Genomic DNA, 57,671 nt, shown 5'->3' on the forward strand with positions numbered 1-57,671 from the left:
TTGCCTTTGAGGACTTACCAGAGTCCGACCGCTTCATGCGGACGAAGCTTGACCAACTTGTCGGCAAAGTGAAGGCGGCTTATGATGCCTACGACTTCATGGCAGTATATCAACTGTTGCATAACTTCTGTGTCTTGGACTTGTCTTCGTTCTATCTGGATTACACGAAGGACATCCTCTACATCGAAAAAGAAGATGCACCGGCGCGTCGTGCCGTTCAGACAGTCATGTATGACACGGTCGTGACGTTGTTACAATTAATGGCACCGGTCTTGCCGCATACGGCAGACGAAGCATGGGAATTCGTTCCGGGTGTCGAAACGGCAAGCATCTTCTTGACGGATCTTCCGGAAACACCGGAAGTGACGGAAGAAGGTCTGGCGTTGATTGCGAAATGGAACAGCTTCCTCGTTTTCCGCGATGACGTCCTAAAAGCACTCGAAGAAGCACGTGCGGAGAAACTTGTCGGGAAAACACTTGAAGCCAAGCTCCAGCTTGCGCCAAATGACGAGACAAAAGCATTGCTTGGGACGATTGATCACCTCGAACAGTTGTTGCAAGTCTCACAGATTGTTTTCGTTGATTCGGCTGAGAAGACATACGAAACGACAGGAGTCACGGTTCTCAAAGCAGACGGTGAAAAATGTGAACGATGCTGGACCTATTCGACCGAACTTGGTCAAGATCCGGCTCATCCGACACTTTGCCCACGTTGTACTGAGGTCGTCAATTCTTTATAATGGTCAGGGAGGGGCAGCTGCGGCGACTTCGTAGCGGTCCCTCATTATTTTTGGATGTGGAGGAAAAAAGAATGTGGCTTTACTTAGCGATTGCTGCTGTACTCGTCGGCGTGGATCAATTGACGAAATGGATCGTCGTCCAACAAATGACGATCGGTCAGGCGATTGAGATCATTCCGAATTTCTTTTATTTGAATTCCTACCGAAATCGTGGTGCGGCATGGGGCATGTTAGAAGGGAAATTTGGCTTTTTCTTCGTGATTACCGTTGTCGTCGTCATCGGATTGATTTATTTTCTGTATAAAGAAGGCACAAAAAACAAAGTATTTGCTTGGAGCATTGCCTTATTACTGGGCGGGGCGATCGGGAATTTCATCGACCGGATGGCACGCGGAGAAGTCGTTGACTTTTTCCATTTTTATCCGTTTGGTTACAACTTCCCGATATTCAATATCGCAGACGTCTGTTTGACGTTTGGGGTGATTTTGATGCTGATCAGCGTCATGTTTGAAGAGCGTTTGACTAAGAAGGGAACGATTGATTAATGAATGAACAGAATGAATGGGCTGTAAAAGCCAATGGTGCAACCGGTCGAATCGATAAATGGTTGGCGGAACAACAAGACTGGTCGCGTTCACAAGTCCAGGATTGGCTAAAAGCCGGTCATGTCGAAGTCGACGGACGCATCGTGAAACCGAACTATAAGATGTCCGGAACAGAAAACATTCTTGTCCGGATTCCGGAAGCGGTCGAACTTGAAGTATTACCCGAGAATATTCCGCTGGATGTCGTGTATGAAGACAGTGATGTCATCGTCATCAACAAACCCAAAGGGATGGTCGTCCACCCGGCCGCCGGTCATGTATCGGGTACATTGGTCAACGCCTTGTTGTACCACTGCCAGGATCTTTCCGGCATCAATGGTGTGAAACGTCCCGGGATTGTCCACCGGATCGACAAAGATACATCAGGTCTCCTGATGGTCGCTAAAAATGATTTGGCTCATGAATCCTTGGCGCAACAATTAAAAGACAAAACGACTGAACGGTTGTATATTGCCCTGGTCCATGGTGAAATTCCGCATGAACTCGGAACAATCGAAGCGCCGGTCGGACGCGACAAAAATGACCGCCAACGAATGACCGTGACCGACAAGAATTCAAAAGCAGCGGTGACACATTTCCGTGTACTTGAGCGTTACGAAGGATTTACCGTCGTCGAGTGTAAGCTCGAGACAGGACGGACGCACCAAATCCGTGTCCACATGCGTTACATCGGCTTCCCGCTTGCCGGAGATCCAAAATACGGACCGCGGAAAACGATGAAAATGAACGGTCAAGCACTCCATGCCGCAGTTCTCGGATTCACGCACCCACGCACTGGCGAGACGTTGCGTTTTGAAGCCGATTTGCCGGAAGAGATGACATTTGAAATCAGTCAGTTGAAAAAACTCGAATTAGAGTCTTGACGTTTTTCTGATAAAACGGTAGAGTATCACCTAGAGAGCGATGCGAGACATCTGCCTCACAATCGGTCGTCCGCGTTGACGATCCTACCTATAGCACACCTTTAAACGAGTCCGGAGAGGCTTCGAAAGGGAGACACTTAATTTGTGTATACACGTGTAGCTATCTGCTACCGACACGTTTTGTCTTCAACAACCTCCTGCGACTTTACGCAGGAGGTTTTTTTGTAGAAAGGAGCCAATCATGAAACCATCCGTCATTTTAGATGAAGCAGCAATCGGTCGCGCATTGACACGTATTGCGCATGAAATCATCGAACGTAACAAAGGAATCGATCAACTGATGATCGTCGGGATCAAGACACGGGGCGAAACGTTAGCCCGTCGTTTAGCCCGCCGGATTGAACAGATTGAAGGGAAGCCGGTTTTACTCGGTGTCGTTGATATCTCGATGTACCGGGACGATTTATCGAAGAAAAGCCTGGAACCGGAAATCAAGGGCACGGACATGCCGGAGACCGTAACTGGAAAAATCATCGTCCTCGTCGATGATGTGCTCTACACCGGGCGGACTGTCCGTGCCGCGATGGACGCACTCGTCGACCATGGACGTCCGAGCATGATCCAGCTCGCCGTCCTGGTGGACCGGGGACACCGCGAACTGCCGATCCGACCGGACTTCATCGGCAAGAACGTGCCGACGTCACGGGAAGAACAAGTCGTCGTCGCGTTGTCAGAAGTCGATGACGCCGATCAAGTATTCATCAAACGTTAAACAAAATACCTTTAACGTGGTCCAGAGAGACCAGAAAGGGAGTTATCCTCATGAAAAAACACACAGCGGTTCTTGATGTACAAGAACGTCCGAACCATCCTCTCCAGTGGCTGATGCTCAGCCTGCAACATGTCTTCGCGATGTTTGGCGCGACTGTCCTCGTTCCGTTATTAACGGGATTGAATACGTCAGTCGCTCTCGTCGCAAGTGGAGTCGGCACCTTGATTTTCCTCGCCGTCACACGCTTCAAAGTCCCAACATACTTAGGCTCGAGTTTTGCCTATATTGTGCCGATCATCGCCGTCAGTGAACGCTGGGGCGTCGAAGACGCCTTAGTCGGCGGCATGGTCGCCGGTCTGGTCTACGGACTGGTGTCGCTCATCATCACCTATACGGGTGTCGGTTGGCTGATGAAACTCTTGCCGCCTGTCGTCATCGGACCGGTCATCATGGTCATCGGTCTATCGCTTGCTCCGACCGCTGTCAACATGGCGATGAACGATGCGGATGGCAAATACAGCGGCATGTTGTTCTTCGTTGCCTTGACGACACTTGCCGTGACCTTGCTTGCGATGACGTACTTCAAAGGCATGTGGAGCACGGTTCCGATCTTGTTTGGGATCGGCACGGGATACCTTGTCGCAGCAGCTGTCGGAATCGTGGATTTCACCTCGCTTCGTCAAGCAAGTTTCTTCCAGATTCCAAACTTCACGGTACCGTTTCTCGACTACTCACCCACGTTGAACTGGGCGGCACTCGCCCTCATCGTCCCGGTCACGCTCGTCACGTTGACGGAACATATCGGGGAACAAAAAGTGACATCACGGATCATCGGGCGCGAGACGCTTCTTGATCCAGGGATGCACCGGACGGTCCTCGGAGACGGGTTGGCCAAGACGGTCGCTTCGATGCTCGGTGGACCACCGGTTACGACATATGGTGAAAACAACGGTGTCATGGCGATTACGCGGGTTTACAGTGTGTTTGTCCTGGGTGGTGCCGCCGTTCTTGCCATCAGCTTTGGTTTCCTCGGTTATGTCGAAGGGTTCATCAAAACGATTCCAACACCGGTCATGGGTGGGATCAGCATCTTACTATTCGGTGTCATCGCGTCCAACGGTCTCCGGACATTGGTTGAAAGTAAAGTGGACCTGGCAGACAAACGAAACTTAACGATCACGGCCGTCATTCTTGTCATCGGTATCGGTGGGGCCGCCCTGAAAGTTGGCGACTTCTCTTTAGAAGGCATGGCACTGGCAACGGTTCTTGGCATCCTCCTGAATCTGATCTTGCCGAAAACGCCGGTAGAAGCAGAACAAAGCGAACAAGACACCTTACAATCGAAACGAGCAGCTAACGACTTTTAAGACGTTCCAGAGAGAACGATAAAGTGGAGGCCCTTCAGAAGTGCAGGCGAACAGCCCTGTCTTCTTCAGCGCACCTTCACATCAGAAGGTGCGCTTTTTTGTGGGGCAAAAGGAGAGAATAAGATGCAGACACAGCAACGCATTTCACATTTCGTCAGTTTGGATGATTTATCAACGGTTGAAATTGAACGGTTGATTGCCCGCGGATTAGAGTTAAAGCAAGGGGCTTCGCCGCACAGGACGGTAACCAAAACAGTCGCCAACCTATTTTTCGAACACTCGACACGAACAAAATGTTCATTTGAAATGGCGGAACATCACCTCGGACTGCACGTCCTGCCGTTTGAAACAGCGACGTCCTCCGTCCAAAAAGGCGAAACGTTGCTCGACACCTGTAAGACGCTGGAAGCGATCGGGGTCGACGCACTTATCGTTCGTCACGGCGAGACCGGCTACTACGAACGCTTACAAGAACAGCTCCGGATTCCGATCATCAACGCCGGCGACGGGAGCGGCCAACACCCGTCACAGTCGTTGCTCGACTTGATGACGATGTATGAAGCGTTTGGGGATGTCACCGGGAAAACGATTGTCATCTGCGGAGACCTTAGACACAGCCGTGTCGCGCGATCCAATGCACATGTCTTGCGACGATTGGGGGCAACGGTCATCGGATCAGGTCCCCGTGAATGGTTCGACGACACGTTAGGCATTGCGTATCAAGAAATCGATGAAGCGTTGACGAGCAGTGACATCATCATGCTGTTGCGTGTGCAACATGAACGTCACTTGGACGACCAGTCGTTTGAGGCGACGGTCTACCATCAACGGTATGGTTTGACGCATGAACGGATGGCACGGATTCGTCCGGAAGCCATCGTCCTTCACCCGGCACCGGTCAATCGGGGTGTCGAGATTGCCGAAGAACTTGTGGAACATGCTCAATCGCGGATTTTTGACCAGATGACGAACGGTGTTTTTGCACGGATGGCGATTTTAGAACGGGCTTTTGATGAGCCGACAACAAAGGAGACGATATAAGATGGCAATTCGAATTGATCATGCAACGTGGTATAAAAACGGTGAACGGCAACAATCGAGCATCCGAATCGAAAACGGACTGTTTACGGAACTGGATGCGACACCGAAGGAAACGGACCATGTGATTGATGCGAACGACTATCTCGTAGCGCCGGGCTTCGTCGACATTCACGTCCACTTACGTGAACCGGGCGGCGAGCACAAGGAAACGATTGCGACGGGCACAGCGGCTGCGGCTGCAGGCGGCTTTACGACAATCTGTCCGATGCCCAACACGCGTCCGGTGCCGGACGACCGGGAAACGCTGGACGCACTGTTTAAAAAAATTGAGGAAACGGCCTCTGTCCGTGTTTTCCCTTATGCGGCGATTTCAAAAAATCAGCTAGGGCAGGAACTCGTCGCGTTTGAACAGTTGACCGATGCCTTTGCTTTTACGGATGACGGAGTCGGTGTCCAAAGCGCCGCCGTCATGCGCGAAGCGATGACCCGGGCTGCGGCCCTGAATAAAAGCATCGTCGCCCATTGTGAAGATGATTCGCTCAAGGCGGGGTGTGTCCACGAAGGCACTTACAGCAAACGGGAAGGACTACAAGGCATCCCGTCACTTGCGGAAAGCATTCACATCGCACGGGATGTCTTGATTGCCGAAGCGACCGGCTGCCATTATCATGTCTGCCACGTCTCGACAAAAGAATCGGTCCGGGTGATCCGGGATGCGAAACGAGCAGGCATCCGGGTGACGGCGGAAGTCACGCCCCACCATTTAGTATTGACGGAAGACGACATCATCGGACGGGATCCAAATTTCAAGATGAACCCGCCACTTCGCAGCGAAGCGGATCGCCAGGCTCTGATCGAAGGCTTGCTGGACGGGACGATTGATTGTATCGCAACGGATCACGCACCCCATGCGGCAGACGAAAAAGCACTCGGCATTGAACGTGCCCCGTTTGGCATCACCGGTTTTGAAACGGCATTCGCGTTGCTTTACACCAAGCTGGTCGAACCGGGAATCCTGCCGCTTGCGCGGGTCATCGACTGGTTGTCGGCAGCACCTGCTGAATTGTTTGAACTGCCGTATGGACGGATCGAAGTCGGGGCGCCGGCCGATCTTGTTTTGCTGGATCTGCAGACAAGCCGTGCGGTCGAACCGGAGCAGTTCTTCTCAAAGGGGAAAAACACACCGTTTCGCGGAGAACATCTGACCGGCTATCCGGTCCTGACAATCGTTGGCGGAGAAATCGTATTCAAGGGGGAAATGACACATGTCTAAACGGACGTTGATTTTAGAGGATGGTTTGGTGTTTGAGGGAGAAGCTTTTGGAGCAGACGAGGTGACGATGGGCGAGGTCGTTTTCCAGACCGGAATGACAGGTTATCAAGAAATGTTATCGGATCCTTCCTATTGTGATCAAATGATTGTGTTAACGAATCCGTTAATCGGAAATTACGGGATGAATCGGGACGACTATGAAACGACACGACCGCTTGCTAAAGCGCTGATTGTCCGTGAAATCTGCCATACGCCGTCGAACTTCCGGTCACAGACCTCGCTTTCCGACGCGATGACAGAATTCAACATTCCCGGATTGACCGGCATCGATACGCGGCAGTTGACCCGCCATCTTCGTTCAAAAGGTGTCATGCGAGGTGTACTGGTCGATGGGACATACGACTTGCAGGAACAGCTCGATCAGATTCGGCAGCTGCAACTGGCGACTGATCAAGTGAAACGAGCCTCGACGGAACGGGCTTACGTTATTCCCGGCGCCGGACCCCGGATCGTCCTCGTGGACTTTGGCGCAAAACTTGGAATCGTCCGGGAGCTCGTCCGCCGTGGATGTGAAGTCGTCGTCGTACCGTACGACGTGACGGCGAAGGAAGTCCTCCATTATGTACCGGACGGTGTCATGTTGTCGAACGGTCCCGGGAACCCGAAAGACGTCCCGACGGCCATTCCATTGATTCAAGAATTGACGGGGCAAGTCGTCATCTTCGGGATTTGTCTCGGTCATCAGTTGATTGCCCTGGCGCATGGCGCAGATACGTTTAAGTTACCGTTTGGTCACCGGGGTGCGAATCACCCGGTCGAGGAGATCCGAACCGGTCAAGTCAGTATCACGTCACAAAATCATGGATATGCCGTGGAAGAACAATCGCTTGCCGGATTGAACCTCGCGTTGACGCACCGGGCAATCAACGACGGGACAGTGGAAGGAATTCGTCATACTAAACATCCGGTCTTTTCCGTTCAATATCACCCGGAGGCTTCGCCGGGACCGACCGATGCCAACGATTTATTTGATCAGTTTTTAACAGAAATCACGAACCAACAGGAGGTCACTCATGCCTAAACGTCAAGATATTCAGAAGATACTCGTCATCGGTTCCGGTCCAATCGTGATCGGACAGGCAGCAGAATTTGATTACGCGGGAACACAAGCCTGTCAAGCTTTGAAGGAAGAAGGGTATGAAGTCGTACTTGTCAACTCGAATCCAGCGACGATCATGACGGATCCGACGGTTGCGGACCGGGTGTACATCGAACCCCTCCAAGCAGAATTCGTTGCCCGGATCATCCGAAAAGAACGTCCGGATGCCTTACTTGCTACGCTCGGTGGACAAACGGGTCTGAATCTTGCCGTCGAACTCGACCGTCTTGGTGTCTTGAAAGAATATGGCGTCGAACTGCTCGGGACAAAATTATCCGCCATTGAGGAAGCGGAAGATCGTGATTTGTTCAGAAAACTGATGTTTAGACTCGGACATGGTGTGCCGGAAAGTGAAATCGTCCATACGGTGGAAGAAGCAGAACAGTTCTGTGCAAAAATCGGTCTCCCGATTATCATCCGTCCCGCCTATACACTTGGTGGAACAGGCGGAGGCATCGCCGAGACGATGGACGAGTTCATCCGCATCGTCGAAGGAGGACTGAAGGCCAGTCCGGCGACACAAGTCTTGCTAGAAAAATCGATTGCCGGCATGAAAGAAGTCGAATTCGAAGTCATGCGGGACGCGACGAACCAAGCCATCATCGTCTGTGCGATGGAAAACTTTGATCCGGTCGGTGTTCACACCGGCGATTCAATCGTCTTTGCACCAACACAAACGTTGTCCGACCGGGACTACCAGATGATGCGCAACGTCTCACTCGATATCATCCGGGCACTCGGCATCGAAGGGGGATGTAACATCCAGTTTGCGCTGGATCCGTTGAGCTTCACGTATTACGTCATTGAAGTCAACCCGCGGGTCTCCCGTTCGTCGGCGCTGGCCTCTAAGGCAACCGGTTATCCGATTGCAAAATTAGCCGCAAAAATCGCGGTGGGTTACGCCTTATCTGAATTAAAAAACCCGATTACGGAAACAAGCTTCGCCTCTTTTGAGCCGGCACTCGACTATGTCGTCGCGAAGATTCCCCGCTGGCCGTTTGATAAATTCGAATCAGCGGACCGGACACTCGGTACACAGATGAAGGCGACCGGCGAAGTCATGGCGATGGGACGAACGATGGAAGAAGCGTTGCTCAAGGCAGTTCGTTCTCTGGAAATCGGCCAGTCGGATCTCCATATGGCGCGGTTTGGCGGCATGGAGGAAGCGGAATTACACCAGCAAATCGTCAAAGCGACGGACGAGCGGTTATTTGCTTTATATGCGGGCATCGAACGCGGTTACTCTGTTGAACAGTTACACGCGTGGACGAACATCGATCGGCTCTTTCTTGAAAAACTGCACCATATTTACCGGATCGAGCAGGACATCATCGAAAACGGATTGACCGAGGAACGCCTCCGTCATGCCAAACGCTACGGCTTCAGTGACGTGATGCTCGCACGGCTGACCGGACAGACGGAAAGGGAAATCCGCCATGTCCGACAAGATGCCGGACTGCATCCGGTCTATAAGATGGTCGACACATGTGCTGCTGAATTTGCTTCGGACACACCGTATTATTATGGGACGTACGAAGTCGGAAATGAAGCGATGCCGACTACCCGGCCGTCGATCCTCGTGTTAGGTTCCGGACCGATTCGGATCGGACAAGGCGTTGAGTTTGATTATGCGACCGTCCATTCAATTCAAGCGATTCGTGAAGCGGGTTATGAAGCGATCATCGTCAACAATAATCCGGAGACAGTCTCGACGGACTTCTCGATTTCCGACCGCCTGTATTTTGAACCCTTGACGACGGAAGATGTCTTGGAAGTCATCCGGAATGAGCAGCCGATTGGTGTCATCGTTCAGTTCGGGGGACAGACGGCAATCAATCTGGCGGAATCGCTGGAAGCAGAAGGCGTCAATATCCTTGGAACATCACTGGAAGACTTAGACCGGGCAGAAGACCGGAAACAGTTTGAAGCTGCTCTGACGCAACTCAACATTCCTCAGCCACCCGGAAAAACAGCCGTTACGGTAGCAGAAGCGACAGAAGCGGCAAACGGGCTGGGTTATCCAGTGCTCGTCCGACCGTCCTATGTCCTTGGTGGACGTGCGATGGAAATCGTGTACGGACAGCAGGAACTGGAACACTATATGAAACACGCCGTCATCGCCTCGCCGGAACGTCCGGTCCTTGTCGATCGGTATTTGACCGGGATGGAGCTGGAAGTAGATGCGATTTGCGACGGGGACGATGTCGTCATACCGGGGATCATGGAACATATCGAACGCGCCGGGGTTCACTCGGGGGACTCGATTGGTGTCTATCCTCCGCAACGGGTGCCGCAAGCGATCAAGGATTTGATCGTCGATTATACGACACGGATCGCCAAAGCCTTCCGGATCAAAGGACTGCTCAACATCCAATTCGTGTTCGCAGACGGTGAATTGTATGTCTTGGAAGTGAATCCACGGGCGAGTCGTACTGTCCCGTTCATCTCAAAGGTTACCGGATTACCGGTTGCCCGACTTGCGACGAACGTCATTTTAGGAGAGACGCTTGCTTCTTATGGATTAACGAGTGGTGTCTTACCGGAAGAAGCCCTTGTCTCCGTCAAAGTGCCGGTCTTCTCGTTTGCGAAGTTAAAAGAAGTTGATCCGTCGCTCGGACCGGAAATGAAGTCTACCGGCGAAGTCATCGGAACCGACCGGACACTCGAGAAAGCACTTTACAAAGGACTACTCGCCTCTGGAATGGCGATTCCGGAACACGGTCGCGTCTTGATGACCGTCGCGGATCAGGACAAACACGAAATGCTGGATCTCGCAAAACGATTCACGGCACTTGGGTTTACACTTCTTGCGACGACGGGCACCGCCGGTTTCCTGGCAGAAAACGGGTTGCGTGTTCAAGTCGTCGGAAAAATCGGTTCGGAAAAAGGGTCGATGCTTGATGTCATTGAAAAAGCAGAAGTGGAGTATGTCATCAATACGATGAGCCGTGACTCCCAAGTCACAAAAGACGGCTTCATCATTCGTCGCGCGGCGGCAGAAAACAATGTCGTTTGTCTGACGTCACTGGATACGGCAGAAGCCTTGTTGCGTGTCATCGAAAGTTTATCCTTTGAAGCCAGCGCCATCCAACCGTTCGACTACATGAAAAAGGCGGTGACCCGATGATCCATATGTTGACAGTCGTGACACGCCGGCAAATCGCGAAGGGAGCGACAGAGTTAGTCTGTCGTCTGCCTGACGCAACGGTTATCGAACCGGGACGTTTCATGCACTTACGGGTCGGTCCCCTGTTACGCCGCCCGATTTCAATCGCCAACGTCGAAGGGGACTTGATCACCTTTTTGTTCAAGGAAATCGGTCAAGGGACAAAAGAACTCGCCCAGTTACGTCCGGGAGATCAGATCGATGCTCTCGGTCCGCTCGGAAACGGGTTTCCGGTCCAGCACGTCGCGCCCGACGCCCGGATTGTACTGGTGGGCGGCGGAATCGGCGTACCACCGCTTTACTACACGATGCGAAAACTCGTGGAACGGGGGATTTCCTGTGAGGCGATTCTTGGATTTGATACGGCGGACAGCGTGTTTTATGAAGACGAATTCCGAGCGCTTGGTCCGACGACTGTCACGACGGTCGACGGGACAGCCGGTGTTCAGGGATTTGTGACCGCGGCACTTGAACCCAATCGGTTTGACACGTTGTTTGCCTGCGGACCGGAACCGATGTTGCGGTCGATTCAACACGTTCCGATCACGCATAAATTTTTATCGATTGAAAATCGAATGGGTTGCGGCATTGGGGCTTGTTTCGCGTGTGTCTGTCCGACACCGGATGGACACTACGTTAAGACCTGCTCCGACGGTCCGGTTTTCCGGGCGGAAGAGGTGATCCTATGAGTCGTTTACAGGTTAATTTACCCGGTCTCCAATTAAAAAATCCGATCATCCCGGCGTCCGGCTGTTTTGGATTTGGCGAAGAATTTGCAAAACTATACGATTTGTCGATCTTAGGCGGCATCATGATCAAGGCGGCGACCGGTGAAGAACGGTACGGTAATCCGACACCACGCGTCGCGGAGAGCGGGATGGGCATGCTCAATGCCATCGGCTTACAAAATCCGGGCGTCGACGGTATCATCGCCAAGAAATTGCCGTTCCTTGGCCAATTTGATACGGAAATCATTGCGAACGTTGCCGGTTCGACGCCGGAAGAGTATGAGACCGTCACGAAACGAATCAGTCAAGATCCGGTCGTTAAAGCGATTGAACTGAACATCTCCTGCCCGAACGTTAAATCCGGCGGGATGCAATTCGGGACGGATCCGAGGATGGCAGCGGAGCTGACGAAACGGGTCAAAGCCGTTTCGGACAAACCGGTTTATGTGAAACTGTCGCCCAACGTCACGTCGATTGTCGACATGGCGCAGGCCGTTGAACAAGCAGGGGCGGATGGACTGACGATGATCAATACTCTCGTTGGCATGCGCATTGATGTCCGGACAGGGCAACCCATATTGGCGAATCGCGTCGGTGGTCTGTCCGGACCGGCAATCAAACCGGTGGCCGTCCGGATGATTCACGACGTCGCTCAAGCCGTCGAAATTCCGATTATCGGGATGGGCGGTGTCATGGAAGTGGATGATGTTCTTGAGATGATTTATGCGGGCGCGTCCGCCGTAGCGGTCGGGACAGCAAATTTCGTTAATCCGTTCATCTGTCAGGAATTGATTTCAGCTCTGCCGAAACGGATGGATGAATTAGGAATCGAACACATTCTAGACATCAGGGGGAAAGCATATGGGGCAACTTTACATCGCGCTTGATTTTCAATCAGCAACAGAGGTCGAACAATTTTTGGATCAACTGGCACCATACCGTCCGGCGGTTAAAGTCGGCATGGAACTGTACTATGCTGAGGGTCCTGCGTTTGTCCGGCGATTGACAGAACAAGGACATGCCGTGTTCTTGGATTTGAAGGTTCACGACATTCCAGAAACAGCGCGCCGTACAATGCGGATTCTGGGTCAACTGGGTGTCGAACTGACGAATGTCCATGCGGCGGGTGGAGAGGCGATGATGCGGGCGGCACTCGCAGGATTGCGGGAAACCTCCCCGACGACCCGTTTGATTGCGGTCACCCAACTGACGTCAACGGATCAGGCGATGTTGACCGATTTGATGATTCCCCATGCGATGGATCAGGTAGTGACGCATTATGCGCAACAAGCGGAACAGGCGGGACTAGACGGCGTCGTCTGCTCGGCCCTCGATACACCGACACTTAAACCCATTTGTCGGACGGGGTTCCAATTGGTCACACCGGGCATTCGACCAGCCGGGACGGACGCAAATGACCAGAAGCGGGTTGCGACCGTCACGGATGCACGGCAATTTGGTGCAACGGATCTCGTCATCGGACGTGCCATCACACAGGCAGCGGATCCGAAACAGATGTATGAAATGGTACTGACACAATGGAAGGGGATCAAAGCATGAATCAACTCGCAAAAGCGCTACTCGATATCGAAGCCGTGACACTTGCACCAAACAGACCCTATACGTGGGCGAGTGGTCTACGCTCACCGATTTATTGTGACAACCGATTGACGTTGTCGAGTCCCGCCGTCCGGACGTTGATTGCGGATCTGCTCGCAGAACGCATCAAACCGCTTCAGGTCGATGTGATTGCCGGAACGGCGACAGCGGGAATTCCTCATGCGGCACTGGTCGCAGAACGGCTCGGATTGCCGATGGTGTATGTCCGGGGCAGTGCGAAAGCACACGGCAAAGGCAATCAAATCGAAGGACGGATTCAAGCAGGACAACGCGTCGTCGTCATTGAGGATTTATTGTCGACCGGCATGTCCTCGATTGAAGCGACACAAGCGGTCGAGGCAGCAGGTGCGACGGTCGTGCGGATTCAAGCGATTTTCTCGTATGGAATGACACGATTAATGGAAAACCTAGAAGCGGCCCGCGTTCAAGCGGATGCCTTACTGACATTTTCCGAATTGCTGGAAACGGCGGTCGCGACCACGTACATTTCCCGCGAAGAACAGGACCATCTGCAGGACTGGGCGGTTGATCCGGTCAAGTGGAGTGAGGCGTTCATGGCGGCAACTGAAAAAAATTGATGGTATAAGAAATCACTCGTCTGTCGCACGCTGTTTTATTGCCAGTGCGTACAACGAGTGTTTTTCTGTCTCGTGGATGATTCTGCTCCAGGCGATTCCGTCAAAAAACGAGAGGAAGGAGTCAGCCGCTTCTTTTTTTGATACACTAAAAAAGAGAAAAGGAGTTGTTTTTCAGATGTTGACTCATTACCGTGATTACGAAAGTTTTAAGCAGATTGCCGTTCCATTGCTTGAGCAGCGCTCGGATATTCATCAACTGCCGCTCGGAATCCTGGAGCGAGGAGATGTCCCGATTTTAATGGCCATCGCGCGAGAAGGAGACCGGACGATCGTTGTGCTTCAAACGATTGAAGAGCAAGCCATCTTGGCGGGAGACGCGTTTACATACAATGGAATCCGGAAATTATCCCGGATTCTGAACTGTCCGGGATACATCGGAGAGCAGACGATCATTGAACCGTTGCTTGCATCGCACAGTCCTTTTCGAATCAAGATGGACCAGGGGATTTATACGTTGCGAAACGTGATTCCGCCTGCTGCGCTTGAGTATAGATTCGGTTTGATTGAGCCGTCGTTTACGGAGGATGCGGTTCGGTTCGGCTGGGCATTCATCGAAGAGACGGGGGCCTTGCCCGCGACGGAGCGCAGCCGGCTGAAAAATGAACAGACGATTCGAAAACATATCGAGGCGGGGACGTTGTTTGGTCTGTTCGACGGCGGACAGCTGCTTGCGATGGCTTCGTCGAGTCGGCCAACTGCTTCCGGTGTGACGATTTCATATGTCTTTACCCCTCAAAAATGGCGGAAACAGGGGATTGCGTCTTATTTGGTCGCTTGTCTGTCGGATCATTTGTTGACCAACTATCCGATGGTCTCGCTGTACACGGATTGGTCGAATCCGACTTCCAATAAGATTTATCAAGCGATCGGGTTTGAACTTGTCGGACGTTCGGTTCAAATTACAAAACGTCCAAAATACCAATGACCCGCTGACTGCATGACAAAGCAGACGCCCATCCTTGAACCAAGGAAGGGCATCTGCTTTTTGTATATCCAGCATACTCAATCAGAACGTCGCGATGATTTTTCCGCGGACGTGACGTTGCGACAACAATTCAAGGTAGTCGGCAATCTCCGATCCGGCAACGACTTTCGTCACGAGGGGATCGAGTTGTTTGCTTGCGACAAGCTGTAACAGTTCCGATGCCATCAGACCTAGATTGCGGATCGCGCGGTCATTTTCACTTGCGTAGGCAGCGGCCAGTGCGACTTCGTGGATCGACGGCGACAACGTGAACGGTGTGACGACGGACAGATCGGGACCTCCGGCGATGTAAGCCAACTGACCGGAAAATGCGAGACGGTCCAAATCATCGGTTGCTTCCTGACGACCGACCGTATTTAAGATCAAGTCGACCCCACGGCCGTTCGTCCAGTCGCGGATCACCTGCGTAACATCTTCGTTCCGGTAATCAATCGCAAGATCAGCACCTAAACGTTTGACCCAGTCATGATTGTCAGCAGACGCGGTGGTCGCGACCTGCAGTCCGAGGCGTTTCGCGAGCTGAATCCCAAAACCACCCACACCGCCGGCACCGGCATGAATCAGGATCGTTTCTTTATCCGTCGTATTCATCTTTTGGAAAATCGCTTCATAGGCCGTCATTCCGGCACACAGAATGGCAGCTGCGTCCGTGAAACTGACAGCTTCCGGAATTTTAGCCAAAGCCCGGGCGTCAACGGTGACATACTCTGCGAAGGCCCCGTTTTTTTGTAAGTTCGTATGGATGGCCACACGATCTCCGAGATGAACGTCCGTCACATCCGGTCCAAGTTGTTCGACGACACCGGTCAAATCAACACCCGGGATATGCGGATAGGTCCAAGCCGGATTTTTTGTCGCTTTATAGTCGACTGGATTCAAGGCGACGGCTTGAACACGAATCAAGGCTTCGCCCGTCATCGGTGTAGGCGTATCGATGTCCGTGTAAATCCAGTTTTCGACCGACGTTCCCGTTTCATTGAGCCATGCTTTCATGATTAATATGCTCCTTCCGAATACGTGAGTTCATACGAGTGGGAATAGAGTTCAACGAGATTGCCGAACGGATCTTCACAGTACACCATGCGGTAAGGTTTTTCGCCCGGATAATATTCACGGATCGGCATCCGTTGTTTGCCGCCGTGCGCGACGATTTTTTCGACCATGCCTTCGATGTCCGGATCTTGGATCGCGTAATGGAAAATACCTGTTTTCCAGAATTCAAAGTTGTTTTCCGGTTGTTCATTGTTCGGGAACTCAAATAACTCGATCCCGACCCGGTCACCCGTCGCCATATGTGCGATCCGGAATTTCCCCCAGCCTGCTCCGAATACATCCGTGCACATGACGCCGATCGGCGAATCATCCTCTACGACATCAGATGGTTCCATGATGATATACCAGCCCATCACCTCTGAGTAAAAAGAAATGGCTTGTTCTAAATTCGGGACGGACAGTCCGATGTGTGAAAAATTACGTGGATAGGTCATAACATCGATCTCCTTTGCATTTTGATTTACGACAACGATAACTTACGATACACTCGACTGCATAGTACGCACTTTGAAGTAACTACTTGAAGGAGAGACAGAAACAATGACGACAGAACAATTTCCAGTCAATCGGGCGCTCGCCATCATCGGCGGAAAATGGCGTCCACAATTATATTGCACGTTAGAGGACGGTCCGAAACGTTTTTTAGAGTTACAACGTGCGATTCCGGGTATTTCACGTAAAGTCTTGACCGATCAATTAAAGGAACTTGAACGGCTCGGAATGGTCGAACGGATTGAATTCGACGAAGCCGTCTTACATGTCGAGTACCGGTTGACAGACGCCGCTTACACGTTACAACCGGCGATGAAAGGTTTATGTGCGTGGGGAGAAGGGAACTAATCTTTCTGTTGATATCATTAATCTCAGGAGGTTATTTCACATGAAGTTGACGTATCACGGACAATCTACCGTCACAATCGAAACGAACGGACAACATATCGTCATTGATCCTTTTTTCAGCGGTAACGATCAAGCGATGACAAAACCGGAAGACGTCAAAGCGGATTTCATTTTGCTGACACACGCGCATGCTGACCATATGTTGGATGCGGAAGCGATTGCGAAAGCAACGGGGGCGACGATTGTCGCAACACACGAACTGGCGACCTATCTCAGCTTTAAAGGATTGAACGTCCATCCGATGAACCTCGGCGGACAGTTTGAATTTCCGTTTGGTAAGGTCAAGATGACGCAAGCTTTCCATTCTTCGAGCATCATCGATGAAGAAAAGCAGACGATCACCTATATGGGGATGCCTGCCGGATTTTTATTGACGATTGAAGACAAAGTCATCTATCACGCCGGAGATACGGCACTATTTGGTGATATGGCGCTTTATGGTGCCCATTATGACATCGATCTCGCCTTCTTGCCGATCGGGGATAATTACACGATGGGACCTGAGGATGCGTTAGTTGCAGCAGACATGCTCCAAGCGAAAGCGGTCGTTCCGGTCCATTACGATACGTTTGATTTAATCAAACAGGACGCCGAGGCATTTTGTGCGAATCTCGAAGCCCAAGGGCAGACGGGTCATGCGTTAAAAATTGACGCATTGATCGAACTCTAACATACGGCGAGACCTTCCATGTGAAGGATCTTCGATCATCAAAACGGACACTTTTTCTGATCAAGCAGGAAGAGGTGTTCGTTTTTTGCTGTGCTCCATCCTCCGCCCGATGGCAATATGTGAACAATTTCGTATGATAAAGAAGGAATGTTGACAGACGAATCCTATATTCGGAATAATGGGAGAGAATTGGATGGAGGTAGACCCATGGATGAGAATACAAGCAGAACGGAACGGAAACGGAAACAATCGTCATTTACACGTCTGAAAGACAAGCGACGGAAGGTGGCGGCATCATTTGACCGGATCGGGACGCGCAAGCCGATCCGCCGTCCGGTCATCGTGTATGGATCGGTCGTCTTGAGCCTTGTCCTGTTATATACGGTGACACTGTTTTTGACGACGGATTCCTTATCGCGGGGTGAATCGTTCAAAACGACGAATCGGTATAAAACGTTACAGGTCGACGCCCCGAACGCGACGGTTAACTTTGTCCGGAGCACGGATGGAAACGTCCAATTGAAGTTGGTCGACAGTGCGTCGAGTCAAAAACGACTGAAGATTGGTACGTCAGGCACTACACTTACGGTCACCGGACGGGATGGATTTGCGGCACGTCTCGGCAATCGTCCGAGTGAAGAACCCGGGGATTATACGATTCAAGTCGGTTTGCCCAGTTATATGAATCAAATTGACGTCGAAGCAGAATCGTTAAAAGGAATGGGCGTCTTTGCCAAAACGATTTCAATGACGGCAGGGACGATGGATTTGAATAAAATCGATGCTGACGACATTTCCTTGACCGGACGGGGAAAAGTCCAGGTGGAAAACATGAATGCCGTTCATGCGGACGTAGTGGGCGAATCGGTTAACTTAGCTGCATACGGAGCTAAACTCAGTCTGAACGTCTCGACAATCGACGGTGCAATCCGTTTGAAACCGGCCAAAGCCGCCGGAACGATTGCCGTCACGACAGAAGGAGACATCAAAGCGGCCGACCGCTACACGAAACAAAAAGAGGACGATGTCGCCTTATTTGAATTGTCGAAACAGGAAAAACCGGAAGTCACCGTGGAAAGTGAAGTCGGGCAGGTGACACTCGAGTGAAACTCCAGTTTCGTGTAGGTCTCCGGACAATCAAAACCGGAATTGCTGTCGCGATTGCCCTCGGTTTTTCGTGGTATGTATTTGGAATTTACTCGGGCATGGGGGCCGTTGCTGCGATCGTAGCGATGCAACCGACGATCCACCGTTCGTTTAAAATCGTCTTTAATCGGATTTTCGGAACGATTCTTGGTTTAGTGTGTGGATTGGCCGTCGTCGCGACGCTCGGCGCCAATCCATTGACGATCGGGCTCGCCGTCATCGTATCGCTTGTGTTTAATTCGATGATCGGACGGACGGACATGTCGACGTTTGCGGCATTTGCCATCGTGCTGATGTTCGAAAGCCCGACAGGCGATTATGCGCATTACGCGCTGACCCGTTCTTTATTGACAGTCGTCGGTGTTTTATCAGCCGTCGCGGTCAACTATATCGTCTTTCCGCCACACTACGAAGACCGTTTGTTGCTGTTCGTTAAAAAGACGACAAAACAATTAATGGAAGATTGGCGCAGCCTGGTCAAGGATGATTCGAAACTACTGGCTGTTCGAAAACAAGTCTTAAAACATGAAGAGATGATCATCATGTTACAAGAAGACCAAAAATATCCTCTGGTCGCAAGTGGTCAAAGTGAGGCCTTCATTCAACTGAAGCAGCTTGTTGACTTGGAAGATAAGTTGTTGTTGTTACTCGAAAGCATCGCCAGTCACCGGGATTTGCCGATGTCGGAAGAACAGGAAAAAGCGTTAGGACAGGAAATCGATTTTCTGCTCAGCCATCATTACGATGTGATTTTTTCACATGAGCGCAACCAACCGATGTTTACGTTCGATCAAGAAATCAGTGAAGTCAAAGACATCATCAACGGTCATCTGCTCGATTACCGTGAACAACTCGAAAAAATGAAATAAACGCCGTCCCAGTTTGCTCTTTTGTGGAAAAAGGCTAAACAGGACGGCGCTTTTTTTGTGTTTAAATGGTCCGAAGCGACTGCACAAGGTCGGCGTCCGGTGTGACATAAAGCGTCGTTTGATCCGTGTAGATGACAAACCCGGGTTTTGCCCCGCTCGGCTTCTTCACATAACGGAGTTCCGTGAAGTCGACCGGGACTTGGCTCGATTCGCGGGCTTTCGAATAATACGCAGCGACGATGGCGGCTTCCTTCAGTGTCGTCTCGTCCGGCTGTTCACTGCGGATGATGACGTGTGAACCGGGGATATCTTTTGTATGCAACCAAGTTTCCGAACGGCGTCCGAATTTAAAAGTCGCATAATCATTTTGCTTGTTGTTTTTTCCGACGAAAAACGGAATGCCTGTCGATGATTGGTAGGCTTCAAGTTTTGGGACAAGCGGTTTCTTTTTCTTTTTACTGCGTTCCCGGACATAGCCTTCTTCGACGAGTTCTTCACGCATTTCCCGGATATCGTCCGGAGAAGCGACATCAAGCTGGGCGAGCAGCCCTTCAAAATAATCAATCTCGAGTTGGTTTTTCTCGAGTTGTTTCGCGACCTCGATTTTCGCGGTCTTCAGTTTGTTGTAGCGTTTGTAGTAACGTTGGGCGTTCTCATTCGGTGAGAAGCGGGGATCGAGGGCAATCGTGATTTCTTTGCCGTCCTCATCGTAGTAGTCGACGACCGTGGCTTCTTTCATGCCGCGTTCTAACTGATAGAGATAGGTCGTCAACAGCTCGCCTTTATGTTTAAGTTCGTCCATCTTTTCCGTGGCAGCGAGATCGCGCTCCAACTTGGAACGTTTGAGAATATTCTTATCGTATTCACTTTTGATGAACCGTTCTAAATCAGCTGCCTGTTGTTTGACCCGGTCCCGGTTGGATTTTTGGTGGAAAAAGGCATCGAGGACATCACCGCTGGATGAGAATGTTTTCTCTTCGACGACGTCTCCATGATGCAAGGCGACGGGAGAGAACCGTTCCTTGCCGTTCGCAAGCCGCTGTAAATAATAAGGTCCCGTCAGTTCACCGAGAACGGACCGGATTGCTTCTGCGAGCGACGACCGGTTCGCAAGTCCCGCCCGGGCAACGATTTCTGCCGTGATTTGCGGTGAAAAACCACTGAACAGACCTAACAATTGACGATCAATTTTTCCGGCGTTCCAGTCGATCCGGTGCAACGTTTGTTCGATATCACCGGTCAATGGATCGACTTTGTCCTGCTCCGGCGGTAACTGGTACTGCAGACCCGGCATGATGGTCCGGAACGTGTTTTGACTGAGCGGGAGATGTTTGATGGCGTCTAAGATTTTATCTTGACCATCCGTCAATAAAATATTGGAGTGACGTCCCATCAGTTCGATGTATAATTTTTTCGCTTCCTCGTCACCGAGCTCATTCCGCGAGCGGACGCGCATCAGAATGACCCGGTCGCGCCCGAGTTGTTCAATCGATTCAATGAACCCGCCTTCAAGATGTTTCCGGAGCATCATACAAAACATCGGCGGTTCGCTTGGGTTACTGGTTGACTCCGACGTCAGATGCAGACGGGCATACATCGCATTGGCCGATGCAAGCAAGGTCACATTTTTTCGATCTGCCCGGACACTGAAAATCAAATCGAGTGCGTACGGTTGATGTATCTTATTGATGCGTGCGCCAACGAGCGGTTGGAGTTCACGGACGACCCGTGTCGTCATTAATCCATCAAAAGCCATGAAATTACCTTCTTTCTTGATTTCGTTTCCACTTTCTAAAGGTAACAGAAACCGCCTTGTTATGGTATGATTAAGCAGTCGAGCTGAAAAAGACCACTTGCGAACTTCCCGTCTCTACTGCTAATATGAAACAATGTGAAGTTTGTTAGATGGAGGGGTTCTGAAGTGATTTTTAAAGAGCGTGGCTTATTACTTGTATTGTCTGGTCCGAGTGGGGTTGGTAAAGGAACGGTTTGCCGTGCCTTACGCGAAGATGAAGACAATGATTTACATTATTCCGTGTCATGTACGACACGCCAACCGCGTGAAGGAGAAGTGGACGGCGTCCATTATTTCTTCAAGACACGTGAAGAATTCGAGGGTATGATCGCCAACAATCAATTGCTGGAATACGCTGAATTCGTAGGGAATTATTATGGAACACCCGTTGATTGGGTCAACAAAATCTTAGATGAAGGAAAAGATGTCATCTTAGAGATTGAAGTACAAGGTGCGATGCAGGTCAAGGAACATTTCCCTGAAGCTGTTTTTCTGTTCTTGGCGCCGCCAAGTCTACAGGAACTTCGTAACCGCCTTGTCGGACGTGGAACGGAGTCAGAAGAAGTCATCAAACAGCGTCTGCTCGTTGCGAAAGAAGAGATCGAAATGATGGATGCCTATGATTACGTCGTCACGAATGATGAAATCCACAAAGCCTGTGACAGAATTCAAGCAATCGTCACCGCAGAACATTGTAGCCGGGAACGCGTCGCGTCCTTGTATAAAAAAGCCATGGAGGTTAAATAACATGTTATATCCATCAGTAGACAAGCTTCAAAAGACGGTCCCTTCGAAATACACAATCGTGACGGTCGCAGCAAAACGTGCACGTCAAATCCAAGACGGGAAACGTGTGAAAGTAGCGAACCCGAAATCATACAAACCAGTCGGAAAAGCGCTCGAAGAACTCTTTTCTGGTGAAGTCGTGGTTACGAACCAACCGCAAGACTAATTTTGAAGCAGCCACTCCTCATTGTGGCTGTTTTTTTCAATAAGGAGGAGTTCATCATGCTAACGAATCGTAAAATCCTATTATGTGTCGGAGGGGGAATCGCCTCGTATAAAGCGGCTGCCTTGGCATCGAAATTGGTTCAGGCAGGCGCGAGTGTTCAGGTCGCGATGACTAAAAATGCGCAACAATTCGTCGGAAAAACGACGTTTGCAGCGTTGACACGGAAACCGGTCTATGATGATGTCTTCATCGAGCATGATGCATCCAAAATTGCACATATCGATTTGGCGGATGAAGCAGATTTGATCGTTGTTGCTCCTGCAACCGCCAATTTGATTGCCAAACTTGCCCACGGCATTGCCGACGACTTCATTACGACGACGATTTTGGCGGCAACCTGTCCGGTCGTCGTAGCCCCGGCAATGAACGTCAATATGCTGGAACATCCGGCAACGGTGCGTAATATGGAACGGCTGATGGCAGACGGAGTCCACTTGATTGCACCAGGCGTCGGGAATTTGGCATGTGGTTGGGTCGGAAAAGGACGGTTGCCGGAACCTGAGGAACTCGTCGAGACATTATCCGGACTTTTTGAAACAAAAAAATTAGCAGATCGTCACGTCTTGATCAGTGCCGGTCCGACCGTTGAACGAATTGATCCCGTCCGTTACTTGACGAATGATTCATCCGGCAAGATGGGCATCGCGCTCGCAGAAGCAGCCCGTGACGCGGGAGCAACTGTGACGCTTGTTCATGGTCCGGTTCGTGGAACATTGCCGGCCGGAGTAACGACGGTTGCCGTCGAGTCTGGCGAAGAGATGCTCGAAGCGATGCTTGCTCACTACGAAAAACAGGATTTGGTCATCATGGCAGCGGCCGTTGCCGACTACCGTCCGACGATCCAATACGACCGGAAACAAAAAAAGATGGATGGACCGTTACGGATTGAGTTGGAAGAGACGACCGATATCCTGCGCACACTTGGGGAACGGAAAAGTAAGCAAATTCTTGTTGGATTTGCGGCAGAAACCGAAAATCTCGAAAGTCATGCCAAGCAAAAGTTGATCCGGAAACAGGCGGACTTCATTGTTGCCAATGATGTATCGCGTCCGGAAATCGGTTTTTCGAGTGACGAAAATCAGGTGACGGTATACGGCAAAGAGGATCAGATTGTTCATTACGATCAACAATCGAAAACCCGGTTGGCGCAAGACTTGATGGCCCAGTTCGCTGAGGCGCTCCGATGATTGCCGAAGTCATCGTCGACGTTGCAGCGGCAACGGTTGACCGACCCTTTGACTATGAAGTGCCGGAGTTATGGCGCGATCTCGTCGTCCCGGGGATGCGTGTCGAGGTACCGTTTGGTCCACGTGCCTTACTTGGTATCGTCGTGGCGGTAAAAGCCGAGACGGAACTCGCCCGGACAAAGCCGATTGTCCGGGTTTTGGATGAGACGCCGACGTATACGGAAGAATTGCTTGAACTGTCCAGTTATCTTTCGGATACGACGCTGTGCTATCAGGCGACAGCGCTGCTCGCGATGTTACCGGCCGCCTTAAAAGTCAGTTATGATAAACTGATTGTGACGGAAACGCCACGATTTTCGAGCTGGCATCAGAAAAAAATCAGTCAGTTTCCAAGTGAGATCCAACAACAGATTTTAGTGGCCGCCCGGCAAGGGGAGTTGCACCTGCAACCGATTGTCAAAGAAAAGAAAACATCAAAAACCGATAAACGGATTCGTTTAGTCGACCCGACGATTGAATTATCGAAACAAGCGACGAAACAACTGCTGTTACGGAATCATTTGATTGAACATCCGACAGTCTTGTGGAGTGAAGTGATGCATGAACTCGATTTAACAGTCAGCATCCTGAACAGTTTGGAGAAAAAAGGGGTCATTGCCGTCGAAACGATTGATGTGAATCGAAATCCATATGAACATCTGGTACAAGATATCTTTGTGCCATCGCGATTGACCGACCAGCAACAAGCTGCCGTCGACGCCATTACAACACCGGACGAAACAAGTACCTTTTTACTCCACGGCGTGACCGGAAGCGGGAAAACGGAAGTCTATCTGGAGTCGATTCACACGATGCTAGAACGTGGGCGCCAAGCGATGTTGCTCGTACCGGAAATAAGTTTGACGCCGATGATGGTCAAACGTTTTAAACGCCGGTTCGGGGAACGGGTCGCCGTTCTTCACAGCGGCTTGTCGTTAGGTGAGAAATACGATGAATGGCGAAAGATCGCTCAAGGGGAAGTCGATGTCGTCGTCGGCGCCCGGTCGGCCATTTTTGCACCGTTGACGAATGTCGGTGTCATCATTTTAGATGAGGAACATGAGACGACATACAAACAAGAAGAAAATCCGCGGTATCACACCCGTGATGTCGCGAGTTGGCGTGCGGCGTACCATCAGTGTCCGGTTGTCCTCGGAAGTGCGACACCGATTCTCGAAACATATGCCCGTGCTCAAAAAGGGGTGTACCGGTATTTGCCGCTGAAAGAACGATTTGGCGGCGAATTGCCGCCGGTCGATATCATCGATATGCGAAAAGAACTGGAACGCGGTAATCGAACACCCTTCAGTCTGCCGCTTATCGAAGGCATCAAACAACGAATCGAACGTGGCGAGCAGACGGTCTTGCTGTTGAATCGTCGTGGTTATACGACATTTGTTCTCTGCCGTGATTGTGGTGAGACGCTTCAATGCCCGCATTGTGCCGTCAATCTGACGTATCATCAACACCAAGATTGTCTGAAGTGTCATTATTGTGGATTTGAAGCAGCCATGCCCAAAACATGTCCGACATGTGAGTCAAAAAAAATTCGTCAGTTCGGGACCGGGACACAAAAAATCGAAGAAGAGTTGGCCCATTTGATTCCGGAAGCAAAAATCATTCGGATGGATCAAGACACGACGTCCCGTAAAGGGGCCCATGAAAAATTATTAAATGCGTTTGAGCGAGGGGAAGGGAATATCCTGCTCGGCACGCAGATGATTGCCAAAGGGCTGGATTTTCCGAACGTCACCTTAGTAGGTGTCATTGCGGCTGATGCAACGCTCGGCATACCGGATTTCCGGGCAAGTGAACGGACGTTTCAGCTGATCACGCAAGTTTCGGGTCGGGCAGGGCGTGGTGCACTCGCGGGACAATCCATCATCCAGACGTATAATCCGGATCATTATGTCATCCAAACGGCCAAACAGCACGACTATGAAACATTTTATCAGCGGGAGATGCAGTTACGGAAACTAGGCGGTCACCCGCCGTTCTGGTTTTTAGGATTGGTGACGATATCGGCGGCCCATCCGCTGGAAGCACAGGCGGAAGCGGAAGCGATCGCCGGCGAACTCCGGCATCTCGAATCAGAAGACTTGATTGTCAACGGACCACTCGAGGCACCGCTCGCCCGGTTAAAGAACATGTACCGGCAACAGGTGATTTTAAAACATAAAGGTCAGGAAGACGTGCGGGAGGCACTCCGTGCGATGCTTGCGTTACGCATCAAACAAAAAGTCCAAGTAACAGTGGATCTAAATCCATTTGTATTCATGTGAGGTGGCAATATGTACAAAGTTATAGAAGTACCAAATGAAGTGTTGCGTCAAACCTGCCAAAAGGTGACGAAGTTTGATAAAAAGTTAGGAAAAATGATTGATCGTATGTTCGATACGATGTACGAATACGATGGTGTCGGACTGGCGGCTCCACAAGTCAATCAGCCGATTCGTGTCGCGGTCGTCCATACGGATGATGAGACGGGACCAATCGAGCTGATCAATCCGGAAATCATCGAAGCAAGTGGTTCACAAATCGATGATGAAGGGTGTCTGAGCATGCCGGGTGTTTTCGGACCCGTCGAACGCTTTGAACAGATTGTCGTGAAATCGCAAGACCGTCTGGGACGAAGTGTCAAAATTAAAGCGAATGGTTTTTTTGCACGGGCCATTCAGCACGAGATGGATCATCTGGACGGCGTGTTATTTACCGATAAGTTAGTGGAAACCGAAGCGTCTCCACGTGTCGTCTTCATGGGGACACCGGATTTCGCCGCCAATACGTTACGAGAAGTCATCGATGCCGGATATGACGTCGTCGGTGTCGTTTCGCAACCCGATAAACCAGTGGGTCGCAAACGTGAAATCAAACCGACACCGGTCAAGGAAGTGGCACTCGCACACGACATTCCGGTGTTGCAACCAACTAAAATCCGCGAAGACTATCAGGATCTGCTTGATTTGAAGCCAGACTTGATCATCACGGCGGCGTACGGACAAATCGTTCCGACAGCCGTCCTTGAGGCACCAAAGTTTGGCGCCATCAATGTCCATGCGTCCTTGTTGCCGAAGTACCGTGGAGGTGCTCCGATTCATCAAGCAATCATCGATGGAGAGACGGAAACCGGCGTCACGATCATGTACATGGTCGATCGCTTGGATGCAGGGGATATGTTATCGAAAATCATCGTCCCGATTGAAGAACAGGATACAGCAGGCACGATGTTCGATAAATTAAGTGCTGCGGGTGCCCGGTTGTTGATCGAAACGTTACCGCAGTTGATTGCCGGTACGTTGACACCGGAAGCACAACAAGAAGACGCCGTCACGTTTTCGCCAAACATCAGCCGGGAACGGGAACGATTGGACTTTTCCCGACCGGGTGAAGACTTATACAACCAAATTCGCGGGATGAATCCATTCCCAAGCGCCTATACGACGCTTGGAAGCGATCGTCTGAAAGTTTATTTTGCTGAAAAAGTACCAGGTAACGGAACCGCTGGAGAAATCATTGCCTTGGAAGCGGATGGACCGGTCATTGCGACCGGTTCCGACGTCGCACTTAAATTAATCGACGTCCAGCCGGCCGGGAAAAAGCGAATGGACGGTGCAACGTTCATGCGTGGTGTCGGACAGACATTGACGATTGGACAGAAAGTAGGCGAACAAGCATGAACGTCAGGGATGCAGCAGTCACAACCTTATTAAAAATTGGACAAGGCGGAGCGTTTTCGACGATTTCCGTTCACCAGATGCTTGAGAAGCGTGCCATCGCGAAAGCGGATGTCGGCTTATATACAGAACTGGTCTACGGCACACTCAGCCGGGAATTGACACTCGACTATATTTTGGAGCCGTTTCTGGCTTCGCAAAAAAAATTGGATCCCTTTATGCGTCCGTTATTGCGGATGAGTGTGTATCAACTGTTTTATCTAGACCGGATTCCGGATCACGCGGTCATCAATGAAGCGGTGGAGATTGCCAAGACCCGCGGCAAACCGCATATCGCCAAAGTCGTCAACGGTGTCTTACGCAATGTGCTTCGAACAGGGAAGCCTGATTTTGCAGCCATTTCTTCGACAGTCAAGCGAATCAGCATCGAAACAAGTCATCCGGTCTGGCTCGTCGAGCGCTGGATCGACCTGTTTGGAGAAGAAGAGACTTGGAAGATCTGTCGTCTGAACAATGAACCGGCTCCTGTCACCGTACGTGTCAATCGGACCCGTGCCGATAGACAAGAGTTGATTCAACTGCTGGAAGAACAAGGAGTGACGGCAAAACCAGCGCATGCAGCACCGGATGGTCTGGAAATCGTCAGTGGAAGTGTCCAACAGACCGACTTACTCGAGCGCGGCTATCTGTCGTTGCAAGATGAAAGTTCAATGCTGGTTGCTGCCGCAGTCGGAGCAGCACCTTCTGACCGGGTTTTGGACAGTTGTGCCGCACCAGGTGGGAAAGCGATGCATATCGCAGAAGGACTGACGACCGGTTCGTTGACGGCACTTGATCTTCATCCGCATAAAGTGAAGTTACTCGAAAAACAAGCAACGCGCTTAGGGTTAGAGACGGTTCAGACGGAAGTGCTCGACGCGCGCCAAGCCGGTACGCGGTTCGAAGCAGCATCGTTTGACCGGATTTTAGTGGATGCACCGTGTTCCGGACTGGGCGTCATTCGCCGGAAGCCGGATATCAAATGGACGAAACGTCCGGAAGATCTCACTCAGCTGCCGGTCATCCAGCGTCAAATCATCGAAGCGGTCCTGCCACTAGTCAAGCCGGGCGGAACGTTTGTCTATTCGACGTGTACGATTGATCCCGTCGAGAATGAACAGCAGACAGAATATATCCTGAGTCAAGGCTATGAGTTTGACGAGACGTTCAAAACGCGGATGCCGGAAGCCGTTCAATCGTTGATCGGCGACCGGGCGGAACTGAAATTGTTACCAACATCATTTGGAACAGATGGATTTTATATCGCTGCCTTTAAGAAAATCGTCTGAAAGAACGAGGATCAAACACGAACAGGGGGACGGGTCATGGAGTTAGCGTATTTGACGACGACGGGAAAGGTCCGCTCAAAAAATGAAGATACCGTCTTGCTCGTCGGCGACGCCCAAAAAGGGTTAGCCGTCGTGGCCGATGGAATGGGCGGGCACGCAGCAGGTGAAACGGCGAGTGCGATTGTACGTCAAATCTTTGATGAAGCCTATGCCGAGATGCCGAGCCGTCCGATTGAATTATCTTCTTGGATTGAGCGATTGGTGAAAGAAGCAAATGCTCAAATCTTACGTTTTTCTCAAGTCGAGAATTTATCCATCGTCGGTACGACGATGGCCTGTGTCTGTTGGTCCGACGACTTGCTTGTCATTGGTCATGTCGGAGACAGCCGGGTCTATGCGATTGAGGAAGGACAGTTGAAACAGCTGACCGACGATCATTCCTATGTCAATATGTTGAAGCAACTGGGTGAATTGTCGGAAGCGGAACTTGAAAACCATCCCCGCCGAAATGTGATCACCCGATCGGTTGGTTCAAACGAATCCGTTGATGTCGACATTCAAGTGCGCGATGCACCTGATTATGAAATTGTTTTAGTATGCAGTGACGGATTGTCGGACGAAGTGCCTCATGACGTCATGCAACGGCTATTGCAAGCAGATGCACCACTTGAAACGATTGTTGAACGATTGGTCCTCGAGGCGAATGAGCGAGGGGGAGCAGACAACATCACGATTGCTGCAATCCGTTTTAAAGAAAGAGAGAGGGTCTGAATATGCGTTACGGAGATCGATTGAATGACCGCTACCGCATAGAACGGCTGGTTGGAAATGGCGGGATGGCAAACGTTTATCAGGCATATGATGAAATCTTGAATCGAATGGTCGCAATCAAAATTTTACGTACTGAGTTTTCGCATGATGAACAATTCATCCGTCGATTTGAACGAGAAGCACATGCTGCAACGAGTTTAAATCATCCAAATATCGTTGCCGTATATGATGTAGGGGAAGAAGAAGCGATTTATTACATCGTGATGGAATACATCGATGGTATGACATTAAAAACGTATTGTGAAGGTCAGGCTTTACCGGTGGCAACAGCGATTGACATCATCAGCCAGATCTGTGACGCCATTGATCATGCGCATGCGCACCGGATCATCCATCGCGATATCAAACCACAAAACATGCTCGTCCGAGCGGATGGAACCGTCAAAGTGACGGACTTCGGCATCGCTGTTGCGATGTCGAATGCGACGCTGACGCACACGATGTCTGTGTTAGGATCCGTCCATTACTTTTCGCCGGAACAGGCGAAAGGGAAATTCGCGGATGAAAAATCAGATATTTATTCACTGGGAGCGGTACTCTACGAATTGGTGACAGGAAAAGTTCCGTTTGAAGGGGATTCACCGGTCGCAGTGGCCTTAAAACACTTGCAAGATACGGCGCGGCGTCCGACCGAATTAAATCCTGCCGTCCCACAAGCGCTGGAAAACTGCATCATGCAGGCACTCGCGAAAGCACCACATGACCGGCAACAGTCGGTGGCGGCTTTTAAAGAGGACATGGTGACCGCCATGTCTGACGAACGGGCACAGGAAGGCATTCGTGGAGACGATGAAATGGAACAGACGATGGTATTGAGTCCCGTGTCTTTGCCAAACGATTCGAAAGAAGAAGCCGTGTCTCCAACGGTTGCGACGGTCTTGCCGAAGGAACAAAAGAAAAAGAAGCGGACCTGGTGGATCGTGCTCGTCTTGTTCCTGTTACTGGGCGGGGCGGCAACGACATTTGCGATGTGGCCGGATCCGACAGTAGTCGTTCCGGACGTAGCGGAAACGGATGCAGACGAAGCAGAGACGAAACTCGAAAAACTCGGGTTCCTCGTCGAGTCGACGGAACGTTCCAGTGACACGGTCGAAGAAGGTCTTGTCATCAGTCAGTCGCCGCGCGCAGAGGCGGCTGTCAAAAAAGGATCAACGGTCGAGTTAGTCGTCTCGACGGGAAGTGATCCGGTCGAAGTGCCGGATGTATCCGATGAAACAGAAAAACGAGCGATTGCGATATTAAAGGACAGTGGATTTGAGAAAGTGGATGTTGAACGGGAAGAATCAGAAGACATCGAACGCGGAAATGTCATCCGACAGTCCATCTCAGCCGGAACCGAGGTCATTGCGAAAGAACAAATGATCACCATCACGGTCTCGAACGGTTCTTCTGCCTTTGCGCTAAAGGATTTGACGAATCTATCGAGCGATGAAGCCAAAGCGTACCTGGATGAAATGGGACTGGACGGGACATTTGAACAAGAGTTTTCAAGTGACGTCGAACTGGATCAAGTCATCCGGCAATTTCCACAGGCCGGTGTTCAAGTCGAACCCAATGACTCGGTGACGGTCTTTATCTCACGCGGTGAGGAAGAAAAAACAGTCACGGCTACATTCCCTGAAAAAGTGGTGTATGATGGCATCAGTGAAGAGGATGAACCAGCACCCCGTCAAGTCGTCCGGATTGAAACGGAAGATGCGAAAGGAAAGCGGACCGTCATCGAAGAATCGATTGATCAAGATGAAACCTTTGATGTCCCGTTGACGATTGATCCGGGGGAAGAAGGAAAAATCACGATCTATAAAGACGATGACGTATATCGTTCGAAGACCATCACGTACAATCAAGCAAAATCACAAGAGTAAGCAGCGGAATGCTGACAAAAGGAGTGCATAGGATGGCGGAAAGTCGAATTGAAGACAACCGGGACGGAACGATTATTCGTCTGCAAGGTGGATTTTATGATGTCATGACCCCCCAAGGAGAAATCCGGTCACGCGCCCGGGGTAATTTCAGAAAACGTGGAATCAGTCCTGTCGTAGGCGATGAGGTTGTATTACACATCGAAAGTGAGACCGGCTACATTTTGGAAGTGAAAGAACGTCAAAATTTCTTGGTCCGACCACCGGTTGCGAATATCGATCAAGCACTACTGGTCGTCTCAGCTGCGGAACCCGATTTTTCCGCCCATCTGCTCGACCGGTTTCTTGTGCTGATTGAAGCGAAGGACATTCAACCGATCATTATTTTGACGAAGATGGATTTGCTGCACGGAACTACCGAACTGGCGGTGAAAGAAGCCATCGCGGCGTACCGGAAAATCGGCTACCCCGTCATTGAGACTTCGAGTGAGACGCTTGTCGGAGTGGAGCTCGTCCGCCCCTTGCTGAAAGATAAGACGAGCGTACTGGCCGGACAATCCGGTGTCGGAAAAAGTTCCTTGCTCAACGCGCTTGAACCTTCGCTGGCCCTGGAAACGAGTCATATCTCGAAATCACTCGGACGCGGTCGACACACGACACGACACGTCACCTTGATTCCGCTCGGTGAAGGGTTAATCGCCGATACACCTGGTTTTTCAAACCTCGATTTCCCGCATGAAATGGAACTCGAAGAATTGCGTTGGTGTTTTCCTGAATTCGTCGCCTTGCAGGATGACTGCAAATACCGGGGATGTCTGCATTTGAATGAACCGGGATGTGCCGTCAAAGAAGCGATCGAAGCGCACGAAATCATGCCCTCACGCTATACGAATTATGGTATGTTTGTAGAGGAAATCAAGAATCGAGCCCGGAGGTATTGAGATGATTAAAATTGCACCATCAATCTTATCAGCAGATTTTGCAAACTTGGAACGGGACGTCAAAGCTGTCGAGGCGGCAGGCGCCGATTACATTCATTTTGATGTCATGGATGGTCAGTTTGTCCCGAACATTTCCTTTGGTTTACCGGTTTTAAGCAGTTTACGCCAAAAAACAGACATGGTTCTCGACGTTCATTTAATGATTGATCGGCCGGAAAACTTTGTGGAAGCTTTTGTTGCAGCAGGTGCTGACATCGTGACCTTCCATGTTGAGGCGACGAACCATGTGCATCGTGTCCTCCAGCAAATCAAAGCAGCGGGTGCGAAGGCGGGGGTTGTTCTGAACCCGCATACACCGCTGACGACGATTGAACATGTCTTAGAAGAGGTCGATATGGTCTTGTTGATGACGGTTAATCCTGGATTTGGCGGTCAAGCCTTCCTGCCGGGTGTCATGACGAAACTGAAGCAACTTGCAGACCTAAAGGCAGAACGTGGGCTGACATTTGAAATTGAAATTGATGGGGGTGTGAATGCGGAGACAGCGAAGCTGTGCATCGAAAACGGGGCGAACGTCCTTGTTGCCGGATCCGCCATTTACAATGCACCTGATTATACGGAAGCAATCACTAGTATTCGCAGTGCCGCTCACGTATAATAAAAAGGCAAACAAAACTTAATGAAGACCGCAAGGGGTGTCGCGTCAAGCGGCTGAGAGAAGTGATTGGACTTTAACCCTTCGAACCTGTTCCGTTCAGACGGACGTAGGGATGTGGCGCACGCAGGCAGTACGGCGTTCGTCGTACTGCCTTTTTGCCGTCCTGCGATTTTATTTTTAGGAGGAAACAAGTATGAAACGGCTACAAATGTTAATGGAAATTGCAATTTTTGCAAGTATCGGGGTGGTATTTGATTTATTGATTCCCTTTAAGATGCCTCAAGGAGGCGCTATCAGCTTAGCGATGCTACCGATTTTTGTGATGGCGTTCCGTCACGGCGTCGTGGGTGGTGTTGTGACAGGAGCTCTCGTCGGAACGATTCAGCTGATGTTCGCACCGCAAATCTTGACGGTCGTCCAACCGTTACTCGATTATACGATTGCGTTTGGTGTAGTTGGACTGAGTGGTTTATTTGCCCGTCAAGTCAAAAAGGCGGCAGCGGCTGGGAAAAACGGACGTTTGATGGCTATCGTGCTGATGGCAACGTTCCTTGGTGCCGGATTACGGTACGTCTGTCATGTCATCAGTGGGATTGTCTTCTTTGCTGAATACGCAGAAGGTCCGGTCGTCCCGTACTCCTTGATTTACAATGCGACGTATATGGTTCCGTCCTACCTGTTGTGCGGTATCGTCGCAGGACTCTTGTTTGCGACGGCGCCACGACTTCTCCGTTATTCGGCGCGAGGTGTCTGATGCGGGCTGTGATTGTTGCAGCAGGACCGGTCGAGGACATCCCGTCCTTAACGCCGTTTATCGAGGAGAACACGGTGGTCATCGCTGTCGACGGCGGTGTCGCTACGCTAGTGCAACAAGGTCTTGCGTTTGACTTGGCAATCGGCGACTTTGATTCACTTGGATATACGCCGGAAGGGGCGGTGATTCATCCGGCTGAAAAAGATGAAACCGATTTAGAGCTCGCTTTGCGTCATGTCAGCGAACAGTATGAAGTGACGGACGTGTTGATTTTCGGGGCGACAGGTGGTCGACTGGATATGACTCTGCAAAACGTCTATTTATTGAAACAGTTTCCGGCAGCGCGTCTTGTGACGAAGCGGGAAGAGGTGCGTTTCTTACAGGAGGGACACGATCAAATCAAGGCGGACCAATACCATTACCTATCCTTCATTCCACTCGTTCCGACCCGCTTAACGCTTCGGGGTGTCAAGTATCCGCTAACCGATCATGACGTGCCCGTCGGCGGTTCCTTAACCGTCAGCAATGAATGGACGGATCATCAGCTGGCCGATGTCACGGTCCACACGGGTGAAGTGATCGTATTACGAAGTCTGTCTGATGTTGAACTACCTCCACCTACGCTTCGCTAAGAGGTGGAGGATTCCTGAGTCATTCAACCTAGCGGTCAAAAATTTATCAGGCTAACCCCGTCGTCCCGACGGTTGAACGTTGATCTTGTCCGTTTCTTTTATGCGGATGCCTACTCTGCTGGGTTTTCGCTACTTCGGTCATCCGCAAGGTGAACGTTGAAGATTTTACGTGACAGACGAACTTCCTGTCACAACCCTATACCTTCAGTTTTCAAAGAACATGACTCTTTTTTTATTCCTAATTTTAATTGCTTTCAAACCAGGAGTGTCGGGCAATTAACGTGTCGCAAGACACGCTTTGCCCGAAGACGATTCATCTCCCACTTGCACTAGGGCTTCGCCCTGAACGTTTAGAAGTGGGAGTATTCTCGACTGATTTTGATAAAAAATGACTAAAAAAAAGAACGTGACGGTCAGGAAATTACTCCTGCAGCCGATCACGTTCTTTTGGATTATGGTTCTAAGGTCGAACTGGCTGCCTGACGTTCCGTTTGGGCAGCGAGATGGTTTCCTTTAACGAACCAATGATACGACGCCCATGTCAAAAGGAAGAAGGGAACACCGATATATAAGGCGATCCGTTGATCCGCTTGGAAGGCAAGGCTGATCAGGACAAGCAGGTTCAAAGAAAACGAGAGAATCGGTAAGACCGGGAAAAATGGTGTCTTGAACTTCAACTCATTGACAGAGTGTCCGTCTTTGATGAATTGGCGACGGAAGGCAATCTGTGAAGCAGAAATCGAAATCCATCCGACCTGCGCCCCAAGTCCGGCGAGTGACAACAACCAGATGAAGACGGTATCTTCCGCAAAAAAGGCGGTCAGGAGTGATAACATGGCGAATAACATCGTAAAGCACAACGCGCGCATCGGCACTCCTCGCGAATTGATGATTGCGAGTTTTTTTGAAATCATACCTTCCTGCGACATCGACCATAACATCCGTGTCGCCGCATACAAGCCCGAGTTTCCAACGGATAACAGGGCAGTCAAGACAACGATGTTCATCAAGTCAGCCGCATAAGGAATTCCGATGGCATCAAATACCATGATGAACGGACTGCTGATTCCGCTAGCTGTTTCATAGGGAATCAAGGCTCCGACGATCGTGATTGAGAGGACAAAAAAGATGAATGTCCGCCAGACGGTGTTGCGAATGGCTTTTGGAATCGATTTTTCGGGATCACTCGATTCACCGGCAGCGACACCAATCAATTCTGTTCCTTGAAACGCAAAGTTGACGGCGATCATTGTCGTCAAGACTCCGAGTGCCCCGTTTGGAAACAGACCATTGGCCGTAAAGTTAGCGAACAGTGTGTCCGGACGGGCTGCCGTCATCTCAATCCAACCAAACCAAGCGGCTCCCCCGAGCCCGATGAAGAAAAGAATGGCAAGGACTTTTAAACTGGAAAACCAAAACTCAGCCTCCCCGAAGGCTTTTGCTGAAACGGCATTCAGACCAAATAAGATCAGCGTAAAGAGGGCGCACCAGACGACAATCGGCGTATCCGGAAACCAACGTCCCATCAAACTGCCGGCTGCCGTGATTTCGAGCGCCACCGTCACAGCCCAGCCGAGCCAGTAAATCCAACCGACGGCAAAGCCGACGCCCGGTCCGATGAACCGTGTCGTATACGTCTGGAACGATCCGGAAACCGGCATGTGCACCGCCATTTCCCCTAAACATAACATCGTCAGATACATGATGGTCCCACCCACGATGTAACTGAGCACCGCCCCGAGCGGTCCAGCTTGTGAAATCGTCAATCCGGAACCAAGAAACAGACCTGTTCCGATGATGCCGCCGAGCGAAATCATGAAGAGATGCCGGCTTGTCATTTCTCTTTTTAACTGCATGTTGACCCTTCCCCCTTGAAAAAAATAACTGCCCACTCATTGTAAGCGTTTTCAATTATTCCGACAATTAGTTTAGGAGAAAAATAAAAAATGGATAAAAAAAGAACCGGAAGGGAAGATTCCCATCCGGTTACTGCGCCTTATACGCGTTCGACTTTACCTGATTTGAGAGCTCGAGCTGAAACCCAAACCTTTTTAGGTTTACCGTCAACGAGAATACGTACTTTTTGTACGTTGATTCCCCAAGTGCGTTTCGTTTTGTTCAATGCGTGTGAACGGTTGTTTCCCGACTTCGGCGATTTCCCAGTAACGTAGCATTTACGTGCCATGTGTTCCGCCTCCTTTTATGTTGTTTTGCGTTCGTCCTAATAGACACTTTGCTATCTTAGCATGGTGTCGAGACGGTTGCAACATAAAAAAAGTAGCTGACAAGAAAAAAACTTGACAGACAACCTCAAAATTTAAAATAATGAATGAGGATGATGGTAAAAGTTCATTTGACCGCTACTATTTTTCACTTATTCATTGTATAGTCAGTACGGCGACTTTTCAATAGTAGGTCCTTATAGTAGAATTATGAGAAGAACACAATTAACAAAGGGGGCTACTCAGGTGGCGATCGAGATGAAAACGACCTATGGAAAAATTGATGTGGATAATGATGTCGTTGCGCAACTTGCAGGCGGAGCGGCAATGGAATGTTTTGGTGTCGTTGGTATGGCATCCCAGTCGCAGATTAAAGACGGACTGGCTGAACTGTTAAAACGGGAAAACTTTGCCCGTGGCGTCATCGTACGACAAGCGTCAGAGCAGGTTCATATCGATATGCATATCATTGTCAGTTACGGTACAAAAATTTCAGAGGTCGCGAACAATGTCCAGAGCCGTGTGAAGTATTCACTCAGCCAGGCACTTGGTTTAGAAGTAACATCTGTGAATATTTTTGTCCAAGGAGTCCGCTTGACGAATGTCTAAGGCGGGAATAGAGGAGGAAACTTTAGTGAGCGTAGATCGTTTAACAGGAGCGCAACTGGTCAAGATGATCCAGAATGGCGCAGCGAATCTCTATCAAAATGCGGATTTCGTCGATTCGCTGAACGTGTTCCCGGTCCCAGACGGTGACACAGGAACAAACATGAACTTGACGATGACATCGGGTTCAAAAGAAGCATCAAAAACGACATCAGACTCTGTCGCGGAAGTTGCTTCCGTGTTTGCCCGTGGTCTTTTAATGGGAGCACGCGGAAACTCGGGTGTTATTTTAAGTCAATTGTTCCGTGGGTTCTCAAAGTCGATTGAAGGAAAAGAGACGATCGATACAAAGGAATTTGCGGATGCCTTACAAAAAGGCGTCGATACAGCCTATAAAGCGGTCATGAAGCCGGTTGAAGGAACAATCTTGACAGTTGCCCGTGAGACTGCTGTAGCGGCAATCGCGCAGTCAGAAACAACATCAGATCTGCTCGAATTGATGCGTGGCATCGTCGAGTCGTCTAAAGTATCACTCGAAGGAACACCAGATCTATTACCTGTACTTAAAGAAGTGGGTGTCGTCGATTCCGGTGGACAAGGACTTGTCTGCATCTATGAAGGATTCCTCGCGACACTTGAAGGCAAAGAGTTAGAGAAGCCCCACGCACCGGTCATGGAAGCGCTCGTCGAAGCAGAGCATCATAAATCGGCTCAAAGCTTCATGTCGACGGAAGAAATCCATTACGGCTACTGCACGGAAATTATGGTCCGTTTCCAGGATGATAAATTGGCGAACACTCCTTTCAGTGAAGAAGCGTTCCGGAACGAGTTAGCGGAGTTTGGCGACTCACTGCTGGTCGTCGCAGACGAAGAATTGTTGAAGGTCCATGTACACGTCGAAACACCGGGCGAAGTCATCACAAAAGGTCAACGGTTTGGTGAACTCGTAGCGGTCAAAATCGAAAACATGCGTCAACAGCATTCGACGATTCTTGAAGAAGAGGGTGTCAATCAAGTGGCAGCTCCGGTCGCTACAAAGGCGAAAGCCCAGTCTGCACTTGTCACAGTAGCGATGGGCGAAGGCATCAGCGAACTCTTTAAGTCGCTTGGTGTCAGTGTCGTCATCGAAGGTGGACAAACGATGAACCCGTCTACGGAAGATATCGTCAAAGCGATTGAGGATGCGCATGCGGATCATGTATACGTCTATCCGAACAACTCGAACATCATCATGGCGGCAGAACAAGCGGCGTCCGTTGCTTCTTGTGGTGTGACTGTCGTCAAGTCGAAGACGGTTCCTCAAGGATTGGCGGCAACGATCGTCTACAATCCGGAAGCAACGGTCGAAGAGAACGAACGCCACATGATGGATGCAATCGCAGCCGTCAAATCCGGTCAAGTGACGTATGCCGTCCGTGATACGAGCATCGACGGAGTTGAAATCAAGAAAGATGATCATATGGCGATTGCGGAGAAACAAATCGTTGCAACGGATCATTCAAGCCTTGGAGCCGTCAAAAAGCTAGTTGATACACTGGTCACGGAAGACGATGAAATCATCACTGTCTTGTTCGGTGAAGGGGTTTCACAAGATGAAGTCGATGAACTCGTCGCTTATATCGAATCGGTTAATCCAGACGCAGAAGTGGAAGTTCATGACGGAAAACAACCGCTCTATTCTTACATTTTAAGCGTCGAATAATATAAAACGTGAACGTACCTTTTCACATATCCCACCATCTGCGATAATAGAGGTGGGATTTTTGTTTAGTTTTTAAGAGAGGGGCAATAACATGAAGTATCGGAGTGTATTTGATATCATCGGTCCAATCATGGTCGGACCGTCCAGTTCGCATACGGCGGGGGCTGCGCGGATTGGTTTGATGGCGGGGAAATTATTTGGAGAACAACCGACGGACATCACGATCACGTTTTATGGATCGTTTGCCGACACATATCGGGGGCACGGGACGGATGTCGCCATCATCGGGGGCGTACTGGGCTATGATACGTTTGACGACCGGATTCCGGAATCCATCAAGATTGCCGAGCAAAAAGGAATCCGGATTCATTTTGAGACGAGTGAAGCGCTGACGGATCATCCGAACACAGCGCGTGTTCATTTGACGAACGGGTCGGAAACATTTGAACTGGTCGGGATTTCGATTGGCGGCGGAACGATTGAAATCACAGAACTCAACGGCGTGCCATTACGTTTGTCTGGTGGCGGTCCTGCCTTGATTGTCCTGCATCACGACCGCTTCGGAGCGATTGCGGCGGTGACGAGTATTTTGGCCGATTACGAAATCAATATCGGACATATGGAAGTGTCACGGCACGAAAAAGGGAAACAGGCCTTGATGGCGATTGAGATTGATGATCGGATGCCGAGCCTTGTCTTGGAAGAAATCAACCGGTTACCACAAGTCGAACGGTCTGTCATGATGGGAGAGTGAAGAGATGTTTAAATCCGTAAAAGAGCTCGTCGCCTTAGCGACTGAAAAAAATGTACCGATTTCAGAAATCATGATCGAACAAGAAATGACGGTTCGTCATCTGGAACGGGATGAAGTATATGCGATGATGGAACGAAACCTGGAAGTGATGGAAGCGGCAGTTGAGCGTTCCCTCGCAGGGGACGGAGTGGAATCCGTCACCGGTTTGACAGGCGGGGATGCGGTCTTGTTGCAACGTTATCGTGCCAGTGGAAATGGACTGTCCGGTGATTTGCTTCTCGATGCCGTCAGTAAAGCAATCGGAACAAATGAAGTCAACGCAGCAATGGGTAAAATTTGTGCAACACCGACGGCAGGGAGTGCCGGGGTCGTTCCGGGCACATTGTTTGCTGTAAAAGATCGTTTGAATCCGACACGGGAGCAGATGTTGCGGTTTTTGTTTACGTCAGGTGCCTTTGGTTTTGTCGTCGCCAACAATGCGTCGATTTCCGGCGCCGCGGGCGGATGTCAGGCAGAAGTCGGTTCGGCAACGGCAATGGCTGCTGCTGCAATCGTTGAGATGGCAGGTGGGACACCGGATCAGTCCGCACATGCCTTTGCCATCGCCCTGAAAAACATGCTCGGACTGGTCTGTGACCCTGTCGCTGGACTCGTGGAAGTTCCGTGTGTAAAACGGAATGCGATGGGGGGGGCAAACGCGCTTGTTGCTGCTGATATGGCACTTGCAGGAATTACGTCACGGATTCCATGTGACGAAGTGATTGGAGCGATGTATGAAATCGGACAGATGATGCCGTCCGCTCTACGAGAGACGGCTAAAGGTGGTCTCGCCAATACACCGACAGGACGCTGGCTCGAATCCAAAATCTTTGGGGAACTATCGAATGAATCCATCAAATAAGGTGACGGCATTAAAAGGTGTCGGGCGTGACTTAGCCCGGAAACTCGAAGAAATGGATATCTTGACGATCGCGGACGTGCTCGAGCACGTCCCCTTTCGTTATGACGATTTTGTGACCGGTAGTTTAACGGAAGCGATTCACGAGGACAAAGTCAAATTCACCGGTCAGGTGCAGTCGGAAGCCTTGGTCCGCTATTACGGAAAAGGAAAAAACCGGTTGACGTTCCGCTTGCTGGTCGAAGAGCGGTACAGTGTCACCGTGACGATGTTTAATCGCGCCTTTTATAAAGAGCAGTTGAAGTTGGGGGAAGAAGTGACGGTCAGCGGCAAATGGGATTTACACCGGATGACGATTTCCGCGACGGAACTCCAATTCGGAGCGATCGAAGGCGAATTGACACCGGTTTATTCGCTAAAAGGAGACATGCGGATGAAAACGTTCCGACGTGTCGTCGAACTGGCTTTCGCCGAAAGTGAGCCGCTTGACGAACGGATTCCGGAGCCGATTCGCAAGACATACCGTTTACTGGATCGGATGACGATGTTGAGACGGTTACATTTCCCGACGACCCGTCAAGACCTGACGACGGCACGGCGCAGTTATGTGTATGAAGAATGTCTGTATTTTCAATTGAAGTTACAGACGTTACGCCTTGGAAAACGTAAAGGGCAAGGAATTGCTTTACCGCTGTTTCAGCAGGAAACGGAACAATTCATCCAAAACCTGCCTTTCCCGTTGACCGGCGCGCAACAGCGTGTGACGGAGGAAATCTTAAATGATATGCACCGTGCGGAACGAATGAACCGACTCCTTCAAGGAGATGTCGGAAGCGGAAAAACGGTCGTTGCGGCGATTGCCTTATACGCCACAGTTCGTGCGAGTAAACAAGGCGCTTTAATGGTTCCGACTGAAATTTTAGCCGAGCAACATGCGTCGTCGCTTGCCCCGTTGCTTGAGCCGCTCGGAATCAAGGTCGGCTTATTGACGAGTTCCGTCAAAGGGAAAAATCGGGTTCTCTTGCTCGAAGCCCTGCGGCAAGGAGAGATTGATGTGTTGGTCGGGACCCATGCTTTGATTCAAGATACCGTTGTGTTTAAAGATCTTCATCTTGTCATCACCGATGAACAGCATCGGTTCGGTGTCGAACAACGGAAACGTCTTCGTGCAAAAGCGGAACAGGCGGACGTCCTCTACATGACGGCAACACCGATTCCGCGGACGTTAGCGATTTCCGTGTTTGGAGATATGGATGTCTCAATCATTGACGAGATGCCAGCAGGCAGAAAAGAGATTGAAACTTATTGGGCAAAACCGGAACAGATTGATCGTGTGTTTGGTTTTGTCGAAAAAGAGTTGCTGCTGGGTCACCAAGCCTACATCATCACGCCACTGATTGAGGAATCTGAATCACTGGATGTGCAAAATGCGATTGAACTGCATCTGCTTTTGACGGAACGTTTTTCGACACATCAAGTCGGTCTGATGCACGGACGACTCAGTTCGTCTGAAAAAGATGAAGTCATGCAGGCATTTAAGGACAATCAAGTTCAAATTCTTGTTTCGACGACTGTCGTCGAAGTCGGGGTCAACGTCCCGAACGCATCCATCATCGTCATCTATGACGCGGAACGGTTTGGTCTGGCCCAGTTACACCAGTTACGTGGTCGGGTCGGTCGTGGTGCCGCACAATCATTTTGTATCTTAATTGCGGACCCGTCTTCCGATACCGGAAAAGAGCGGATCAAAACGATGACGGAAACGAATGACGGCTTTAAATTAGCGGAAAAAGATTTGCAGTTACGCGGGGCCGGAAACTTTTTCGGGACCGAACAAAGCGGGTTGCCCCGTTTCATCTTGACGGATCCGGCGCTCGATATCCAGGTGATGGAAACAGCACGCAATGATGCCGTCCGTTTGCTGCGTTCGGATGCGTTTTGGCATCAGGAAGAGTATGGTGTCTTACGACAGTACATCGAACAGCAAGGATTGCTGGATGGAGAAAGAATCGAATAATACTTGAAAGTGAACAACAAGGGATATATACTACTATTAGTACCAGGTGATAATAGTAGTCATCCTTCTTGTGGGAGGAACGTACATGCGGGTACCTAAGAAAGAACGACAATCAGAACTACAGCATACAATTGAACAAAATCCGTTCATCACGGATGAGGCGTTAGCCACTCATTTTAACGTCAGCATCCAGACGATTCGTTTGGACCGGATGGAGATGAAGATTCCGGAACTGCGTGAACGGATCAAACACGTGGCGACGGAACGACTGGATGATGTGCGTACGTTGACTGAAAATGAAGTCATTGGTGATATGATTGACCTGAAACTTGATACATCAGCGATTTCCATCTTGGAAATCTTACCGGAACATGCCTTTAGTCGAAATGCCATCGCGCGGGGACATATCCTGTTTGCGCAAGCCAATTCATTAGCGATCGCCTTGATCGATGACGAACTGGCATTGACGACAAAAGCAAACGTTCAGTTCACGCGCTCCGTCCATGTCGGTGAACGTGTCGTGGCGAAAGCCTTCGTCAGTTCACACCGGCAAGACGGTCGTTCCGACATCAACGTCGAAAGTTTTGTTGGGGATGAGTGTGTGTTCATCGGTGAATTCACGGTGTATCGAAGCAGTAAGGAGGAATCGAGATGATTTTAGCAGTAGACGCAATGGGCGGCGATCATGCGCCACGCGCCATCGTAGAAGGGGTCGTTCAGTTTTTAGCGGAACGTCCGACAGAGGACATTGAAATCCGTTTAGTGGGCGATGAGTTAAAATTACGTTCATACGACATCAAGGACCCACGGGTGACGATCATCCATGCGGCGTCCGTCATCACCGGAGAAGACGAACCGGTCCGCGCGATCCGTCGCAAGAAAGATAGTTCACTCGTCGTGGCTGCAAACCTGGTGAAATCAAAAGAAGCAGATGCTTTGATTTCAGCAGGCAACACGGGTGCTCTCATGACTGCCGGATTGTTTGTGATCGGTCGGATCGAAGGGGTGGACCGTCCGGCGCTGGCCCCGACTTTCCCGACACGAAACGGGAAAGGTGTCGTCATCTTAGATGTCGGCGCCAATCCGGATGCAAAAGCAGAACATCTGCTGGATTATGCCATCATGGGATCTGTCTACGCAGAACAAGTAAGGGGCATCAAACGGCCGAAAGTCGCGTTGCTAAATATCGGTTCAGAAGCCGGTAAAGGGAACGCACTGACAAAAGAGACCTATCCCCTGCTTGAGACAGCTCCGATTCATTTTGTTGGGAACGTCGAGGCGAGAGAAGCGATGAGTGGAGAAGTGGATGTCATCGTAACGGAAGGCTTTGCTGGAAATACTCTTTTGAAGAGTACGGAAGGTGCGGCCAGCATGATCATGGGCGTGATGAAGGAACAGTTCATGAGTTCGCTCAGTTCAAAAATTGCCGCATTTATTTTAAAACCGAAACTCAAAAAAATGAAACAACTGCTTGCCTACGAGGAATATGGCGGAGCCGGACTGTTTGGAATTGCTGCTCCAGTCATCAAAGCACACGGCTCAAGCAATGCTTATGCCTTCAGCCGTGCGCTGGCACAGGCACAACTGATGGTCGACCAACAAGTCGTCGCCAAAATGATTGAGGCGAAGGCAACAAAAGAAATCTAAAGGAGTGAGACGGATGGGTAAAACAGTTTGGATGTTTCCTGGTCAAGGCTCACAAATGCCGGGCATGGGTCAAACACTCGTTCAACACGACGAGACGCGCCAAGCATTAATGGATCTTGGCACACGGATCGGACTTGATTTGACAGAGTTGTTGACGACCGGAACAAAAGAGGACTTAAAAGCAACGGATCTCGCACAACCTGCCATCGTGGCACACAGTACACTCCTTGCGAACCGTTACGCCGCGCTTGGTCATCAACCGGATTTTGTACTTGGACACAGTGTCGGAGAGTACAGTGCGCTTGTTGCGGCATCCGTGTTGACACCAAGTGAAGCCGTGTATCTCGTTCGGGAACGCGGCAAGCTGATGAACCAAGTCACGGGCGGGACGATGGCGGCTGTCATCGGTCTCGATGATGTCGAAGCTGCTCATCACGCTGTCGAATCCATTGCGGCGACAGGGGAGATCGTACAGATTGCGAACTATAACTGTCCCGGACAATTCGTGATTTCAGGACAAGTGGCAGCCGTCGAATCGGCGACGGCGAAGTTAAAGGAACTGGGCGCAAAACGTGTCCTGCCGCTGGATGTATCCGGTGCGTTCCATTCATCGTTGATGACACCGTTTGCGCCGCGATTTGAAGATGTACTGGTTTCATCGCCGTTCCAAGCGGCAAAAACAAAGTTCATTTCGAACGTCGACAGCGATTTCCATGACCAACCGGACGAACTGATTCGTTTATTGGTTCAGCAACTGTATTCACCGGTCCGTTTTGAGGCCTGTGTCGAAAAGCTGATTGCAGAAGGTGCTGATACGTTCATCGAATTCGGACCGTCTTCACCACTCAGCGGACTCGTCAAGCGTATTAAAAAAGATGTCAAGATCGTCAGTATTACGACACTTGAACAATTGGAAGCGGAGGCGATTCGTTGAATAAGGTAGCACTCGTCACCGGCGCTTCGCGAGGAATCGGAGCCGCCATCGCCAAACGTCTTGCGACGGATGGATTCCGGATCGTCGTGAACTATGCCGGAAATACAGCAAAAGCGGAAGAAGTCGTAGCGGCCATCACGGCTGCCGGCGGTGAAGCGATTGCTGTCCAAGCGGATGTCGCAGATGCCGAGCAGGTCAAGGCACTCCTGAAGACGACACTTGATACGTATGGACAATTGGATTGTGTCGTCAACAATGCCGGGATTACGCGGGATGGATTATTGATGCGGATGAAGGAAGCTGATTTTGATGCCGTTCTGAACACGAATCTAAAAGGCGCTTTTCTCGTGACGCAAGCTGCGACACGACCACTTTTAAAGTCGAGTGGACGCATCATTAACATCGCATCAGTCGTCGGCATCACCGGTAATCCCGGTCAAGCCAATTATGTGGCGGCGAAGGCCGGTCTGATCGGATTTACGAAGTCAGTGGCACGTGAGCTGGCAAGTAAAGGGGTTACGGCCAACGCCATTTGCCCAGGTTTCATTGAAACCGATATGACGGATGAATTGACAGAGACACAACGCAACCAAACTCTTGACCAAATTCCGTTAAAACGATTTGGTCAGACGGAAGACATCGCGTCTTTGGTCAGCTTCATCGCTTCAGACAATGCCCGTTACATCACCGGTCAAACGCTTGCCGTTGATGGCGGCATGACAATGTAATTAAACAGTGGTACTACTTTGCCAAATCGGCAATCATCTTATATACTCAACTCATGGAGGGATTTTCAAATGACAAAAGAACAAATCTTAGTAGACGTGCAAGAAGCAATCGCAGAAAAATTAGGTAAAGAACAAAGTGAAATCACACTCGATAAATCGTTTAAAGACGATCTCGGTGCAGACTCGCTTGAAGTTATGGAACTCGTTATGGATCTCGAAGATAAATTCGAAATCACAATCGAAGATGACCAAGCAGAGAACTTAAAGACAGTTGGCGATGTTGTTAGCTACATCGAAACACAAGTCTAAAACATGAAGCTGGACCCACCGCGTATTTGCGGTGGGATTTAGCTGTTTAGGAGGCATTATGACGAATCAAAAGGGACGTCGTGTCCGAAAAGGACCCTATGTAAAACGACGCAAAGACTCACGGGCTTTGGCGCAGATCGAACAAAAATTCGAACAGCTTCAAGAACGGTTGCAGATTCACTTCTCGAATGTAGAACTCTTAAAACAAGCGTTTACCCACTCTTCGTTCGTCAATGAACAACGGGAATCCGAGGGCGATAATGAACGTCTTGAATTTCTCGGAGATGCAGTCTTAGAACTGACCGTGTCGCGCTATCTGTTTCAACACTATCCGGAACGTTCCGAGGGGGAATTAACCAAGCTGCGTGCGGCCATCGTGTGTGAGCCGTCACTCGTCCAGTTTGCAAATCATTATCAGTTTTCTGAAATGATTTTACTTGGTAAAGGGGAAGAACTGACAGGGGGAAGAAATCGTCCGGCGTTACTGGCGGATGTGTTTGAAGCCTTTATCGGTGCTTTGTACCTCGACCAAGGGATCGAAGCAGCAGAACGATTCCTCGCCGAAGCGGTTTTTCCGAAAGTGGCATCCGGTTTTTTCGAAGAGCAGACAGACTTTAAAAGCCAGCTCCAAGAAGCAATCCAACGTGTTGGTCTTGGATTGATTGAATATGAAATCATCGAGGAACGTGGTCCGGCGCACAGCCGTGAATTCATCTCGCGTGTCCATGTCTCGGACAAATTAGAAGGAATCGGGACGGGACGGTCGAAAAAAGAAGCGGAACAGCAGGCGGCCAAACAGGCGTTGCTTGTACTCAAAAATAGTTTCTGACACACAAAAAGGCACCCATTGTAAAATGGTGTGCCTTTTTGTGACGTGTGTTAAACGGTCTTCAGTGATTTCAATTCATCGACAATCGCGTCCACTTCCGCGAGTGACAAAGAATCACGCATCATGACGAAGTCATAAATCTCTTTTAAGTCATCATTTTTTGTTCCGTCGAACTGGTCCGCCTTGATGACGCCTTTGTTGATAATGTTCAATTTATCCAAAATCGCTTCAATCATTTGTTCAATCGTCATGTGTAAATTCTCCTCTTCATCTCTTTATGCCTAACATTACCATAAAAGCTACCATTTTGTAGACCTTTCGGCTATGGTAAACTAAAAGAAAATCAAAAGAAATTTAAACATATGGGTGGTCAAGATGTACTTAAAACGAATTGAAATCAATGGCTTCAAATCATTTGCCAGTCGGACAGAGCTCGATTTCCTCCCGGGAGTCACTGCTGTCGTCGGACCGAATGGAAGCGGGAAGTCAAATATATCGGATGCAGTCCGCTGGGTGCTCGGTGAGCAATCAGCTAAATCATTACGTGGTGCGAAGATGGAAGATGTCATCTTTGCCGGAAGTATATCGGAACATCGGAAACAATTTGCGGAAGTCACACTCGTTCTCGACAATGAGTCGGGCACGGTTGCCTTACCGTATCAAGAAATCAATGTGACGCGACGTGTCACCCGCAATGGGGACAGCGATTATTTCTTAAATAAAAAACCGTGTCGACTGAAAGATGTCCTCGATTTATTCATGGACACCGGTTTGTCGCGGGACGCGTTTGCCATTATCGGTCAAGGACGTGTCGAACAAGTCATTTCCGGAAAACCGGAAGAACGCCGTTCCGTGATCGAGGAAGCGGCGGGTGTCTTGAAATACCGTCATCGTAAAAAACAAGCCGAGCGAAAATTGACGGATACGGAAACGAATCTGTCGCGTGTCGACGATATCTTGTTTGAGCTCGGAGGGCGGATTGAACCTTTGCGCGAACAAGCGGCGCTGGCAAAAGAGTTTTTGCTTGCGCGTGAACGGTATGATTTTCTTGAACGTGGTATCATCGCGACGGAAATTCAGCAGTACACGTCGCAACTGACGGAGGTTACCGCTGAGATCGAAGCGTGCCAAGCGCAGTTGTTGGCGGAACAAGAACGTTTTCAAACAACCGTCACGACACGGGAAGCACAAGAGACGAAATTAGAAGCAACACGACGACTCGAGACAGAACTGCAAGAACGGTTGCGTCACGTCTCGACTAAACTCGTTGAAATTGAAGGATCGTTGAATCTGGCAAAAGAACGAGAAAAACACGGGACGGAAATGAAGCAACGTCTCGAGCAAGAAGTGGCAGTAGCGGAACAACGTGTGCTGGACATCGAACAAGAGGAACAGGCACTGGTGCTGCGGCAGCAGGAGACGAACCAACGTTATCTCGAGACCGTCCAGCAACGGGAAGCAGCCGATGCGGCGTTATCCTACTCGGACCGCGACTTTGAAAAAGAGGCAGAACAGTTGCGTTCCGAAGCCTTTGAAGTGGCAAGCCGTCTTGCGGCGACGACGAATGCGTATCACCGGGCGAAACAAGATCTCTTACACGCGGAAGAACAACAACAGCGTTTTTCAGAAAACGTCGGATCGAAACAAACGGCGCGTTCCACTTATGAAGCAGAAACGCTCCGGTTAGAGGAACAGGTCGAACAGTTGCGGACCCGTTTAGAGACACTGCGTCATGAAGAGAACACGCACCAACAGACATATCGTCAGTACCAAGAGACGATTGTCCAAATGAACCAATCGATTCTCGACTTACACCGGCGCCGCGATAAAACGGAAGACCGGATTGAGTTTTTGGAGTCCGTCAAGGCAGACTACAGCGGCTACTTTGGTGCCGTCAAAACGGTGTTGAAGCAACGGGAACGAATTTCCGGCATTCACGGGGCAGTGGCCGAACTGATTACGGTACCCGCCCGCTATGAAGCAGCGATCGAGACCGCTTTAGGTGGAGCGATGCAAAATATCGTCGTCGATACGGATGGGACGGGACGAAAGCTGATCCAAGAGCTTCGTCGCTTAAATGCCGGTCGGGCGACCTTTATGCCGCTCTCATCGATTCAGCGCCGCGAACTGAGCGGATCGGTGCGACAGAACCTGTCAAACATGTCAGGGTATCTTGGAGTGGCGAGTGATCTCGTCACGGCGCGGGACGAGTTTACGAAACTGAAAGAAAATTTACTCGGTACGACGCTGGTCGTCGAATCGTTGGAACAAGCGAATACGATTGCCCGGACGACGGGACACCGGTACCGGATCGTGACGTTAGACGGTGACGTCGTCAACGTCGGCGGATCGATGACCGGGGGGAGCCGGAAAAAAGGGACACCGCTCTTCAGTCAGTCCCGTGAACTGGAAGAATTGCAGACAGGCTTAAAACAAGGGCAGGCCGTCATCCGTGAACAAGAACGGCGCCGGGATGACATGACGGTCACGCTCAATGAACTGAAGGCTACACTTGAAAAAACCGTACAAGACATCCAATCTGTTCAAGTTGAATTAGAAAGCGTCCGTGAAGCATGGACGGATGCGAAGCGGAGTCTTGCCGTCACTGCATCTGAACTGTCGGTCCATGACGGTCAGTTGAACCGTCTGACAGAGCAAGCAACTGAAGCAAAAGCGATCATTCAGACATCGGAGCGGGACATCGAACAGTTGACTGTGCGTCAAACGGAACTCCGCCAAACGATTGATCAATTGAAGGCAGCGCAATCACGTGGTGCGGTCGCGATTGAAGAATTAAAACAACAGCAAGCGGAAGCGTTACTGGAAGAACGGACCGCAAGCATGACACGCGATCAAATCGATCGTGAAGTCGAACGGCTCCAACAGACGCTCACGCATGCAAAACTGGAAAGAAGCCATAAACGACGTGATCTGAAACACGTTCTCGAAGGGTTCGATGAAGCGAAGATCGGCGCCTTGCATGCCGAACAAGCACTGATGCAGGATGAGCAAGTATCGGTCGAGCAGGAATTAGCACTCGTCACGAAAGAGATTCAAGAAGCGGCAGAAGGCTTACGTTTGTTGCGGATTCAGGAAGCGAAGCTGAAAGAGGAACAGCAGGGAACGACGCAACGGCTCGATCAAGCCCGTCTGACCCAAGGGCGACTCAGCACACGGCTTGAGACTCGCCAAGAGACACTCGAGGAAATGGGACTGATTGCTGACCTGATTCAACCGTTGACGATTCCGTTTGATGAAGCGAAGGAAGAATTGCATCTGTTGAAACGACAACTGGAGGAAATCGGGATCGTCAACCTCGGGGCAATCGAGGAGTTTGCAGAAGTCGATCAACGGTTTACGTTCCTCTCGACACAACGGGATGATCTCGTCAGCGCGAAAACGGATTTATACGGCATCATCGAAGAGATGGACCGGGAAGTGATTCGTTTGTTTAAACAGACCTATACGGCAGTGCGTGAGCATTTCCGGGAAACATTCCGCGAATTGTTCGGCGGCGGGGAAGCGGATTTGATTTTAGTGGACCCAACCGATCTCCTGACGAGCGGCATCGATATCGTTGCAAAACCGCCGGGTAAAAAGCTACAAAACCTATCGTTGTTATCCGGCGGGGAACGGGCGTTGACAGCCATCGCCTTGTTATTTGCCATCTTAAAAACGAGACCGGTTCCGTTTTGTGTCCTGGATGAAGTCGAAGCGGCTCTGGACGAAGCCAACGTTGCCCGGTTTGGGGAGTTTGTCCATCAACTGGCGCGCGAGACACAATTCATCATCATCACCCACCGGAAAGGAACGATGGAGTCTGCTGATGTGTTGTACGGTGTCACGATGCAACAAAACGGTATTTCCGAAGTGTTATCCGTTAAACTAGAAGAAGCGAGACGGACTTTAAGTGAAGAAGTAGAATCAAAGGGGATAAAAAAATGAGTTTCTTTAAAAAATTAAAAGATCGTTTAACGACGTCCACACAGGAAGTCACATCGAAATTCACCGAAGGCTTGACGAAAACACGGGACGGATTAGCCAGCGCGGTTAACGATCTCGTTTATCGATTCCGTGAAGTGGATGAGGAATTCTTTGAGGAACTGGAGGAAGTGTTGATCCAGGCGGATGTCGGGGTGACGACGACAATGGATTTAGTTGAAAAACTAAAGGTGGAAGTCAAACGGAGAAACGTTAAAGACACCAAGGAAGTTCGGGATGTCCTCGTCGAGGTCGTCGCCAACATGTTGATCGAAGAGGAAGAGATGGAGCTTGACCTCACGCATGACCTCAATGTCATTCTGTTCGTCGGTGTCAACGGCGTCGGAAAAACGACGACGATCGGTAAACTCGCGAACCGTTTGAAAAATGAAGGGAAGTCGGTCATGCTCGCAGCCGGTGATACGTTCCGTGCCGGGGCAATCGATCAGTTGCAAGTCTGGGGCGAACGTTCCGGTGTACCGGTCATTCGTCAAGGAGAAGGATCCGATCCGGCTGCCGTGATTTATGATGCAGTTCAAGCCGCGAAGGCACGGAAAGTGGATGTCTTGATTTGTGATACGGCCGGACGGTTGCAAAACAAAGTCAACCTCATGAACGAGCTCGAGAAAGTCAAACGCGTCATCGAGCGGGAAATTCCGGGAGCTCCACATGAAGTGTTATTGGCACTCGATGCGACGACGGGACAAAATGCGATGATTCAAGCCAAAGCGTTTAAACAAGCGACTGACGTCAGCGGAATCGTTTTGACGAAACTCGACGGTACAGCCAAAGGCGGAATCGTTCTTGCGATTAAGAATGAGCTCGATCTGCCGGTGAAATTCGTCGGTCTCGGTGAAAAAATCGACGACCTGCAACCGTTTGATGCGGAACAATTCGTCTATGGTTTGTTCGGAGATGTCTTCGAAGAAAAAGAAACGACGGAAGAAGTCCGAGAAGAGGACTGACCTCGATTTCCTTGTAAAGAAAAAAACTTGACAACACACTGTGAGGGCTGTACTATACTATCTGTAAAGGAATTTCACTTAACAACCGTGGAGGTGCTCGGATGACACTTGATAAAACGAACCGGATGAATTATCTGATTGACTTTTATCAGGAGCTATTGACGCCAAAACAGCGAAATTATATGTCACTTTATTATCTAGATGACTTTTCGTTAGGTGAGATCGCCGATGAGTTTGAAGTCAGCCGACAAGCAGTCTACGACAACATAAAACGTACGGAAGCGATGCTTGAACAATACGAAGAGCGGCTCGCTTTGTTCGCGAAATACGAACAAAGAAAGTTACTCCTTGATCAATTGAAGCAACTTGACCTTCCGAGCGAAGCTCACGTGACCATTGCGGCACTGGAGCAATTAGAGTAGGGGGCATTTTCATGGCATTCGAAGGATTATCGGAACGGCTTCAAGCCAGTCTTGCTAAAATGCGAGGCAAAGGTAAGATTTCTGAAGCGGACGTAAAAGAAATGATGCGTGAGGTTCGCCTTGCGTTATTAGAAGCTGACGTCAACTTCAAAGTCGTCAAACAATTCGTAAATGATGTGAAGGAACGTGCTGTCGGGCAAGATGTCATGACGTCCCTCACACCCGGTCAGCAAGTTGTCAAAATCGTCCATGACGAATTGACAAAACTGATGGGTTCGGAAGTTTCTCCACTGACGTTATCGAACCGTCCACCAACCGTCATCATGATGACCGGTTTACAAGGGGCGGGTAAAACGACGACGACAGGGAAACTGGCCAATCATTTACGAAAGAAACAAAATCGCAGTCCACTGCTTGTTGCAGCGGATATTTACCGACCGGCTGCGATCAAACAGCTCGAGACGTTAGGGAAACAACTCGAACTGCCTGTTTTCTCGATGGGAGATCAGGTCAGTCCACAAGAGATTGTCACTAATGCGCTCGACTATGCAAAAGAGCATCACCACGATATCGTGTTGATCGATACGGCGGGACGCTTGCACATCGATGAGGACCTCATGCAGGAACTGGTCGACGTAAAAGAAATCGCCAAACCAAATGAAATCTTCCTTGTTGTTGATTCGATGACGGGTCAAGATGCGGTCAATGTTGCTGAAAGCTTTAATGAAAAGCTGGGCGTGACAGGGGTCGTCTTGACGAAACTCGACGGCGATACTCGAGGCGGAGCAGCACTCTCCATCAAGGCAGTCACCGGAGCACCGATTAAATTCGTCGGTCTTGGAGAGAAGCTGGACGCAATCGAGCCATTCTACCCTGAGCGGATGGCGTCACGAATTCTCGGCATGGGCGATATGCTGACGCTGATTGAAAAAGCGGAGTCTCAAATGGACGCTACACGCGCCAAAGAGCTCGAAGGCAAAATGCGCGATGCATCGTTCACGTTTGACGATTTCATCGAGCAGTTGCAGCAAGTGAAACAGATGGGTCCTTTGGATGAGTTGTTAGGAATGATTCCGGGTGCCGGTAAAGGAAAGATGAAGGGTTTGAAAAATGCCCAAATCGATGAAAAGCAACTCGTCTATGTCGAAGCGATTATTCAATCGATGACGAAACGAGAGCGCTCTGAACCGGAAATCCTCAATGCCAGTCGTCGGAAACGGATTGCGCGCGGCAGTGGTCGCAGCATTCAAGAAGTGAACCGATTGATCAAGCAATTTGAAGACATGCGGAAGATGATGAAACAATTCTCCGGCCAAATGGGCAAAGGAAAAAAGAAAGGCGGCTTTGGCCTCCCATTCTTCTAAAAGTCTTTTCACTTTTGCTGGAACGTTGTATACTAGTGAAGTTGTCAATTTGACTAAACGAAAAAAATTATTTATTACTTGGAGGGACTTACGAATGGCAGTTAAAATTCGTCTTAAGCGCATGGGCGCAAACAAATCACCTTTCTACCGTGTGGTAGTAGCAGACTCACGTGCACCACGTGATGGTCGTTTCATCGAGCAAATCGGATACTACAACCCGGTTGCTAAACCAGAAGCAGAAGTAAAACTTAACGAAGAGCTTGCACTTAAATGGCTCGCTGAAGGTGCTAAACCTTCGGACACAGTTCGTAACCTCTTCTCAAAAGCTGGTATCATGGAGAAATTCCACAACGCGAAACTCGCGAAGTAAGACGATTGGAGGTGAGCGAAAGCTTACCTCCTTTTTCTATGGTGAAATAATGAGAAGCGCTATTTTTTAATTGAGGAAGTGAAACAGATGGAATGGTTGGAAATCGCAAAAATCGCGAATACACACGGTTTAAAAGGAGAGCTGAAACTCCTCGCTAGTACTGATTTTCCGGAAGAACGTTTCAAAGTCGGGAATGAGGTCTATTTGGAGTCGAACGGGACATATACACCGTTTACGATCGGCAGCTACCGCAAGCATAAACAGTTCATCATGGTGACATTCAAAGGTATGCACCACATCAATGATGTCGAGAAGTACAAAGGATTGAAGTTGTATGTGCAGCCGGAAGCGTTGCAGGAGCTTGGCGAACATGAGTATTATTACCATGAAATCATCGGTTGTACAGTCTTTGACGGAGAAGACGAGATCGGTGTCGTGTCTGAGATTCTGGAAACCGGAGCAAACGACGTCTGGACGATCAAACGTCCCGGGAAAAAAGATGTCTTGATTCCTTACATCGAACAAGTCGTCGCGTCGATCGACGTCCAAGAAAAACGAATTCAAATCACACCGTTGCCGGGATTAATCGAAGGATGAACATTACGGTCATGACCTTGTTCCCGGAGATGTTCACGGCACTGAATCACTCGATTGTCGCCCGTGCCCAAGAGGAGAAGCGGATCGAGCTGAACTATGTCAATTTTCGGGATTATTCCACCAATCGTCATGGTCGGGTCGATGATTCCCCTTATGGCGGCGGAGCCGGTATGTTGCTTACGCCACAACCGATTTTTGATGCGGTTGCGGCGCTTCCGGAGGCGAAACGACGAATCATCGTCTTGACGCCGACCGGACGCCGGTTTGACCAACGTCTGGCCGAAGAGTGGTCGCAGGAGAAGGAGCTCGTCTTTCTATGCGGCCATTACGAAGGCTTTGACCAACGGATTCATGACGAGCTCGTGACGGACGAAGTGTCGCTCGGTGACTTTGTCCTGACGGGCGGGGAACTTGCGGCGATGACGATGATTGATGCCACCGTACGCCTGTTGCCGGATGTCCTTGGGAAATCAGCCAGTCATGAGGATGACTCTTTTTCAACCGGATTGCTGGAATACCCTCATTACACCCGTCCGGCAAATTTCAGAGGACTGACGGTTCCAGATGTCTTGTTATCCGGCAACCATGCCCGCATTGAAACATGGCGACGTCAGCAGGCATTGAAGCGAACGCTCGAGCGGCGACCCGATTTACTTGACCAAGTAACCTTGTCAGATGCCGACCGTCGCTATTTACAGTCAATTTCAGGATTGTCAAACGACTGAATCTGTGATAAGTTAAAACATGTGGCAAAAGCCACCTATTAACGATGTTCCGCTGTTGGATGCCAAGGGCAAATGAAGATACGAACATTGGTGAAAAAAGGAGAAATCATTCATGAACACACAACAATTGTTCCGTGAAATTACACAAGAACAAATCAAGTCAGACGTCCCTGCATTCCGTCCTGGTGATACAGTCCGCGTCCACGTTAAAGTCGTCGAGGGAACGCGTGAGCGGATCCAGCTTTTCGAAGGCGTAGTCATCAAACGTCACGGTGGCGGCATCAGCGAAACGTTTACAGTTCGTAAGATTTCTTACGGAGTTGGCGTTGAGCGTGCATTCCCGCTTCACTCACCACGTGTCGCACAAATCGAAGTCGTTCGTTACGGTAAAGTCCGTCGTGCGAAACTTTACTACCTCCGCAACCTTCGTGGTAAAGCGGCGCGTATTAAAGAAATTCGTCGTTAATCATGTGAAAAAGTGGCTTGTCTCCGGACAAGCTTCTTTTTTTTATCGTTTATGCGTATACTAAGTTTAGGCAAGAGATTGAATTGAAGGAGTGGAACGCGTGAAGGAGTTATTCAGCTGGGTCAAGGCGCTTGTCGTGGCGCTTGTAATTGCGTTCATCATCCGAACGTTTTTATTCGTACCGGTCATCGTAGATGGTGAATCGATGATGCCGACGTTACACAATTCGGATCGCATGATCGTCAACAAAGTCCCTTATTACTTTAACGAGCCGGAACGTGGAGATATCGTCGTGTTCCATGCGACGGAAACACGCGACTATATCAAACGTGTGATTGCGGTTCCTGGTGATACGATGTACTACAAAGATGACACATTATATGTCAATGATAAAAAAGTCGAGGAACCTTATCTCAATGAATTTAAAGCACAAATGAACGGGGTTCCGTTAACAGAAGACTTTACACTGGAAGAAAAAACGGCGCAGACGACTGTACCGAAAGGGAAAGTGTTTGTAATGGGAGATAATCGTCAAAACTCGAAAGACAGCCGGGACATCGGTTTTGTGGATGAAGACCAAATCGTTGGCACAACGAACTTTGTCTTTTATCCGTTTAACGATGTGCGGTCAGTGGATTAAGATAATCATCCTGAAACAGAAGAACGAGGTTCACCCTCCGGTGGGCGTCGTTTTTTTGTTCGTTCTCAGACAGGGTTCTTTTCTTTCGAGAAGTTGCGTATACTAGAAAGTGGATCGTTTCTCTCGAACAGGGAGTGTATCGGTAGTCATCGATACACGATAGATCAATCGTTCATTATTAGCAGTCCAGCAATATGAAAACTTGAGGTGGAAGATATGACAATACAATGGTTCCCGGGACACATGGCGAAAGCACGCCGTGAAGTCACGGAAAAATTAAAATTGATTGATGTCGTCATTGAGTTAGTGGATGCCCGCTTACCGATGTCGAGCCGCAATCCGATGGTCGAACAAATCACAGCCGGAAAACCCCGTTTGATCGTCTTGAATAAATCAGACATGGCAGATGGTCGTCTGACGGAACAATGGATGCAGGCACTGCGTAAAGACGGCGTGGACGTCATCGCGGTCGATGCGAAACACAATAAAGGACTCGGGCAGATCCATGAAGGTGCCTTGCGTCTGATGAAAGACAAACATGACCGGATGCGGGAAAAAGGTCGGAATCCAAGCGCGATTCGGGCCTTGATCATCGGAATTCCGAACGTCGGGAAATCGACGTTGATCAATCGTCTGGCCGGCCGAAACATCGCCATCACCGGAGACCGTCCGGGTGTGACAAAACGTCAACAGTGGATCAAGATGAAGACCGGTGAAATGGAATTGCTTGATACACCAGGGATTCTTTGGCCAAAATTCGACGATCAGCTTGTCGGTTATCGTCTCGCTGCAACAGGAGCGATCAAGGATGATATCTTGAATATTGACGACATTGCCTTATTTGCGATTCGGGAGCTGAAAACACGTTATCCGGAACAATTAAAAGCGCGTTACCGCTTGAATGAAGTTGCGGGTGAAGCCGTTGATGTACTGGAAGCGATCGGTAAAAACCGCGGATTCGTCACAAGTGGGTACGTCGACTTTGAGCGGACGAGCGAAATGTTGCTCCATGAGCTGCGGACCGAGAAAATTGGACGAGTTACGCTTGAAACCGTCGAAGAGTGGGCTACTGTAACCGAATAAGACAGGCTTGGGTTTCTCTAAGGAGAATTCCAAGCTTTTTTCAAAAAGGAGACACGTCATGAACATCCAAGAATTAAAAATACACTTAGCAAACGTTTCCTGCA

General features: G+C 50.0%; 58 protein-coding genes and 1 riboswitch (2 of these 59 cut by a window edge). Of the genes, 52 read left to right on the forward strand and 6 right to left on the reverse strand.

Annotation, left to right across the window (positions count from 1 at the left end):
- From ileS to P397_RS0106805, 14 genes are all read left to right on the forward strand, one after another.
- Positions 1–740: the 3' end of an isoleucine--tRNA ligase gene (ileS, locus tag P397_RS0106740; RefSeq protein WP_028105982.1), read on the forward strand. It extends 1,996 nt beyond the left edge of the window; the window shows 740 of its 2,736 coding nt (coding positions 1,997–2,736); the start codon falls outside the window, past its left edge; its stop codon occupies positions 738–740.
- 71 nt (positions 741–811) lie between these two features.
- A complete protein-coding gene (gene lspA, locus P397_RS0106745; protein WP_026832568.1) occupies positions 812–1,285 on the forward strand; it encodes a signal peptidase II in 474 nt (157 codons plus the stop codon).
- A complete protein-coding gene (locus P397_RS0106750; protein ID WP_026832569.1) occupies positions 1,285–2,208 on the forward strand; it encodes an RluA family pseudouridine synthase in 924 nt (307 codons plus the stop codon). Before lspA ends, P397_RS0106750 begins: the two co-directional genes overlap by 1 nt.
- A gap of 241 nt (positions 2,209–2,449) precedes the next feature.
- The gene (pyrR, locus tag P397_RS0106755) at positions 2,450–2,980 is read left to right on the forward strand and encodes a bifunctional pyr operon transcriptional regulator/uracil phosphoribosyltransferase PyrR (RefSeq protein ID WP_026832570.1); all 531 of its coding nucleotides are present in this window, start codon (positions 2,450–2,452) and stop codon (positions 2,978–2,980) included.
- 50 nt (positions 2,981–3,030) lie between these two features.
- Positions 3,031–4,347 carry a uracil-xanthine permease family protein gene (locus tag P397_RS0106760; RefSeq protein WP_028105983.1) on the forward strand — a complete coding sequence of 439 codons (1,317 nt, stop codon included), beginning with the start codon at positions 3,031–3,033 and terminating at the stop codon, positions 4,345–4,347.
- A gap of 141 nt (positions 4,348–4,488) precedes the next feature.
- Complete coding sequence (locus P397_RS0106765) at positions 4,489–5,388, forward strand: aspartate carbamoyltransferase catalytic subunit (protein WP_028105984.1); 900 nt, start codon at positions 4,489–4,491, stop codon at positions 5,386–5,388.
- Between the two features lies 1 nt (position 5,389).
- Positions 5,390–6,661, forward strand: a complete 1,272-nt coding sequence (locus P397_RS0106770; protein WP_028105985.1) for a dihydroorotase — start codon at positions 5,390–5,392, stop codon at positions 6,659–6,661.
- Complete coding sequence (locus P397_RS0106775; protein ID WP_028105986.1) at positions 6,654–7,742, forward strand: carbamoyl phosphate synthase small subunit; 1,089 nt, start codon at positions 6,654–6,656, stop codon at positions 7,740–7,742. Before P397_RS0106770 ends, P397_RS0106775 begins: the two co-directional genes overlap by 8 nt.
- The gene (gene carB / locus P397_RS0106780) at positions 7,735–10,947 is read left to right on the forward strand and encodes a carbamoyl-phosphate synthase large subunit (protein ID WP_028105987.1); all 3,213 of its coding nucleotides are present in this window, start codon (positions 7,735–7,737) and stop codon (positions 10,945–10,947) included. Before P397_RS0106775 ends, carB begins: the two co-directional genes overlap by 8 nt.
- On the forward strand, positions 10,944–11,675 hold the full coding sequence (locus P397_RS0106785; RefSeq protein WP_028105988.1) for a dihydroorotate dehydrogenase electron transfer subunit: 732 nt from the start codon (positions 10,944–10,946) through the stop codon (positions 11,673–11,675). Before carB ends, P397_RS0106785 begins: the two co-directional genes overlap by 4 nt.
- Positions 11,672–12,601 carry a dihydroorotate dehydrogenase gene (locus P397_RS0106790; RefSeq protein WP_028105989.1) on the forward strand — a complete coding sequence of 310 codons (930 nt, stop codon included), beginning with the start codon at positions 11,672–11,674 and terminating at the stop codon, positions 12,599–12,601. The genes P397_RS0106785 and P397_RS0106790 overlap by 4 nt, the downstream gene beginning before the upstream one ends.
- The gene (gene pyrF / locus P397_RS0106795; RefSeq protein ID WP_028105990.1) at positions 12,576–13,274 is read left to right on the forward strand and encodes an orotidine-5'-phosphate decarboxylase; all 699 of its coding nucleotides are present in this window, start codon (positions 12,576–12,578) and stop codon (positions 13,272–13,274) included. Before P397_RS0106790 ends, pyrF begins: the two co-directional genes overlap by 26 nt.
- Positions 13,271–13,912, forward strand: a complete 642-nt coding sequence (gene pyrE, locus P397_RS0106800) for an orotate phosphoribosyltransferase (RefSeq protein ID WP_028105991.1) — start codon at positions 13,271–13,273, stop codon at positions 13,910–13,912. Before pyrF ends, pyrE begins: the two co-directional genes overlap by 4 nt.
- A 175-nt stretch (positions 13,913–14,087) precedes the next feature.
- The gene (locus tag P397_RS0106805) at positions 14,088–14,897 is read left to right on the forward strand and encodes a GNAT family N-acetyltransferase (protein WP_028105992.1); all 810 of its coding nucleotides are present in this window, start codon (positions 14,088–14,090) and stop codon (positions 14,895–14,897) included.
- Between the two features lie 81 nt (positions 14,898–14,978).
- Here P397_RS0106805 and P397_RS0106810 read toward each other — a convergent pair whose 3' ends face one another.
- Positions 14,979–15,950 (reverse strand): zinc-binding dehydrogenase, encoded by a 972-nt coding sequence (locus tag P397_RS0106810; RefSeq protein WP_028105993.1) that lies wholly within the window; start codon positions 15,948–15,950, stop codon positions 14,979–14,981.
- Positions 15,951–15,952: 2 nt separating this feature from the next.
- Positions 15,953–16,444, reverse strand: a complete 492-nt coding sequence (locus tag P397_RS0106815) for a lactoylglutathione lyase family protein (RefSeq protein WP_028105994.1) — start codon at positions 16,442–16,444, stop codon at positions 15,953–15,955.
- Positions 16,445–16,550: 106 nt separating this feature from the next.
- Here P397_RS0106815 and P397_RS0106820 point away from each other — a divergent pair, with 106 nt between their 5' ends.
- The 4 genes from P397_RS0106820 (at position 16,551) to P397_RS0106835 (ending at position 19,595) form a co-directional block, all read left to right on the forward strand.
- Complete coding sequence (locus P397_RS0106820; protein ID WP_026832583.1) at positions 16,551–16,850, forward strand: winged helix-turn-helix transcriptional regulator; 300 nt, start codon at positions 16,551–16,553, stop codon at positions 16,848–16,850.
- Positions 16,851–16,890: 40 nt separating this feature from the next.
- A complete protein-coding gene (locus P397_RS0106825; RefSeq protein WP_028105995.1) occupies positions 16,891–17,580 on the forward strand; it encodes a metal-dependent hydrolase in 690 nt (229 codons plus the stop codon).
- Positions 17,581–17,787: 207 nt separating this feature from the next.
- A complete protein-coding gene (locus P397_RS0106830) occupies positions 17,788–18,687 on the forward strand; it encodes a DUF4097 family beta strand repeat-containing protein (RefSeq protein ID WP_026832585.1) in 900 nt (299 codons plus the stop codon).
- On the forward strand, positions 18,684–19,595 hold the full coding sequence (locus tag P397_RS0106835; protein ID WP_028105996.1) for an FUSC family protein: 912 nt from the start codon (positions 18,684–18,686) through the stop codon (positions 19,593–19,595). Before P397_RS0106830 ends, P397_RS0106835 begins: the two co-directional genes overlap by 4 nt.
- Before the next feature lie 61 nt (positions 19,596–19,656).
- Here the strand turns inward: P397_RS0106835 and P397_RS0106840 are convergent, their stop codons facing one another.
- The gene (locus P397_RS0106840) at positions 19,657–21,351 is read right to left on the reverse strand and encodes an Rqc2 family fibronectin-binding protein (protein ID WP_028105997.1); all 1,695 of its coding nucleotides are present in this window, start codon (positions 21,349–21,351) and stop codon (positions 19,657–19,659) included.
- Between the two features lie 168 nt (positions 21,352–21,519).
- Between P397_RS0106840 and gmk the strand changes: the two genes are divergently transcribed.
- The 12 genes from gmk (at position 21,520) to P397_RS0106905 (ending at position 34,308) form a co-directional block, all read left to right on the forward strand.
- A complete protein-coding gene (gmk, locus tag P397_RS0106845) occupies positions 21,520–22,137 on the forward strand; it encodes a guanylate kinase (RefSeq protein WP_174544509.1) in 618 nt (205 codons plus the stop codon).
- A gap of 1 nt (position 22,138) precedes the next feature.
- The gene (rpoZ, locus tag P397_RS0106850) at positions 22,139–22,342 is read left to right on the forward strand and encodes a DNA-directed RNA polymerase subunit omega (protein ID WP_012370799.1); all 204 of its coding nucleotides are present in this window, start codon (positions 22,139–22,141) and stop codon (positions 22,340–22,342) included.
- 56 nt (positions 22,343–22,398) lie between these two features.
- Complete coding sequence (gene coaBC / locus P397_RS0106855) at positions 22,399–23,589, forward strand: bifunctional phosphopantothenoylcysteine decarboxylase/phosphopantothenate--cysteine ligase CoaBC (RefSeq protein WP_028105998.1); 1,191 nt, start codon at positions 22,399–22,401, stop codon at positions 23,587–23,589.
- The gene (priA, locus tag P397_RS0106860; RefSeq protein WP_028105999.1) at positions 23,586–25,910 is read left to right on the forward strand and encodes a primosomal protein N'; all 2,325 of its coding nucleotides are present in this window, start codon (positions 23,586–23,588) and stop codon (positions 25,908–25,910) included. The genes coaBC and priA overlap by 4 nt, the downstream gene beginning before the upstream one ends.
- A gap of 9 nt (positions 25,911–25,919) precedes the next feature.
- Positions 25,920–27,305 (forward strand): methionyl-tRNA formyltransferase, encoded by a 1,386-nt coding sequence (gene fmt, locus P397_RS0106870; protein WP_081776952.1) that lies wholly within the window; start codon positions 25,920–25,922, stop codon positions 27,303–27,305.
- Positions 27,302–28,630, forward strand: coding sequence for a 16S rRNA (cytosine(967)-C(5))-methyltransferase RsmB (gene rsmB / locus P397_RS0106875; RefSeq protein WP_028106000.1), 1,329 nt, complete (start codon positions 27,302–27,304; stop codon positions 28,628–28,630). The genes fmt and rsmB overlap by 4 nt, the downstream gene beginning before the upstream one ends.
- 36 nt (positions 28,631–28,666) lie before the next feature.
- Entirely contained in the window at positions 28,667–29,401 is a 735-nt protein-coding gene (locus P397_RS0106880; protein WP_028106001.1) for a Stp1/IreP family PP2C-type Ser/Thr phosphatase, read from the forward strand.
- A gap of 2 nt (positions 29,402–29,403) precedes the next feature.
- Positions 29,404–31,326 (forward strand): Stk1 family PASTA domain-containing Ser/Thr kinase, encoded by a 1,923-nt coding sequence (pknB, locus tag P397_RS0106885; protein WP_028106002.1) that lies wholly within the window; start codon positions 29,404–29,406, stop codon positions 31,324–31,326.
- Between the two features lie 32 nt (positions 31,327–31,358).
- Positions 31,359–32,264: a ribosome small subunit-dependent GTPase A gene (gene rsgA / locus P397_RS0106890; protein ID WP_028106003.1), complete on the forward strand. Its 906-nt coding sequence runs from the start codon at positions 31,359–31,361 to the stop codon at positions 32,262–32,264.
- Position 32,265: 1 nt separating this feature from the next.
- Positions 32,266–32,922, forward strand: a complete 657-nt coding sequence (gene rpe, locus P397_RS0106895; protein WP_028106004.1) for a ribulose-phosphate 3-epimerase — start codon at positions 32,266–32,268, stop codon at positions 32,920–32,922.
- Between the two features lie 23 nt (positions 32,923–32,945).
- Positions 32,946–33,052, forward strand: a riboswitch (TPP riboswitch).
- A gap of 63 nt (positions 33,053–33,115) precedes the next feature.
- Complete coding sequence (thiT, locus tag P397_RS0106900; RefSeq protein ID WP_028106005.1) at positions 33,116–33,676, forward strand: energy-coupled thiamine transporter ThiT; 561 nt, start codon at positions 33,116–33,118, stop codon at positions 33,674–33,676.
- Positions 33,676–34,308, forward strand: a complete 633-nt coding sequence (locus tag P397_RS0106905; RefSeq protein WP_028106006.1) for a thiamine diphosphokinase — start codon at positions 33,676–33,678, stop codon at positions 34,306–34,308. The genes thiT and P397_RS0106905 overlap by 1 nt, the downstream gene beginning before the upstream one ends.
- Positions 34,309–34,760: 452 nt before the next feature.
- Here the strand turns inward: P397_RS0106905 and P397_RS0106910 are convergent, their stop codons facing one another.
- Positions 34,761–36,164, reverse strand: a complete 1,404-nt coding sequence (locus P397_RS0106910) for an amino acid permease (RefSeq protein WP_028106007.1) — start codon at positions 36,162–36,164, stop codon at positions 34,761–34,763.
- Positions 36,165–36,304: 140 nt separating this feature from the next.
- Positions 36,305–36,493 carry a 50S ribosomal protein L28 gene (rpmB, locus tag P397_RS17760; protein WP_012370787.1) on the reverse strand — a complete coding sequence of 63 codons (189 nt, stop codon included), beginning with the start codon at positions 36,491–36,493 and terminating at the stop codon, positions 36,305–36,307.
- Between the two features lie 283 nt (positions 36,494–36,776).
- Here rpmB and P397_RS0106920 point away from each other — a divergent pair, with 283 nt between their 5' ends.
- From P397_RS0106920 to rnc, 11 genes are all read left to right on the forward strand, one after another.
- A complete protein-coding gene (locus P397_RS0106920) occupies positions 36,777–37,139 on the forward strand; it encodes an Asp23/Gls24 family envelope stress response protein (RefSeq protein WP_014970720.1) in 363 nt (120 codons plus the stop codon).
- A gap of 25 nt (positions 37,140–37,164) precedes the next feature.
- Entirely contained in the window at positions 37,165–38,838 is a 1,674-nt protein-coding gene (locus P397_RS0106925; protein WP_026832599.1) for a DAK2 domain-containing protein, read from the forward strand.
- 91 nt (positions 38,839–38,929) lie between these two features.
- Positions 38,930–39,592, forward strand: coding sequence for an L-serine ammonia-lyase, iron-sulfur-dependent subunit beta (gene sdaAB / locus P397_RS0106930; protein ID WP_026832600.1), 663 nt, complete (start codon positions 38,930–38,932; stop codon positions 39,590–39,592).
- Between the two features lie 4 nt (positions 39,593–39,596).
- Entirely contained in the window at positions 39,597–40,493 is an 897-nt protein-coding gene (gene sdaAA / locus P397_RS0106935) for an L-serine ammonia-lyase, iron-sulfur-dependent, subunit alpha (protein ID WP_026832601.1), read from the forward strand.
- The gene (gene recG, locus P397_RS0106940) at positions 40,477–42,507 is read left to right on the forward strand and encodes an ATP-dependent DNA helicase RecG (RefSeq protein ID WP_026832602.1); all 2,031 of its coding nucleotides are present in this window, start codon (positions 40,477–40,479) and stop codon (positions 42,505–42,507) included. Before sdaAA ends, recG begins: the two co-directional genes overlap by 17 nt.
- 85 nt (positions 42,508–42,592) lie before the next feature.
- Positions 42,593–43,162 carry a transcription factor FapR gene (gene fapR / locus P397_RS0106945; protein WP_026832603.1) on the forward strand — a complete coding sequence of 190 codons (570 nt, stop codon included), beginning with the start codon at positions 42,593–42,595 and terminating at the stop codon, positions 43,160–43,162.
- Entirely contained in the window at positions 43,159–44,154 is a 996-nt protein-coding gene (plsX, locus tag P397_RS0106950) for a phosphate acyltransferase PlsX (protein WP_026832604.1), read from the forward strand. The genes fapR and plsX overlap by 4 nt, the downstream gene beginning before the upstream one ends.
- Before the next feature lie 13 nt (positions 44,155–44,167).
- Complete coding sequence (gene fabD / locus P397_RS0106955; protein ID WP_028106008.1) at positions 44,168–45,088, forward strand: ACP S-malonyltransferase; 921 nt, start codon at positions 44,168–44,170, stop codon at positions 45,086–45,088.
- Positions 45,085–45,816 carry a 3-oxoacyl-[acyl-carrier-protein] reductase gene (fabG, locus tag P397_RS0106960; RefSeq protein WP_026832606.1) on the forward strand — a complete coding sequence of 244 codons (732 nt, stop codon included), beginning with the start codon at positions 45,085–45,087 and terminating at the stop codon, positions 45,814–45,816. The genes fabD and fabG overlap by 4 nt, the downstream gene beginning before the upstream one ends.
- Positions 45,817–45,885: 69 nt before the next feature.
- Positions 45,886–46,125 (forward strand): acyl carrier protein, encoded by a 240-nt coding sequence (acpP, locus tag P397_RS0106965; protein WP_012370777.1) that lies wholly within the window; start codon positions 45,886–45,888, stop codon positions 46,123–46,125.
- Between the two features lie 58 nt (positions 46,126–46,183).
- On the forward strand, positions 46,184–46,954 hold the full coding sequence (gene rnc, locus P397_RS0106970) for a ribonuclease III (RefSeq protein ID WP_051523909.1): 771 nt from the start codon (positions 46,184–46,186) through the stop codon (positions 46,952–46,954).
- A gap of 50 nt (positions 46,955–47,004) precedes the next feature.
- On the opposite strand, the gene P397_RS0106975 is transcribed toward rnc, so the two are convergent.
- Positions 47,005–47,205 (reverse strand): DUF1128 family protein, encoded by a 201-nt coding sequence (locus tag P397_RS0106975; protein WP_026832608.1) that lies wholly within the window; start codon positions 47,203–47,205, stop codon positions 47,005–47,007.
- A gap of 124 nt (positions 47,206–47,329) precedes the next feature.
- Here P397_RS0106975 and smc point away from each other — a divergent pair, with 124 nt between their 5' ends.
- The 11 genes from smc to P397_RS0107030 all read left to right on the forward strand — a co-directional run.
- Positions 47,330–50,899: a chromosome segregation protein SMC gene (gene smc / locus P397_RS17150; RefSeq protein ID WP_035414091.1), complete on the forward strand. Its 3,570-nt coding sequence runs from the start codon at positions 47,330–47,332 to the stop codon at positions 50,897–50,899.
- Positions 50,896–51,900 carry a signal recognition particle-docking protein FtsY gene (ftsY, locus tag P397_RS0106985; RefSeq protein WP_026832609.1) on the forward strand — a complete coding sequence of 335 codons (1,005 nt, stop codon included), beginning with the start codon at positions 50,896–50,898 and terminating at the stop codon, positions 51,898–51,900. The genes smc and ftsY overlap by 4 nt, the downstream gene beginning before the upstream one ends.
- A gap of 101 nt (positions 51,901–52,001) precedes the next feature.
- Complete coding sequence (locus tag P397_RS0106990; RefSeq protein ID WP_026832610.1) at positions 52,002–52,322, forward strand: putative DNA-binding protein; 321 nt, start codon at positions 52,002–52,004, stop codon at positions 52,320–52,322.
- Between the two features lie 11 nt (positions 52,323–52,333).
- The gene (gene ffh / locus P397_RS0106995; RefSeq protein ID WP_026832611.1) at positions 52,334–53,686 is read left to right on the forward strand and encodes a signal recognition particle protein; all 1,353 of its coding nucleotides are present in this window, start codon (positions 52,334–52,336) and stop codon (positions 53,684–53,686) included.
- Positions 53,687–53,780: 94 nt separating this feature from the next.
- Complete coding sequence (gene rpsP, locus P397_RS0107000) at positions 53,781–54,056, forward strand: 30S ribosomal protein S16 (protein WP_012370770.1); 276 nt, start codon at positions 53,781–53,783, stop codon at positions 54,054–54,056.
- A gap of 87 nt (positions 54,057–54,143) precedes the next feature.
- The gene (rimM, locus tag P397_RS0107005; RefSeq protein WP_028106009.1) at positions 54,144–54,653 is read left to right on the forward strand and encodes a ribosome maturation factor RimM; all 510 of its coding nucleotides are present in this window, start codon (positions 54,144–54,146) and stop codon (positions 54,651–54,653) included.
- Positions 54,650–55,378, forward strand: coding sequence for a tRNA (guanosine(37)-N1)-methyltransferase TrmD (gene trmD, locus P397_RS0107010; protein WP_028106010.1), 729 nt, complete (start codon positions 54,650–54,652; stop codon positions 55,376–55,378). The genes rimM and trmD overlap by 4 nt, the downstream gene beginning before the upstream one ends.
- 112 nt (positions 55,379–55,490) lie before the next feature.
- Positions 55,491–55,844, forward strand: a complete 354-nt coding sequence (gene rplS, locus P397_RS0107015; protein WP_012370767.1) for a 50S ribosomal protein L19 — start codon at positions 55,491–55,493, stop codon at positions 55,842–55,844.
- A gap of 100 nt (positions 55,845–55,944) precedes the next feature.
- On the forward strand, positions 55,945–56,484 hold the full coding sequence (lepB, locus tag P397_RS0107020; RefSeq protein ID WP_026832614.1) for a signal peptidase I: 540 nt from the start codon (positions 55,945–55,947) through the stop codon (positions 56,482–56,484).
- Positions 56,485–56,700: 216 nt separating this feature from the next.
- The gene (gene ylqF / locus P397_RS0107025) at positions 56,701–57,567 is read left to right on the forward strand and encodes a ribosome biogenesis GTPase YlqF (protein WP_026832615.1); all 867 of its coding nucleotides are present in this window, start codon (positions 56,701–56,703) and stop codon (positions 57,565–57,567) included.
- A 58-nt stretch (positions 57,568–57,625) separates the two neighbouring features.
- On the forward strand, positions 57,626–57,671 hold the 5' portion of the coding sequence (locus P397_RS0107030) for a ribonuclease HII (RefSeq protein WP_028106011.1). 707 nt of this gene lie beyond the right edge of the window; the window shows 46 of its 753 coding nt (coding positions 1–46); it begins with the start codon at positions 57,626–57,628; its stop codon lies beyond the right edge, outside the window.

Source organism: Exiguobacterium undae DSM 14481 (assembly GCF_000620805.1).
Taxonomy (GTDB): Bacteria; Bacillota; Bacilli; order Exiguobacteriales; family Exiguobacteriaceae; genus Exiguobacterium_A; species Exiguobacterium_A undae.

Coding starts and splice junctions, on each gene's coding strand:
- lspA (WP_026832568.1), top strand. CDS start 812: ATGTGGCTTTACTTAGCGATTGCTGCTGTACTCGTCGGCGTGGATCAA.
- P397_RS0106750 (WP_026832569.1), top strand. CDS start 1,285: ATGAATGAACAGAATGAATGGGCTGTAAAAGCCAATGGTGCAACCGGT.
- pyrR (WP_026832570.1), top strand. CDS start 2,450: ATGAAACCATCCGTCATTTTAGATGAAGCAGCAATCGGTCGCGCATTG.
- P397_RS0106760 (WP_028105983.1), top strand. CDS start 3,031: ATGAAAAAACACACAGCGGTTCTTGATGTACAAGAACGTCCGAACCAT.
- P397_RS0106770 (WP_028105985.1), top strand. CDS start 5,390: ATGGCAATTCGAATTGATCATGCAACGTGGTATAAAAACGGTGAACGG.
- P397_RS0106775 (WP_028105986.1), top strand. CDS start 6,654: ATGTCTAAACGGACGTTGATTTTAGAGGATGGTTTGGTGTTTGAGGGA.
- carB (WP_028105987.1), top strand. CDS start 7,735: ATGCCTAAACGTCAAGATATTCAGAAGATACTCGTCATCGGTTCCGGT.
- P397_RS0106785 (WP_028105988.1), top strand. CDS start 10,944: ATGATCCATATGTTGACAGTCGTGACACGCCGGCAAATCGCGAAGGGA.
- P397_RS0106790 (WP_028105989.1), top strand. CDS start 11,672: ATGAGTCGTTTACAGGTTAATTTACCCGGTCTCCAATTAAAAAATCCG.
- pyrF (WP_028105990.1), top strand. CDS start 12,576: ATGGGGCAACTTTACATCGCGCTTGATTTTCAATCAGCAACAGAGGTC.
- pyrE (WP_028105991.1), top strand. CDS start 13,271: ATGAATCAACTCGCAAAAGCGCTACTCGATATCGAAGCCGTGACACTT.
- P397_RS0106805 (WP_028105992.1), top strand. CDS start 14,088: ATGTTGACTCATTACCGTGATTACGAAAGTTTTAAGCAGATTGCCGTT.
- P397_RS0106810 (WP_028105993.1), bottom strand. CDS start 15,950: ATGAAAGCATGGCTCAATGAAACGGGAACGTCGGTCGAAAACTGGATT.
- P397_RS0106815 (WP_028105994.1), bottom strand. CDS start 16,444: ATGACCTATCCACGTAATTTTTCACACATCGGACTGTCCGTCCCGAAT.
- P397_RS0106820 (WP_026832583.1), top strand. CDS start 16,551: ATGACGACAGAACAATTTCCAGTCAATCGGGCGCTCGCCATCATCGGC.
- P397_RS0106825 (WP_028105995.1), top strand. CDS start 16,891: ATGAAGTTGACGTATCACGGACAATCTACCGTCACAATCGAAACGAAC.
- P397_RS0106830 (WP_026832585.1), top strand. CDS start 17,788: ATGGATGAGAATACAAGCAGAACGGAACGGAAACGGAAACAATCGTCA.
- P397_RS0106840 (WP_028105997.1), bottom strand. CDS start 21,351: ATGGCTTTTGATGGATTAATGACGACACGGGTCGTCCGTGAACTCCAA.
- rpoZ (WP_012370799.1), top strand. CDS start 22,139: ATGTTATATCCATCAGTAGACAAGCTTCAAAAGACGGTCCCTTCGAAA.
- coaBC (WP_028105998.1), top strand. CDS start 22,399: ATGCTAACGAATCGTAAAATCCTATTATGTGTCGGAGGGGGAATCGCC.
- priA (WP_028105999.1), top strand. CDS start 23,586: ATGATTGCCGAAGTCATCGTCGACGTTGCAGCGGCAACGGTTGACCGA.
- fmt (WP_081776952.1), top strand. CDS start 25,920: ATGTACAAAGTTATAGAAGTACCAAATGAAGTGTTGCGTCAAACCTGC.
- rsmB (WP_028106000.1), top strand. CDS start 27,302: ATGAACGTCAGGGATGCAGCAGTCACAACCTTATTAAAAATTGGACAA.
- P397_RS0106880 (WP_028106001.1), top strand. CDS start 28,667: ATGGAGTTAGCGTATTTGACGACGACGGGAAAGGTCCGCTCAAAAAAT.
- pknB (WP_028106002.1), top strand. CDS start 29,404: ATGCGTTACGGAGATCGATTGAATGACCGCTACCGCATAGAACGGCTG.
- rsgA (WP_028106003.1), top strand. CDS start 31,359: ATGGCGGAAAGTCGAATTGAAGACAACCGGGACGGAACGATTATTCGT.
- rpe (WP_028106004.1), top strand. CDS start 32,266: ATGATTAAAATTGCACCATCAATCTTATCAGCAGATTTTGCAAACTTG.
- thiT (WP_028106005.1), top strand. CDS start 33,116: ATGAAACGGCTACAAATGTTAATGGAAATTGCAATTTTTGCAAGTATC.
- P397_RS0106905 (WP_028106006.1), top strand. CDS start 33,676: ATGCGGGCTGTGATTGTTGCAGCAGGACCGGTCGAGGACATCCCGTCC.
- P397_RS0106910 (WP_028106007.1), bottom strand. CDS start 36,164: ATGCAGTTAAAAAGAGAAATGACAAGCCGGCATCTCTTCATGATTTCG.
- rpmB (WP_012370787.1), bottom strand. CDS start 36,493: ATGGCACGTAAATGCTACGTTACTGGGAAATCGCCGAAGTCGGGAAAC.
- sdaAB (WP_026832600.1), top strand. CDS start 38,930: ATGAAGTATCGGAGTGTATTTGATATCATCGGTCCAATCATGGTCGGA.
- sdaAA (WP_026832601.1), top strand. CDS start 39,597: ATGTTTAAATCCGTAAAAGAGCTCGTCGCCTTAGCGACTGAAAAAAAT.
- recG (WP_026832602.1), top strand. CDS start 40,477: ATGAATCCATCAAATAAGGTGACGGCATTAAAAGGTGTCGGGCGTGAC.
- fapR (WP_026832603.1), top strand. CDS start 42,593: ATGCGGGTACCTAAGAAAGAACGACAATCAGAACTACAGCATACAATT.
- plsX (WP_026832604.1), top strand. CDS start 43,159: ATGATTTTAGCAGTAGACGCAATGGGCGGCGATCATGCGCCACGCGCC.
- fabD (WP_028106008.1), top strand. CDS start 44,168: ATGGGTAAAACAGTTTGGATGTTTCCTGGTCAAGGCTCACAAATGCCG.
- acpP (WP_012370777.1), top strand. CDS start 45,886: ATGACAAAAGAACAAATCTTAGTAGACGTGCAAGAAGCAATCGCAGAA.
- rnc (WP_051523909.1), top strand. CDS start 46,184: ATGACGAATCAAAAGGGACGTCGTGTCCGAAAAGGACCCTATGTAAAA.
- P397_RS0106975 (WP_026832608.1), bottom strand. CDS start 47,205: ATGACGATTGAACAAATGATTGAAGCGATTTTGGATAAATTGAACATT.
- smc (WP_035414091.1), top strand. CDS start 47,330: ATGTACTTAAAACGAATTGAAATCAATGGCTTCAAATCATTTGCCAGT.
- ftsY (WP_026832609.1), top strand. CDS start 50,896: ATGAGTTTCTTTAAAAAATTAAAAGATCGTTTAACGACGTCCACACAG.
- P397_RS0106990 (WP_026832610.1), top strand. CDS start 52,002: ATGACACTTGATAAAACGAACCGGATGAATTATCTGATTGACTTTTAT.
- ffh (WP_026832611.1), top strand. CDS start 52,334: ATGGCATTCGAAGGATTATCGGAACGGCTTCAAGCCAGTCTTGCTAAA.
- rpsP (WP_012370770.1), top strand. CDS start 53,781: ATGGCAGTTAAAATTCGTCTTAAGCGCATGGGCGCAAACAAATCACCT.
- rimM (WP_028106009.1), top strand. CDS start 54,144: ATGGAATGGTTGGAAATCGCAAAAATCGCGAATACACACGGTTTAAAA.
- trmD (WP_028106010.1), top strand. CDS start 54,650: ATGAACATTACGGTCATGACCTTGTTCCCGGAGATGTTCACGGCACTG.
- rplS (WP_012370767.1), top strand. CDS start 55,491: ATGAACACACAACAATTGTTCCGTGAAATTACACAAGAACAAATCAAG.
- ylqF (WP_026832615.1), top strand. CDS start 56,701: ATGACAATACAATGGTTCCCGGGACACATGGCGAAAGCACGCCGTGAA.